Annotated in this window: 49 protein-coding genes and 1 pseudogene (1 of these 50 cut by a window edge); 28 read left to right on the forward strand and 22 right to left on the reverse strand. The window is 69.4% G+C overall.

The window, feature by feature from the left end; all coding sequences use genetic code 11:
- Both G3I71_RS20155 and G3I71_RS20160 read right to left on the reverse strand, forming a co-directional pair.
- A partial coding sequence (locus G3I71_RS20155) for an MFS transporter (protein WP_239149262.1) occupies positions 1–615 on the reverse strand: 615 nt, incomplete at its 3' end.
- A gap of 156 nt (positions 616–771) precedes the next feature.
- Positions 772–1,347, reverse strand: a complete 576-nt coding sequence (locus tag G3I71_RS20160; RefSeq protein WP_164316214.1) for a methylated-DNA--[protein]-cysteine S-methyltransferase — start codon at positions 1,345–1,347, stop codon at positions 772–774.
- Positions 1,348–1,657: 310 nt separating this feature from the next.
- On the opposite strand from G3I71_RS20160, the gene G3I71_RS20165 reads away from it, so the two are divergent.
- The gene (locus tag G3I71_RS20165; protein WP_164316215.1) at positions 1,658–2,524 is read left to right on the forward strand and encodes an MHYT domain-containing protein; all 867 of its coding nucleotides are present in this window, start codon (positions 1,658–1,660) and stop codon (positions 2,522–2,524) included.
- A gap of 29 nt (positions 2,525–2,553) precedes the next feature.
- Here the strand turns inward: G3I71_RS20165 and G3I71_RS52730 are convergent, their stop codons facing one another.
- Positions 2,554–2,754, reverse strand: coding sequence for a helix-turn-helix domain-containing protein (locus G3I71_RS52730; protein ID WP_343243020.1), 201 nt, complete (start codon positions 2,752–2,754; stop codon positions 2,554–2,556).
- Positions 2,737–3,069, reverse strand: a pseudogene (locus tag G3I71_RS51230) (transposase); the annotation flags it as partial. The pseudogene G3I71_RS51230 and the gene G3I71_RS52730, both read right to left, overlap by 18 nt.
- Before the next feature lie 176 nt (positions 3,070–3,245).
- Here G3I71_RS51230 and uvrB point away from each other — a divergent pair.
- The 6 genes from uvrB to G3I71_RS20200 all read left to right on the forward strand — a co-directional run bounded on the left by uvrB (position 3,246) and on the right by G3I71_RS20200 (position 11,392).
- Positions 3,246–5,372: an excinuclease ABC subunit UvrB gene (gene uvrB / locus G3I71_RS20175; protein WP_164316216.1), complete on the forward strand. Its 2,127-nt coding sequence runs from the start codon at positions 3,246–3,248 to the stop codon at positions 5,370–5,372.
- Between the two features lie 248 nt (positions 5,373–5,620).
- Entirely contained in the window at positions 5,621–6,187 is a 567-nt protein-coding gene (locus G3I71_RS20180; RefSeq protein WP_164316392.1) for a TerD family protein, read from the forward strand.
- Between the two features lie 52 nt (positions 6,188–6,239).
- Positions 6,240–8,294, forward strand: a complete 2,055-nt coding sequence (locus G3I71_RS20185; RefSeq protein ID WP_164316217.1) for a TerD family protein — start codon at positions 6,240–6,242, stop codon at positions 8,292–8,294.
- 285 nt (positions 8,295–8,579) lie between these two features.
- A complete protein-coding gene (locus tag G3I71_RS20190) occupies positions 8,580–9,581 on the forward strand; it encodes a TerC family protein (protein ID WP_343243012.1) in 1,002 nt (333 codons plus the stop codon).
- Between the two features lie 126 nt (positions 9,582–9,707).
- Positions 9,708–10,022: a hypothetical protein gene (locus G3I71_RS20195; protein WP_164316219.1), complete on the forward strand. Its 315-nt coding sequence runs from the start codon at positions 9,708–9,710 to the stop codon at positions 10,020–10,022.
- A 269-nt stretch (positions 10,023–10,291) separates the two neighbouring features.
- Positions 10,292–11,392, forward strand: coding sequence for a calcium:proton antiporter (locus G3I71_RS20200; RefSeq protein ID WP_164316220.1), 1,101 nt, complete (start codon positions 10,292–10,294; stop codon positions 11,390–11,392).
- Between the two features lie 15 nt (positions 11,393–11,407).
- Here the strand turns inward: G3I71_RS20200 and G3I71_RS20205 are convergent, their stop codons facing one another.
- Together G3I71_RS20205 and G3I71_RS20210 are read right to left on the reverse strand one after the other, a co-directional pair.
- The gene (locus tag G3I71_RS20205; protein ID WP_239149256.1) at positions 11,408–12,712 is read right to left on the reverse strand and encodes an MFS transporter; all 1,305 of its coding nucleotides are present in this window, start codon (positions 12,710–12,712) and stop codon (positions 11,408–11,410) included.
- Positions 12,713–12,770: 58 nt separating this feature from the next.
- The gene (locus tag G3I71_RS20210) at positions 12,771–13,817 is read right to left on the reverse strand and encodes a S66 peptidase family protein (protein ID WP_164316221.1); all 1,047 of its coding nucleotides are present in this window, start codon (positions 13,815–13,817) and stop codon (positions 12,771–12,773) included.
- Positions 13,818–13,919: 102 nt separating this feature from the next.
- Here G3I71_RS20210 and aroQ point away from each other — a divergent pair, with 102 nt between their 5' ends.
- Positions 13,920–14,393: a type II 3-dehydroquinate dehydratase gene (gene aroQ, locus G3I71_RS20215; RefSeq protein WP_164316222.1), complete on the forward strand. Its 474-nt coding sequence runs from the start codon at positions 13,920–13,922 to the stop codon at positions 14,391–14,393.
- A 1-nt stretch (position 14,394) separates the two neighbouring features.
- Here aroQ and G3I71_RS20220 read toward each other — a convergent pair whose 3' ends face one another.
- The 5 genes from G3I71_RS20220 to G3I71_RS20240 all read right to left on the reverse strand — a co-directional run bounded on the left by G3I71_RS20220 (position 14,395) and on the right by G3I71_RS20240 (position 18,648).
- Complete coding sequence (locus G3I71_RS20220; RefSeq protein ID WP_164316394.1) at positions 14,395–15,123, reverse strand: amino acid ABC transporter ATP-binding protein; 729 nt, start codon at positions 15,121–15,123, stop codon at positions 14,395–14,397.
- Between the two features lie 47 nt (positions 15,124–15,170).
- Positions 15,171–16,079 carry an amino acid ABC transporter permease gene (locus G3I71_RS20225; RefSeq protein ID WP_164316223.1) on the reverse strand — a complete coding sequence of 303 codons (909 nt, stop codon included), beginning with the start codon at positions 16,077–16,079 and terminating at the stop codon, positions 15,171–15,173.
- Positions 16,076–16,957, reverse strand: a complete 882-nt coding sequence (locus G3I71_RS20230) for an ABC transporter substrate-binding protein (RefSeq protein WP_164316224.1) — start codon at positions 16,955–16,957, stop codon at positions 16,076–16,078. Before G3I71_RS20230 ends, G3I71_RS20225 begins: the two co-directional genes overlap by 4 nt.
- Positions 16,958–17,274: 317 nt before the next feature.
- Positions 17,275–17,931 carry an MBL fold metallo-hydrolase gene (locus G3I71_RS20235; RefSeq protein WP_164316225.1) on the reverse strand — a complete coding sequence of 219 codons (657 nt, stop codon included), beginning with the start codon at positions 17,929–17,931 and terminating at the stop codon, positions 17,275–17,277.
- 30 nt (positions 17,932–17,961) lie between these two features.
- Positions 17,962–18,648: a maleylpyruvate isomerase family mycothiol-dependent enzyme gene (locus G3I71_RS20240; RefSeq protein WP_164316226.1), complete on the reverse strand. Its 687-nt coding sequence runs from the start codon at positions 18,646–18,648 to the stop codon at positions 17,962–17,964.
- Positions 18,649–18,871: 223 nt separating this feature from the next.
- On the opposite strand from G3I71_RS20240, the gene uvrA reads away from it, so the two are divergent.
- Positions 18,872–21,862, forward strand: a complete 2,991-nt coding sequence (gene uvrA, locus G3I71_RS20245) for an excinuclease ABC subunit UvrA (RefSeq protein WP_164316227.1) — start codon at positions 18,872–18,874, stop codon at positions 21,860–21,862.
- 114 nt (positions 21,863–21,976) lie between these two features.
- Here uvrA and G3I71_RS20250 read toward each other — a convergent pair whose 3' ends face one another.
- From G3I71_RS20250 to G3I71_RS20260, 3 genes are all read right to left on the reverse strand, one after another.
- The gene (locus tag G3I71_RS20250; protein ID WP_164316228.1) at positions 21,977–22,888 is read right to left on the reverse strand and encodes a carbohydrate kinase; all 912 of its coding nucleotides are present in this window, start codon (positions 22,886–22,888) and stop codon (positions 21,977–21,979) included.
- Positions 22,885–23,949 (reverse strand): LacI family DNA-binding transcriptional regulator, encoded by a 1,065-nt coding sequence (locus tag G3I71_RS20255; protein WP_164316229.1) that lies wholly within the window; start codon positions 23,947–23,949, stop codon positions 22,885–22,887. The genes G3I71_RS20250 and G3I71_RS20255 overlap by 4 nt, the downstream gene beginning before the upstream one ends.
- Positions 23,950–24,051: 102 nt before the next feature.
- The gene (locus G3I71_RS20260) at positions 24,052–25,008 is read right to left on the reverse strand and encodes a hypothetical protein (RefSeq protein WP_164316230.1); all 957 of its coding nucleotides are present in this window, start codon (positions 25,006–25,008) and stop codon (positions 24,052–24,054) included.
- Between the two features lie 313 nt (positions 25,009–25,321).
- On the opposite strand from G3I71_RS20260, the gene uvrC reads away from it, so the two are divergent.
- From uvrC to pgi, 12 genes are all read left to right on the forward strand, one after another.
- The gene (gene uvrC / locus G3I71_RS20265) at positions 25,322–27,442 is read left to right on the forward strand and encodes an excinuclease ABC subunit UvrC (RefSeq protein ID WP_164316231.1); all 2,121 of its coding nucleotides are present in this window, start codon (positions 25,322–25,324) and stop codon (positions 27,440–27,442) included.
- Positions 27,439–28,494, forward strand: a complete 1,056-nt coding sequence (rapZ, locus tag G3I71_RS20270; protein ID WP_164316232.1) for an RNase adapter RapZ — start codon at positions 27,439–27,441, stop codon at positions 28,492–28,494. Before uvrC ends, rapZ begins: the two co-directional genes overlap by 4 nt.
- Positions 28,491–29,558, forward strand: coding sequence for a uridine diphosphate-N-acetylglucosamine-binding protein YvcK (yvcK, locus tag G3I71_RS20275; protein ID WP_164316233.1), 1,068 nt, complete (start codon positions 28,491–28,493; stop codon positions 29,556–29,558). The genes rapZ and yvcK overlap by 4 nt, the downstream gene beginning before the upstream one ends.
- Positions 29,549–30,532, forward strand: a complete 984-nt coding sequence (whiA, locus tag G3I71_RS20280; RefSeq protein WP_053744887.1) for a DNA-binding protein WhiA — start codon at positions 29,549–29,551, stop codon at positions 30,530–30,532. Before yvcK ends, whiA begins: the two co-directional genes overlap by 10 nt.
- 146 nt (positions 30,533–30,678) lie before the next feature.
- Positions 30,679–33,630: a M14 family metallopeptidase gene (locus tag G3I71_RS20285; protein WP_164316234.1), complete on the forward strand. Its 2,952-nt coding sequence runs from the start codon at positions 30,679–30,681 to the stop codon at positions 33,628–33,630.
- A 224-nt stretch (positions 33,631–33,854) separates the two neighbouring features.
- Positions 33,855–34,859 (forward strand): type I glyceraldehyde-3-phosphate dehydrogenase, encoded by a 1,005-nt coding sequence (gene gap, locus G3I71_RS20290; protein WP_164316235.1) that lies wholly within the window; start codon positions 33,855–33,857, stop codon positions 34,857–34,859.
- Between the two features lie 130 nt (positions 34,860–34,989).
- Positions 34,990–36,201: a phosphoglycerate kinase gene (gene pgk, locus G3I71_RS20295; RefSeq protein ID WP_164316236.1), complete on the forward strand. Its 1,212-nt coding sequence runs from the start codon at positions 34,990–34,992 to the stop codon at positions 36,199–36,201.
- Positions 36,202–36,209: 8 nt separating this feature from the next.
- A complete protein-coding gene (gene tpiA, locus G3I71_RS20300) occupies positions 36,210–36,986 on the forward strand; it encodes a triose-phosphate isomerase (protein WP_164316237.1) in 777 nt (258 codons plus the stop codon).
- A 129-nt stretch (positions 36,987–37,115) separates the two neighbouring features.
- Positions 37,116–37,346 (forward strand): preprotein translocase subunit SecG, encoded by a 231-nt coding sequence (gene secG, locus G3I71_RS20305; protein WP_203730890.1) that lies wholly within the window; start codon positions 37,116–37,118, stop codon positions 37,344–37,346.
- 244 nt (positions 37,347–37,590) lie between these two features.
- Positions 37,591–37,926 carry an RNA polymerase-binding protein RbpA gene (locus G3I71_RS20310; protein WP_006373288.1) on the forward strand — a complete coding sequence of 112 codons (336 nt, stop codon included), beginning with the start codon at positions 37,591–37,593 and terminating at the stop codon, positions 37,924–37,926.
- Positions 37,927–38,059: 133 nt separating this feature from the next.
- Positions 38,060–39,319 carry an MFS transporter gene (locus tag G3I71_RS20315; protein ID WP_164316395.1) on the forward strand — a complete coding sequence of 420 codons (1,260 nt, stop codon included), beginning with the start codon at positions 38,060–38,062 and terminating at the stop codon, positions 39,317–39,319.
- 66 nt (positions 39,320–39,385) lie between these two features.
- Positions 39,386–41,038, forward strand: a complete 1,653-nt coding sequence (gene pgi, locus G3I71_RS20320; protein ID WP_164316239.1) for a glucose-6-phosphate isomerase — start codon at positions 39,386–39,388, stop codon at positions 41,036–41,038.
- 140 nt (positions 41,039–41,178) lie between these two features.
- Here the strand turns inward: pgi and pgl are convergent, their stop codons facing one another.
- The 5 genes from pgl to tkt are packed head-to-tail and all read right to left on the reverse strand — an operon-like array spanning position 41,179 to position 47,812.
- Positions 41,179–41,964, reverse strand: coding sequence for a 6-phosphogluconolactonase (gene pgl / locus G3I71_RS20325; RefSeq protein WP_164316240.1), 786 nt, complete (start codon positions 41,962–41,964; stop codon positions 41,179–41,181).
- Positions 41,961–43,031 (reverse strand): glucose-6-phosphate dehydrogenase assembly protein OpcA, encoded by a 1,071-nt coding sequence (gene opcA, locus G3I71_RS20330; RefSeq protein WP_164316241.1) that lies wholly within the window; start codon positions 43,029–43,031, stop codon positions 41,961–41,963. The genes pgl and opcA overlap by 4 nt, the downstream gene beginning before the upstream one ends.
- Positions 43,028–44,551, reverse strand: a complete 1,524-nt coding sequence (gene zwf / locus G3I71_RS20335) for a glucose-6-phosphate dehydrogenase (protein ID WP_164316242.1) — start codon at positions 44,549–44,551, stop codon at positions 43,028–43,030. Before zwf ends, opcA begins: the two co-directional genes overlap by 4 nt.
- Positions 44,552–44,555: 4 nt before the next feature.
- Positions 44,556–45,674: a transaldolase gene (tal, locus tag G3I71_RS20340; protein WP_164316243.1), complete on the reverse strand. Its 1,119-nt coding sequence runs from the start codon at positions 45,672–45,674 to the stop codon at positions 44,556–44,558.
- A gap of 35 nt (positions 45,675–45,709) precedes the next feature.
- The gene (gene tkt, locus G3I71_RS20345) at positions 45,710–47,812 is read right to left on the reverse strand and encodes a transketolase (RefSeq protein ID WP_164316244.1); all 2,103 of its coding nucleotides are present in this window, start codon (positions 47,810–47,812) and stop codon (positions 45,710–45,712) included.
- A gap of 395 nt (positions 47,813–48,207) precedes the next feature.
- Here tkt and G3I71_RS20350 point away from each other — a divergent pair, with 395 nt between their 5' ends.
- From G3I71_RS20350 to G3I71_RS20365, 4 genes are all read left to right on the forward strand, one after another.
- A complete protein-coding gene (locus tag G3I71_RS20350; RefSeq protein WP_203730864.1) occupies positions 48,208–49,125 on the forward strand; it encodes a heme o synthase in 918 nt (305 codons plus the stop codon).
- Positions 49,126–49,284: 159 nt separating this feature from the next.
- On the forward strand, positions 49,285–49,641 hold the full coding sequence (locus G3I71_RS20355; protein ID WP_164316245.1) for a hypothetical protein: 357 nt from the start codon (positions 49,285–49,287) through the stop codon (positions 49,639–49,641).
- A 119-nt stretch (positions 49,642–49,760) separates the two neighbouring features.
- Positions 49,761–50,873, forward strand: coding sequence for an amidohydrolase family protein (locus G3I71_RS20360; protein ID WP_164316246.1), 1,113 nt, complete (start codon positions 49,761–49,763; stop codon positions 50,871–50,873).
- An 11-nt stretch (positions 50,874–50,884) separates the two neighbouring features.
- Complete coding sequence (locus G3I71_RS20365; RefSeq protein WP_164316247.1) at positions 50,885–51,652, forward strand: nucleotidyltransferase domain-containing protein; 768 nt, start codon at positions 50,885–50,887, stop codon at positions 51,650–51,652.
- Positions 51,653–51,697: 45 nt separating this feature from the next.
- On the opposite strand, the gene G3I71_RS20370 is transcribed toward G3I71_RS20365, so the two are convergent.
- The 3 genes from G3I71_RS20370 to G3I71_RS20380 form a co-directional block, all read right to left on the reverse strand.
- Positions 51,698–52,714: a heme A synthase gene (locus G3I71_RS20370; RefSeq protein ID WP_164316248.1), complete on the reverse strand. Its 1,017-nt coding sequence runs from the start codon at positions 52,712–52,714 to the stop codon at positions 51,698–51,700.
- Between the two features lie 74 nt (positions 52,715–52,788).
- Positions 52,789–53,571, reverse strand: a complete 783-nt coding sequence (locus G3I71_RS20375; protein WP_164316249.1) for an ABC transporter permease — start codon at positions 53,569–53,571, stop codon at positions 52,789–52,791.
- Positions 53,568–54,491, reverse strand: a complete 924-nt coding sequence (locus G3I71_RS20380) for an ABC transporter ATP-binding protein (RefSeq protein WP_164316250.1) — start codon at positions 54,489–54,491, stop codon at positions 53,568–53,570. Before G3I71_RS20380 ends, G3I71_RS20375 begins: the two co-directional genes overlap by 4 nt.
- A 238-nt stretch (positions 54,492–54,729) precedes the next feature.
- Between G3I71_RS20380 and G3I71_RS20385 the strand changes: the two genes are divergently transcribed.
- The 3 genes in view from G3I71_RS20385 to sufD are tightly spaced (at most 58 nt apart) and all read left to right on the forward strand, a layout consistent with a single transcriptional unit that may run on beyond the window.
- Positions 54,730–55,506 carry a metalloregulator ArsR/SmtB family transcription factor gene (locus G3I71_RS20385; protein ID WP_164316251.1) on the forward strand — a complete coding sequence of 259 codons (777 nt, stop codon included), beginning with the start codon at positions 54,730–54,732 and terminating at the stop codon, positions 55,504–55,506.
- On the forward strand, positions 55,503–56,927 hold the full coding sequence (gene sufB / locus G3I71_RS20390; RefSeq protein WP_164316252.1) for a Fe-S cluster assembly protein SufB: 1,425 nt from the start codon (positions 55,503–55,505) through the stop codon (positions 56,925–56,927). Before G3I71_RS20385 ends, sufB begins: the two co-directional genes overlap by 4 nt.
- 58 nt (positions 56,928–56,985) lie before the next feature.
- Positions 56,986–57,418: the 5' portion of a Fe-S cluster assembly protein SufD gene (gene sufD, locus G3I71_RS20395; protein ID WP_164316253.1), read on the forward strand. 755 nt of this gene lie beyond the right edge of the window; only the first 433 of its 1,188 coding nucleotides appear in the window; the start codon lies at positions 56,986–56,988; its stop codon lies off the right edge, out of view.

Genomic DNA, 57,418 nt, shown 5'->3' on the forward strand with positions numbered 1-57,418 from the left:
AACGGGGAGATGAACTCCCACTCGGCATCCGAAAGTTGAGGTCGAGACACCCCACCGTTTTACTCCAGGACCCCCGGCTTTCCCACACCGGGGGCTCACCAGATCACGACTCCACACAGGCCCTAGGACCGCCCCTATGGTGGTCGCCCACACGACGTTCGAGATGGCCCGGGCCCGCCGGTCCGCCTCGGCGAGATCGGCGGCCGCGAACCGCGCCCCCAGATTCGCCGACGAGGCCGCACCGAACCCGGCCATGCCGCACAGCAGCAGCGGAAAACTGTCGATGACCGCCGCGAACACGACGACGCCCGCCCCCAGGGCCCCGACGAGATACCCCAGGATCAGCCCGGGGCGCCGCCCGCGCGCGGTCATCAGCGCCGCCATCGGCAGCGACGCCACCGCCGTGCCCGTGACCATCGCGGTGGGCGCGAGCCCGGACAGCGACTCGGTACCGCTGATCCGCTGGGCCAGTACGGAAGCGAGTGCGACGCCGGTGGCAACCCCGAGCCCGCCGAGGATCTGGCTCGCGACCAGCACACCGGAGACCCGGCGCCGCAACGCGGCCAGCTGCTCGCCCGCCACGGGCACGCCGACGCTCCGGTCGACGGCGGTCATCGTGGCCCGCACGCGTGGGCGAAAGACATGATCACTGGCACGGCCCCCCTGCTTCCGCACAGCATTCCCCCTACGGAACCTCTTCCCGTACGGGACTGTCCCCTCGTACCGATGCCTCCCTACCGATGAAACCCGTGGGTCCCGCGGCGGAAACCCTCAGAACAGGGGCTCGGGCAGCACTCCTTCGAGTGCGAGCAGCTTCCGCTTGGTCTCCAGGCCGCCCCCGAACCCGCCGAGGCCGCCATGGCTCTCCACAACCCGATGGCACGGCACCACGACCGGCAGCGGATTGGCGCCCATGGCCGCGCCGACCGCCTGCGCCGCGCCGGGCCGGCCGACCCGGTCGGCCAGGTCGCCGTACCCGACGACAGCGCCGTACGGCACACCTGACGCGAGTTCTCGCAGCACCTGCCGGTTGAATCCGGAGATCAGAGACCAGTCGAGCAGCAGTTCGAAATCGTGCAGCTCGCCCGCGAAATACGCCGCGAACTGACGTATCGCCTCGGCCAGGAGCGGTGACCCGGGCGCCTCGACGGGCTCCGCGCCCAGCCGGGAGGCGAGCCGCTCGACAGTCTTGTCGCGCACCGGATCCGTGGCATGGAACACCACGTTCACCAGGCCCTCGTGCGTCGCGGCCAGCAGCAGTGGGCCGATGTCGGTGCCGACAACCGCCCACACGACCCGCTGCCGGTTCTCCGGGTCCTGCCGCTCGTCCCGCCCGTGGCTGTCCATGCGCCCACCGTACGACCCGCCACTGACAACACCCGGCGCGCGGTTCGAGCGGGCGTGGACGGTCGACGAGTGACAGTGGAGTGACAACGGAAAAAGAGGTGCCGCACAGACGCGGATTGAACGGAGTTGCCCGAGTCCACACACTCCTGCCGCACAAGTGGGTCAAGGTCGTGTTTCTTTGCCGGAAAATCGTTCGACCCTTCCGGAGCCAGTCATACTCTCTGCCACAACCCTGACCGCTGGCCGGTCCTGGGGCAGGGGAGCGTTTCGGAGAATTCCGGGATGCAACAGGGCGGAAGGGCAGCCGCACATGCAGGGCACGGTCGACGGATTCAGCTACGGACTCGTCACCCCGCTGGTGGCCTACCTCATGGCCTGCCTGGGCGGTGCGCTGGGCCTGCGCTGCACCACCAGATCGATGCTGGTCGCCCAGTCGTGGCGACCGGGCTGGCTGGCGCTCGGCTCGGCCGCGATCGGCTCCGGCATATGGACCATGCACTTCGTCGCGATGATGGGGTTCACCGTCGAGGAGACCCCGATCAACTACGACAGAGGGCTGACCTTCGCCAGCCTGGGCGTCGCCATCCTCATGGTCGGTGTCGGGATCTTCATCGTCGGCTACCGGGGCGCGAGCGGAACGGCACTGTTCACCGGGGGCACCATCACGGGCCTCGGCATCGCCTCGATGCACTACCTGGGCATGGCCGGAATGCGCCTCAACGGGAAGCTGGAGTACAACACCTTCACCGTCTCCGCCTCGGTCGTGATAGCCGTCGTGGCCGCCACCGCCGCACTGTGGGCGGCCGGGCAGATCCGCGGCTTCCTGTGGAGCGTGGGCGCCAGCCTCGTCATGGGACTCGCCGTCAGCGGCATGCACTACACGGGCATGGCCGCCCTGCGGGTCCACCTCCACACCGCGCCCGGGAGTCCGGACGGAGACTCGCCCGCCACCCTGCTCGCCCCTTTGACGATCGGCCCGCTGGCCTTCCTCCTGCTGGCCGGCGTCGTCGTGCTGTTCGACCCGCTGATGGTCATGGGCAAGCCCGGGCGTCGCCCCGCCGACAACAAGCCCGGCATCCCGGCCCACCCGGCCGTCCCGCACCCCGGTCGACGCCTCCCGCCGCGCCCCGGCCGGCGGCACGAGCACCGCAGCTCCCGCACCCCGCAGAACCGGTGATCGGGGCCCGTTGATGCTCCTATTGGCTGTCAAGCGGCTTGGAGCCAGTCGCGGTAGGCGCGGGTGAGGTCGTCGTCTCGGCGGATTCCGCGTTCGAGGGTGGAGATGGTGGCGGGCCAGACTCCGAGGTGTTGTGCCGCAGCGGTGAGGGTGAGGTTCTTGGACTGCCGCAGGGGCCGTAGGTCGGCGATACCGGGGACGGTGACCGTGGTGGTCAGGCAGCGGAACACCTCCCGGGCGATGGCCCGTTTCAGGAGCCGGATGATTTCCTTCTTGGTCCGTCCGGCGGCGCTCTGGCGCGTGACGTAGTCGCGGGTGCGGATATCGCTGGACATGCGGACCAGGGCGATGCGGTAGAGGGCGGCGTTGGCCTGCCGGTCGCCGCCGCGTGAGAGGCGGTGGCGGTTTGTCCGGCCGCTGGAGGCGGGCACCGGTGCGGTTCCGCAGAGGGCTGCGAAGGAGGCTTCGCTACGCATGCGTTCGGGGTTGCCGCCTGCGGTGACGAGCAGCTGGGCCGCGGTGTCGGGGCCGACTCCGTAGACGGCCCGCAGGCCGGGGTTGTGGACGGTGACCTGGCCGGCGGAAGCCATGAGAACAGGTCCCGGCGGCCGGACAGAACAACGGGAAGACAGCCCAGCAGGACGTCAGTCAGTGGGAGAGCCACGACCACCGGAACCTGAGTACCAGCATCAATGTCAGTGGGGGGTCGTACGGTGGATGCATGCGGCCTGTTTCCAAGATCGAACGCACGGTGGCGCCCTTCGAGGTCATCAGCCCCTACCAGCCGAGCGGTGACCAGCCGGCTGCCATCGCCGAGCTGGCTCGGCGTATCGAAGCAGGTGAGAAGGACGTCGTGCTCCTCGGCGCGACCGGCACCGGCAAGTCCGCCACCACCGCGTGGATGATCGAGAAGCTTCAGCGCCCCACGCTCGTCATGGCGCCGAACAAGACCCTGGCCGCCCAACTGGCGAACGAGTTCAGGGAACTCCTCCCGAACAACGCCGTCGAGTACTTCGTCTCGTACTACGACTACTACCAGCCCGAGGCGTACGTCCCCCAGTCGGACACCTACATCGAGAAGGACTCCTCGATCAACGAGGAGGTCGAACGCCTGCGCCACTCCGCGACCAACTCGCTGCTCACCCGGCGGGACGTGATCGTGGTCGCCTCCGTGTCCTGCATCTACGGCCTCGGTACTCCGCAGGAGTACGTGGACCGGATGGTCCCCCTCAAGGTCGGCGAGGAGATCGACCGGGACCAGCTGCTGCGCCGCTTCGTCGACATCCAGTACACGCGCAACGACCTGGCCTTCACCCGCGGCACGTTCCGCGTGCGCGGCGACACCATCGAGATCTTCCCGGTCTACGAGGAGCTGGCCGTCCGCATCGAGATGTTCGGCGACGAGATCGAGGCCCTCTCCACCCTCCACCCGCTCACCGGCGAGATCATCAGCGAAGACGAGCACATGTACGTCTTCCCTGCCACGCACTACGTGGCAGGGCCGGAGCGCACCGCGCGGGCCGTCAACGACATCGAGAAGGAACTCGCCGAGCGTCTCGCCGAACTGGAGAAGCAGAACAAGCTCCTGGAGGCCCAGCGCCTGCGGATGCGGACGACGTACGACCTCGAGATGCTCCGCCAGATCGGCTCATGCTCCGGAGTCGAGAACTACTCGATGCACTTCGACGGCCGCCTCCCCGGCTCCCCGCCGAACACCCTGATCGACTACTTCCCGGACGACTTCCTGCTCGTCATCGACGAGTCACACAACACGGTCCCGCAGATCGGCGCCATGTACGAGGGCGACGCGTCCCGCAAGCGCACACTCGTCGACCACGGCTTCCGGCTGCCCTCAGCGCTGGACAACCGCCCCCTGAAGTGGGAGGAGTTCCAAAAGCGCATCGGACAGACCGTCTACCTGTCGGCGACCCCCGGCAAGTACGAGCTGTCCCGTGGCGACGGCTTTGTCGAGCAGATCATCCGCCCCACCGGCCTCATCGACCCCGAGGTCGTCGTCAAGCCCACCGAGGGCCAGATCGACGACCTGGTGCACGAGATCCGCACGCGCGCCGAGAAGGACGAGCGTGTCCTGGTCACCACGCTCACCAAGAAGATGGCCGAGGACCTCACCGACTACTTCCTGGAACTCGGCATCCAGGTCCGCTATCTGCACAGCGACGTCGACACCCTGCGCCGGATCGAGCTGCTGCGCGAACTGCGCGCCGGCGAGTTCGACGTCCTGGTCGGCATCAACCTCCTCCGGGAGGGTCTCGACCTTCCGGAGGTGTCCCTGGTGTCGATCCTCGACGCCGACAAGCAGGGCTTCCTGCGCTCCGCCACCTCCCTGATCCAGACCATCGGCCGCGCGGCGCGCAATGTGTCCGGCCAGGTCCACATGTACGCGGACAAGATCACCCCGGCGATGGAGCAGGCCATCGACGAGACCAACCGCCGCCGTGAGAAGCAGGTCGCGTACAACAAGGAGCGGGGCATCGACCCGCAGCCGCTCCGCAAGAAGATCAACGACATCGTCGCGCAGATCGCCCGCGAGGACGTCGACACGGAACAGCTCCTCGGCTCGGGTTACCGCAAGTCGAAGGACGGCAAGGCCCCGGTGCCCGCGCTCGGCAAGGCGGCCAGGGGAGCCCGGGCAGGCAAGGGCAAGGCCGGGGAGACGGTGCCGACGGACCGCCCCGCGGCCGAACTCGCCGACCAGATCGAGGAGATGACGGCACGGATGCGCGCCGCCGCGGCCGACCTGCAGTTCGAGGTCGCCGCCCGGCTGCGCGACGAGGTGTCGGAGATGAAGAAGGAACTGCGGCAGATGAAGGAGGCGGGCATCGCCTGACTGCCGCACGGGACACCCGTGGTGCCGGCCGTCGCACCGGAAGGGCACCCCGACCGGTGTCCGTGAGCTGCGTCGTACTCGCAGTGTTGCAAGACCGACACAAAGTGCGCCCGAGGCTTCGGCACTGTCAGTGCCCCTGCGTAGGGTTCAGGTCATCCGCGGACCCCGCGGAAACAGGGGACGGCTCGAGAGGGGAACAGCGCGTGGTGGACGTATCCAAGGGTGGAACGCCCAGTGGCAGCGTCAATCTGACCAAGGGTCAGGCCATCAACCTGCAGAAGAACGACGGGGGCACCCTGACCGCGGTGCGGATGGGCCTCGGTTGGCAGGCGGCTCCCCGGCGTGGCCTGTTCGGCTCCCGTACGCGGGAGATCGACCTCGACGCCTCTGCCGTGTTGTTCGCCGACAAGCAGCCCGTCGACGTCGTGTTCTTCCGTCATCTGGTGAGCGACGACGGTTCCGTGCGGCACACCGGTGACAACCTCGTCGGCGGTGTCGGCCAGGGTGGTGACGACGAGGCGATCCTCGTCGACCTGCCGCGGGTGCCGGTTCACATCGACCAGATCGTCTTCACCGTGAACTCGTTCACGGGCCAGACCTTCCAGGAGGTGCAGAACGCGTTCTGCCGTTTGGTCGACGAGACCAACGGTGACGAACTCGCCCGCTACACACTGGACGGCGGCGGCCAGTACACGGCCCAGATCATGGCGAAGGTGCACCGCGCGGGCACCGGCTGGCAGATGACCGCCCTTGGCACGCCTGCCAACGGCCGCACCTTCCAGGACCTGATGCCCGCGATCCTGCCGCACCTGTAGCCGGGCCCGGGCAGCGCACGGAACAACAGAACGACACGGGGGGACGAAGGCGATGACGGCCGAGTTGGTCCGGGGGCAGAACCATCCGCTCTCCCAGGTCCGTCTCGAAGTGCGGATCTCGGCCGGCGCGCCGATCGTGGCCGGGGCCACGATCGGCGACGAGCAGGGCAAGGTCCACGGCGTCGAGTGGGTGGCTCATCCCGGTGCGCCCACGCTTCCGGGCCTGGAGGTCTCCAAGCAGGCGGCGGCCGACCACCGGCTCGCCGTGGACCTGGGTGCCATGCCGGAGTCAGTGCACCGGATCAGCGTGCTGCTCGCTCTGCCGTCCGGTGTGGGCGGGCCCGTCCGCTTCGGCGCCGTCGCCGCACCCGTCGTCGCCGTCACCGGCCTCGACGGCACCGAGGTCGCCAGTTACACGATCACGGGCCTGGAGTCCGAGTCGGCTGTGGTCGCCCTGGAGCTCTACCGCAGACAGGACGCCTGGAAGGTACGCGCCATCGGCCAGGGGTACTCCGGCGGCCTCACCGAACTCCTCACCGACCAGGGCCTCCCCGAGGCCCGTCGGCTCGCGGACGTCATCGACGCGGCGGTGGCCCAGGCCCACTCCCGCTCGGTCGCGCCCCCGCCGTCCCGCACGCAGGACGGCGACCGCACCCGCCGTACCGCGTCGTCCCCCGCACCCGCGCAGTCCGCGTCTCCGTACGCGGCTCAGGGATCGCAGGACACCCCGGTTCCCGGCGCACCGGAGCCGGTGAGCCCGGTGGTCCAGGGTGGCCAGGGCACTGGTTCCGCCCAACCCGCGTCACCGTACGAAGCCCAGGACCCGCCGCACACCCCGGCACAGGCCGACCCTTCTGGCCCCCCGCAGTCGTCCGCTCCCGCCGGAGCGCCGATCAACTACAGCCATCCCAGCCGTCGTACGGCCCCTCCGCCACCGGCCCCGCCGACCGCACCCCCGGCCCAGTCGGGACAGGCGGCGCGGCCGGTCGCGGGGGACGCCACCGGGTGGTCGATGGACGAGCGGCTCTACAACCAGGTCTGGGGCATGTTCGAGGACCTGGCGCGTACCGTCGCCGCATACCGCAGCGCCGTGGACTTCGCCGACTCGCGCCTTGAAAAGGAGATCGACAAGGCGCTGGCCGATCCCCGAAGCCGGGTCGGCGGCCGGGGCGACGCCGCCCGGGAAGCGGCCCGTGCCAAGCAGGTCCAGCTCGTCGACCAGGCCCGCGCCGCCCTCGACCGCGACCTCTCCCAGCTCACCGCCGAGGCCGAGGTCGTCGAGCCCGCGCTGCCCCTGTCCTACGCGAGCTGGGACAACCCTGTCTGGCACGGCTACCGCGTACCGATGGAGATGCCGATGGCGCTGCGGCTGGGCGACCTGAGGCTGCCCGAGAGCGACGAGCTGAGCATCCCGATGCTCGTCCGGCTGCCGTTGGAGCGCGGCCTGTGGATCGACAGCGGCGGTGAGTCCCTCGACGGTTCGTTCCTCGACTCCGACGAGCTGCGGCGGCTCGCCATGGAGATGGCGGTCACGCACGCCGCCCGGCTGCTCGCCGTCCATCCGGCGGGCGAATTCGCCGTGCACGTCATCGATCCGGCGGGTTCGGGCGCCCCGGCCCTCGGGCCGCTGGTGCGGACCGGTGTGCTCGCGGGTCCGCCCGCTGCCGGAGCGGCCGGTGTCGCGGACGTCCTGGGCCGGCTGACCCAGCGCGTCGACCTCGTGCAGATGGCGGTGCGTGGCGGCGCGGCCGACTCGCTGCCGCCCGACCTCGACACCGCTCAGCAGCTGTTGATCGTCAATGACTTCCCGCACGGTTTCGACGACCGGGCGGTGACCCAGCTGCGCTATCTCGCGGACGAGGGCCCAGCCGTCGGCGTCCATCTGATGATGGTCGCGGACCGCGAGGACGCAGCGGCCTACGGACCGTTGCTCGACCCCCTCTGGCGTTCGCTCATGCGACTCACTCCGGTACCCGACGACCACCTTGCCGACCCGTGGGTCGGTCATGCGTGGACGTACGAGCCGTCGGTCGTCCCGCGTGGCAGCCAGGTGCTCCAGCAGGTGCTCAGCCAGGTCGCGGCGGCCCGCCGCTCATGGAACCGCTGACGCCTGCGGGCACTTCACCAAGCATCCGTAAAGTCTCCTGACCTGCGGACTTTGATTTTATTTTACCAATCTCTTTACCTTTCCTTGGTGATTGGGGTACTGTTTTTCCAACGGAGGGGAGTACTCCCTACCTGCTGCGGCGTACCCGTCAATACGGATCGATCCAGATCCCGGGGCGTCGGCCCGCAGGCATCCGGGCGCGAGAAGGAGCCCGACTGTCGCGGGTGGAAGAGACCTCCGGTAGCGACGACGCTGAAATTTGCCGTTACTACTGCCGGAGGCGCAGTGAATGTTTCCGTGGCCCTATGGGTCCTGACCATCGTGGGTCTCGCCGCTCTGATCGCGGTGGACTTCTTCATCGGGCGCAAGCCCCACGACGTATCCATCAAGGAAGCCGGAATCTGGACGGTTGTCTGGATAGCCCTGGCCGGGCTCTTCGGCCTGGGGCTGCTCGTCTTCAGTGGCGGTGAGCCCGCCGGTGAGTTCTTCGCGGGCTTCATCACCGAGAAGTCGTTGAGCGTCGACAACCTCTTCGTCTTCGTCCTGATCATGGCGAAGTTCGCGGTGCCCTCGCAGTACCAGCAGCGGGTGCTTCTCGTCGGTGTCCTCATAGCGCTCGTCCTGCGGGCGATATTCATCGCCGCCGGCGCCGCGATCCTCGCGAGCTTCGCGTGGGTGTTCTACATCTTCGGTGCCTTCCTCATCTGGACCGCCTGGAAGCTGATCCAGGAGGCCCGCACCGACGACGAGGACGAGGGGTTCGAGGAGAACAAGCTGCTCAAGGCTGTCGAGAAGCGATTCGGTGTGGCCGATCGCTACCACGGCACCAAGCTGTGGATCGAGGAGAACGGCAAGCGGATCATGACGCCGATGCTGGTCGTGATGCTCGCGATCGGTACCACGGACGTCCTGTTCGCCCTCGACTCGATCCCGGCGATCTTCGGCCTGACCCAGGACCCGTACATCGTCTTCACCGCCAACGCCTTCGCCCTGATGGGCCTGCGTCAGCTGTACTTCCTCATCGGCGGTCTGCTGAGGAAGCTGGTCCACCTCTCGTACGGCCTGTCGGTCATCCTCGGCTTCATCGGCGTCAAGCTGGTGCTGCACGCGCTGCACGAGTCCGGCGTCCACGTACCGGAGATCTCCATACCGGTCTCCCTCGGCGTGATCTGCGGAGTCCTGGTGGTCACCACCATCACCAGCCTGATCGCCTCCAGGAAGCAGGAGGCGGCCGAGGCGGCGCAGAAGGAGAGCGAAGGCGCTCCGAAGGACAGCATCGGCGCCTGACCACGTCGGACGTAGGAACAACCACCATCGGGAGCGGGGCGCGGCGAATTGCCGAGCACCGTTCCCGGTGCTTCGTTGGGTGGTGAGCGTCCCTTGCCGGGGACGCCACGGCCGGGTGGAGAAATCGTGGACACAGCGACGAAGTTCGTTCAGATCATCGACATCGAGACCGACCGGATGGAGGAGATGCGGGCGCTGGTGCAAGAGACCGACAAGCGCCTCGCCGGCCGTGCCGGCGGACCCACGCACCGCCTCGTTCTGCAGGACAGGAACCAGCCCAACAGGTTCCTGGTGATGATCGAGTTCGAGTCGTACGACGAGGCCATGCGCAACAGCGCCGACCCCGAGACGAGCAGGATGGCGTCGCAACTTGCCTCACTGTGTACGAGGCCGCCGACGTTCACCGACTGCGACGTACGGGAGACGACCGAGCTGAAGTAGCGGCAGCGGGACACCGAGCGTGCCCCGCGGCGGCAGGCGGTCGACCCGTGCCGCCGTGGGGCTCCGGCCCGTCGAACCGGTGCGAGGGGCGGGTGAGAGGGCTCGGGGCAGGGGGAACATGCGCCCGGGTTTTCGGGGCAGCAGGTCGAAGCCGGGAAGATCGTGAGGGGCAGTGCAGTGTGGAGGACCGTCTGTGGGGTCGGCGTGAGGGAGCGTGCGCAGATCGGCGTGGGCATGCGTGGCCCGAACCCGTCTGCGAGGATCGCTGAATGATCGTCACGTTGCGGTCGCTCGTGACGCGGTGGACGGCCGTCGTGCCGGTGGCCGCGGTCGTCCTGCTGGTGTTCACGTGGGGACGAGATCTTCCCGGCGTGGTCGTCGCGCTGGTGACACTGGTCCTCGCGGGAGCAGTACTGGCCGCCGTGCACCACGCAGAGGTGATCGCTCACCGGGTCGGTGAACCCTTCGGCTCGCTCGTGCTGGCCGTCGCCGTCACGATCATCGAGGTCGCCCTGATCGTCACGCTGATGGCGGACGGCGGGGACAAGAGCTCCACCCTGGCCAGGGACACCGTCTTCGCGGCCGTGATGATCACCTGCAACGGCATCGTCGGACTCAGTCTGCTCACCGCCTCGATCCGTCATGGGACCGCCGTCTTCAACCCGGAGGGCACCGGCGCCGCCCTCGCGACGGTCGCGACGCTGGCCACGCTCAGCCTGGTGCTGCCGACGTTCACCACGAGCAAGCCGGGCCCGGAGTTCTCCACCGCCCAGCTCACCTTCGCCGCGCTCGCCTCACTGGTCCTGTACGGCCTGTTCGTGGCGACCCAGACCGTGCGGCACCGCGACTACTTCCTGCCGGTGACCCGGCAGGGCGATGTCATCACCGCGGACGCTCACGCGGAGCTGCCGACCGGCCGTGACGTCCGGATCAGCCTGGGGCTGCTGGGCCTGGCGCTGATCGGCGTGGTCGGCCTCGCGAAGGGAGTGTCGCCCACCATCGAGTCCGGGGTGGAGGCGGCCGACCTGCCGCATGCCGTCGTCGGCGTGATCATCGCCCTGCTCGTCCTGCTTCCCGAGACCATCGCCGCGCTGCGCTCCGCGCGCCGCGACCGGGTGCAGACCAGCCTGAACCTCGCCCTCGGATCCGCGATGGCCAGCATCGGCCTGACCATCCCCGCCGTGGCCCTGGCGTCCATCTGGCTGTCCGGGCCACTGGTCCTCGGCCTCGGCTCCACCCACATGGTGTTGCTCGCCCTGACCGTGGTGGTCGGTTCGCTGACGGTGGTGCCCGGGCGGGCCACGCCGCTCCAGGGAGGCGTACATCTGGTGCTGTTCGCCGCCTACCTGGAGCTGGCGATCAATCCGTGACCACCGCGCCGCAGGTCACTCCGTGGCCGGTACGGCGGCGAGGCGGGGCACCGGCCGGGTCTCCGGCAGCAACGCGAAGCACCCCAGGCTGAACAGCGCGATCCCCGACAGATAGGCGCCCACGCCCCACGGGACCCGGCCCCCGTGCTCGGCGAGGGCGGTCGCCACGATCGGCGTGAGCGCGCCGCCGAGAACCCCGCCGAGGTTGTAGCCGACCGCGGCGCCCGTGCACCGTATGCGGGGCTCGTACAGCTCCGGCAGATACGCGGCGATCACCGCGAACATCGTGACGAACGCGATCATCGCCACCAGGAAGCCGAGGAACATCAGCAGCGGTTCGCCGGTCGACAGCAGCGCGACCATCGGGCACATCCACAGGGCGGCGGCCCCGCAGCCGGTCAGACACAGCGGGCGGCGACCGTAGCGGTCCCCCAGGAGCGCCATCACGGGCGTCAGGGCGCCCTTGACCACCACCGCGGCCATGATGCAGGCCAGCATGACGGTACGGCTGACACCGAGCCGTTCGGTCCCGTAGGCGAGGGACCAGGTGGTCACCGCGTAGAACACCGCGTAGCCGACCGAGAGCGCGCCCGCCGTCAGCAGGACCAGCCGCCAGTGGTCGCGCACCACCTCGGCGAGCGGCACGCGCGCGTGGTCGTCGATCTCCAGGAAGCCCGGGCTCTCGGTGAGCGACGAACGCAGCCACAGCCCTGCCAGAGCGAGTACCCCGGCCGCCCAGAACGGCACTCGCCACCCCCACGAGGCGAACTGCGCCTCCGTGAGGGACACCGACAGCGCCAGCATCACACCGTTGGCGAGCAGGAAGCCCACCGCGGGGCCGATCTGCGGGAAGCTCGACCACAGGGCGCGCCGTTCGGCGGGCGCGTGCTCCGCGGTCAGCAGGACCGCCCCGCCCCACTCCCCGCCGAGCCCGAGCCCCTGGAGGAAACGCAGCACCAGGAGGAGGACGGGAGCGGCGGTGCCGATCGACTCGTACGTCGGTACGCAGCCGACCGCGACCGTCGACGCACCGGTCAGCAGCAGTGAGGCGACGAGGACCGGTCGCCGCCCGCGCCGGTCCCCGATGTGCCCGAACAGCACCGCCCCCAGCGGCCGGGCGACGAACCCCACACCGAACGTCCCGAAGGCGGCCAGCGTCCCGGCCACCGGCGAGAACGTCGGGAAGAACAGTGGCCCCAGAACCAGTGCGGCGGCGGTCCCGTAGACGAAGAAGTCGTAGAACTCGATGGCCGTCCCCGCGAGCGAGGCGGCGGCCAGCCGCACCATGGAAGGCGCCCTTGCCGTGCGTACGTCGTGCATACCGCGTCAACCACCCACGGAGATCGCACGTTACGGGGACGCGTGGGGCCGATCTGGATCAGTACGTCACGCTGATGCGCCGGTCGGGACCGTCCACCCGTACCGACCCTCCATAGGGGATGACGAGTTGCGGATCCGTGTGCCCGAAGTCCACGTCGAAGACGGTCATCAGGCCGGGAGCGTAGGCGCGCAGCGCGTGCTGGACCGCCTCCCGCTGCTCGGCGGCGTAACGGGCGCCCTCCTCGGGGCTGTTGGGGCGCTCGAAGGACCAGGTCTTCGCGCGCCCCATCAGCAGCGCGGAGAAGCGCTGGAGCAGTCCGCGTTCGCCTATGTTGCGCACCGTGCGGAAGACCTCCTCGCCGCTCGGCAGCTCCTCCGAGGTCTCCAGGAACAGCACTCCGCCGTCGTACGTCTTCGGATCGTGGGAGATCTCGCGGTCGGTCATCAGCAGCCAGCCGAGGATCTCCAGGCAGCCGCCCCAACCGGGGCCCTCCACCACGCGGTCGGCGTTCAGCCACGTCCAGCCGGTGCCCGGACGGGTCTCCGGTTCGCTGTCGAAGGTCGCGGGGTCGGCCCAGTCGCGGTCGACGTCGTTCCAGCGCTCGGCGGGCCGCAGTTCGTACTCGCCGGAGGTGAACAGGGCGGCCCGCAGGGACTCGGCGGTCAGCGGGTCCATGGCCCCGGGACGCCCGAACGCCGTCATCACGGTCGCGCCGTGGAAGCCGACGATCCCGGTGTTGTAGAGGTACGCCAGCAGGTTCGTGTTGTCGCTCATCCCGAAGAACGGCTTCGGGTTCGCCCGGATCAACTCCCGGTCCAGAAAAGTCAGTACGGTGATCTGGTCGTCGCCGCCGATCGTCGCGATGACCGCCTTGACATCCGGGTCGGAGAACGCGGCGTGGATGTCGTCGGCCCGCTCCTGGGGCGTCGAGCCCATCTTCCGGGTCGCCGGATACTCGACCGGTTCGAGCCCGAACTCCTTGCGCAGCCGCTCCAGACCCAGTTCGTGAGGGCGCGGGAAGAGCCCGGGCAGTCCGGCGCCCGGCGAGATGACGGCGATGCGGTCGCCGGGCGAGGGCTTTGGGGGATACGCAGGGGGCGTCATGCCGGGAGCGTACGAGCCGCCCCGTTGTGGGCGCACCGTGATAAACCGGGGCTGAGCAGCGGTCCCCGACGGGCCGTCACCCCTGAACGGACCGGAGGAACCGTGCCCCGCACCCTCGCCAACGCCCCGATCATGATCCTGAACGGCCCCAACCTGAACCTCCTGGGCCAGCGCCAGCCGGAGATCTACGGCTCCGACACACTCGCCGACGTCGAGGCCCTGTGCGCCAAGGCGGCGGCCGGGCACGGCGGCACAGTGGACCTCCGCCAGTCCAACCACGAGGGCGAGCTGGTCGACTGGATCCAGGAGGCACGCCTCAGCCACGCCGGCATCGTCATCAACCCCGGCGCCTACTCGCACACGTCCGTCGCGATCCTGGACGCGCTCAACACCTGCGACGGCATGCCGGTGCTGGAGGTCCACATCTCCAACATCCACCAGCGTGAGGCGTTCCGGCACCACTCGTACGTCTCACTGCGTGCCGACGGTGTCATCGCGGGGTGCGGTGTGCAGGGGTACGTGTTCGGGGTGGAGCGGGTCGCCGCGCTGGTGAAGGCGGCGACCGCGGGGGTGTGACCTACAGCCGTCCCGCCTCCACGATCCGCCGCAGGAACTGCCGGGTGCGCTCCTGCTGCGGATCGCCGAACACCTGCTCGGCCGTGCCGCGTTCCAGGACCACGCCGCCGTCGAGGAAGCAGATCTGGTCCGCGACATCGCGGGCGAAGCCCATCTCGTGGGTGGCCAGGACCATGGTCATGCCGTCGCCCTTCAGGTCCCGGACGACGGCGAGGACCTCGCCCACGAGTTCCGGGTCGAGGGCCGCGGTGATCTCGTCGAGGAGCAGCAGCCGGGGGCGTACGGCCAGGGCGCGGACGATCGCCGCCCGCTGCTGCTGGCCGCCGCTCAGCCGGTCCGGGTACTCGTCCGCCTTCGCGCCGAGCCCGAGCCGCTCAAGCAGCTCACGGGCGTACCGCTCCGCCTCAGCGCGCTCCACGCCGTGCACCCGGCGCGGAGCGAGGGTGATGTTCTCCAGGACCGTCATGTGCGGGAAGAGGTTGTAGGCCTGGAAGACCACGCCGATCCGGCGGCGCACGGCGTCCTGGTCGGTGCGCGGGTCGGTGATCTCCTCGCCGTCCAGCCAGATCGCGCCGTCGTCGATGTCCTCCAGCAGGTTCGCGCACCGCAGCAGCGTGGACTTGCCGGAGCCGGACGCGCCGATCAGAGCGGTCACCGTGTGCGGGGCGACCTCCAGATCGACGTCCCGCAGGACGACCGTGTCGCCGAACGTCTTGCGCACGGACTCCATACGTAGCACGGGGGAGGAGCCCCCGGGGATGTCGCTGGGGATGTTGCTCACAGTGATCCTCCCTGCGCCCGCTGCCGGTCCATCCGGGCCGTCACCCAGTCCGTGAAGCGGGTCATCGGGATGGTCAGCGCGACGAAGACCAGTCCCGCGACGATGTACGGCGTGTAGTTGAGACTGCGGCCCACGATGATGTCGGCAGCGCGTACGGCGTCGACCGCGCCGCCGATCGAGACGAGCCCGGTGTCCTTCTGCAGCGACACCAGGTCGTTCAGCAGCGGCGGCACCTGACGCCGTACGGCCTGGGGCAGCACGACGTACCGCAGCGACTGCCGGTTGGTCAGCCCGAGCGAGCGCGCCGCCGCCCGCTGCGACGGGTGTACGGACTCGATGCCGGCGCGGAACACCTCGGCGACGTACGCCGAGTACGTCAGCGTCAGCGCCGTACCGCCGAGGAGCACCGGGTCCACGGTGATGCCCTGGAGCCGCAGCGCCGGGACACCCAGGACGACGATCATCAGGTTGATGATCAGCGGGAGACCGCGGAAGAAGTCCGTGTACGCGGCTGCCAGTGCGCGCAGCGGGAAGAACACCGGGCCGCGCAGCGTGCGCGCGATGGCGATCAGCATGCCCAGGACGAGCACCGCGACACCGCAGATCAGCAGCAGCCGTACGTTGAGCCACAGCCCTTCGAGGACCTTGGGGAACGCCTCGCGCGCGTACTGCCCGTTGAAGAACGTCTCCTTGGTGCGTGGCCAGCCCGGCGCGCTCACGACGACCAGATAGAGGACGACGCCGGTGACGAGGGTGGACAGCGCGGCGATCGACGTGGCGCGGCGCGCACGGGTGCGCTTGTACCGCTCACGGTCGATCCGCCGCCGCGAAGGGACGTAACCGTCGCCCCGGTCCGGCAGGTCGCCCGGGCCCTCCTGCCCGGACTCCTCCTTCACTGCGGTCACTTGAGCACCGGTGCGTCGACGGCGTCCGACAGCCACTGCTTCTCGATCGAGGCGAGGGTGCCGTCCTTGCGCAGGGCGTCCACCGCGGTCGTCACGCACGAGGTGAGCGCGCTGCCCTTGTCGAGCACGAGCCCGAACTGCTCCGGAGCGGCGCCCTCGTTCTCGAACTGCCCGACGATCTTCGCGTCGGTCACCTCGGCGGCGGTGATGTAGAAGGCGGTCGGCAGGTCGACGACGATGGCGTCCACCTGGCCGTTCTGCAGCGCGGACTTGGCCTGGTCGTTCTTCGCGTACGCGGCCGGCTCCTGGGTCGGCTTCACCACGTCGTCGATGTAGTTGAGGCTGGTGGTGCCGACCTGGGCGCCCAGCTTGAGGCCCTTGAGATCCGCGATGCTCGTCGCCTTCGCGGCCTTGGAGGACTTCAGCGCGATGACGGCCTGGCGCACGTCGTAGTAGCCGGACGAGAAGTCCACGGCCTTCTTGCGCTCGGCGCTGATCGACACCTGGTTGATGTCGAAGTCGAAGGTCTTCGCCCCGGGCGCGAACGCCTTGTTGAAGGGCACGCTCTGCCACACGACGTTCGCCTTGTCGTAGCCGAGCTGCTGCGCCACGGCGTACGCGACCGCCGACTCGAAGCCCTCACCGTTGGCAGGCTTGTCGTCCTTGAACCAGGGCTCGTACGCGGGCTCGTCGGTGGCGATCGTCAGCTTGCCCGAGGTCTGGGTGGCCAACTTGCCCTTGGCACAGGTGGTTCCGGCCGTCCCGGTCGGTTTGGCGGCGCTCTCCTCCGGCTGTGGGGCACAGCCGACAGCGGTGGCGAGCAGGGCGACAGTGGCGGCGGAGAGCGCGCGGCGCAACATGTAAGGGGCAAGGTGCATGGCGGGAGAGTGGCAGCGGACCGTGCCATTTGTCCAGGTCACACGCGGAATTGTCCGCATAATGGGAACGTGTGTTGCGTTCGTGTGAACGCCGGGGCCGCCGACCGAGGGCGGGGATCGACAGGTCGGCGGCCCGTGCCGCTCAGGAGCCGTCATCCTGTGCGGGGCTGCTTTCAGTGGACTACGCCAGCGCGCACGCCGGGAGCGCGTGCGTACTCCCGGCGCGTGTGTTCGTTTCACACGGGGCGCGCGGTCATTAACTGCGCGCCCCAGGGCTGGAGTTCACCACCCCGTGTGCGCGGTCTCCGCCGGCCGGTTCACCAGCCCCGCGCGTGCCACTCCTGCAGGTGGGGCCGCTCCGCACCCAGGGTGGTGTCGTTGCCGTGTCCGGGGTAGACCCAGCTCTCGTCCGGGAGCGGATCGAAGATCTTCGTCTCCACGTCGTGGATCAGGCTGGCGAAGGCCTCAGGGTCCTTGCGCGTGTTACCCACGCCGCCGGGGAAGAGGCAGTCCCCGGTGAATACGTGCGGATGCCCGTGCGGGTCGTCGTAGACGAGCGCGATCGAGCCCGGCGTGTGCCCGACCAGATGGCGCGCGGTGAGTTCCACGCGCCCGACGCGGATCGTGTCCCCGTCACCGACCGGCACATCGGTCGGTACGGGGATGCCCTCGGCGTCGTCCCGGCCCGCGTACGTACGGGCACCGGTGGCCGCCACGACGTCCGCGAGCGCCTGCCAGTGGTCCCCGTGCTGGTGCGTGGTGACGACCGACGCGATGCCGTCGTCACCGATCAGTGTGATCAGCGTATGGGCGTCGTTCGCCGCGTCGATCAGCAACTGCTCGTCCGTGGCCCGGCAGCGCAGCAGATAGGCGTTGTTGTTCATCGGGCCCACCGCGACCTTGGTGATCATCAGGTCGGGCAACTCGTGCACATCGGCAGGGCCGCCGACCTTCACCGCTCCGCTGTACGTCATGACGTTCAGCCTATAGCGGCGGCGGTGACCCTAGAGCGGGGGCAGCGCGGGCAGGACGCCTCCCGGGACGTCGAGTTCCGCTCCGGTGCGGCGGCCGGAGAGCCACCCCAGCAGCTCGGGCGCCGGTCCGGTGACCGTGACCTCGGGCTCGGTCGCCCCGCTTCCCGTGCTCCACGCGCGTGTGCCGTCCGTGATCACCGTGGGCGGCACCTCGGGGTGGCCGCTGAACCGGTCGGCCAGGAACGTGATCTCCCGCTCCGTGAACTCCGCCGGGAGGTCTTCGAGCTCGTACCCGATCCCCAGGTCCACGTGGTGCAGCTCGACCTCGGCCCAGCGACGGAACGGCAACGTGGAAGCAATGTCGGTGACCCCGTTGCGCAGCTCCAGCGTGCGCGACCAGTCCGCCGGCGCTGCCCCCGCCTGCTGGAAGCGGGCCGCGCTGTCGCGCACGTCCGAGAGCTGTACGTCGAGAGGGCGTGGGGCGTCCCGCTCGATGCCGGCGTCCCGGGCCTCTCCGGAGACGTACATGGGACGTCCTTCGAGGGCGTTCACGAGGGCGTCCGCGTTGCGGGCGATGTGGGCGAGGACGTGGCCGCGGGTCCAGCCCGGCAACCGTGACGGTTCGGCCACCGAATCGTTGTTCAATTTCGCTGCTGCGGTGAGCAGCCGTTCCGTCGCGTCGCGTACAGATGCCAGGTCGCGCTCATGATCGAACATGGAGTCGACGATAGCCCCGCCACACGTTCGGGTGAAGGTGGTGGACCATGCCCGCAAATCGAATGTGCGTGCTATATGGTCGAGTGCGGCGTCGGGCATGCTGGATGGCCGGGGATTGTTACCGCCCCAGGAATCCGACCGGCGTTGTCAGTGGCTCCCCCTAGTCTGAGAAAGCACGGGGGCCCCGCCCCTGTCACTTCTCCCAAGAAAGGTGCGGACCGGCGTGGCCGACCGTCTCATCGTCCGTGGCGCGCGCGAGCACAATCTCAAAAATGTCTCGCTCGACCTCCCGCGCGACTCGCTCATCGTCTTCACGGGCCTGTCCGGGTCGGGCAAGTCCTCCCTGGCCTTCGACACGATCTTCGCCGAGGGCCAGCGCCGCTACGTCGAGTCGCTCTCGTCGTACGCCCGCCAGTTCCTCGGCCAGATGGACAAGCCGGACGTCGACTTCATCGAGGGCCTCTCACCGGCCGTCTCGATCGACCAGAAGTCGACCTCGCGCAACCCGCGCTCGACGGTGGGCACCATCACCGAGGTCTACGACTATCTGCGTCTCCTCTTCGCGCGCATCGGCAAGCCGCACTGCCCCGAGTGCCGTCGCCCCATCTCGCGTCAGTCGCCGCAGGCCATCGTCGACAGGGTCCTGGAGCTGCCGGAGGGCAGCCGTTTCCAGGTGCTGTCGCCGCTGGTGCGGGAGCGCAAGGGCGAGTTCGTCGACCTGTTCGCGGACCTCCAGACCAAGGGCTACTCCCGCGCGCGGGTGGACGGCGAGACGATCCAGCTGTCCGAGCCGCCCACGCTGAAGAAGCAGGAGAAGCACACCATCGAGGTGGTCGTCGACCGCCTCACGGTCAAGGACACCGCCAAGCGGCGCCTCACCGACTCCGTGGAGACCGCCCTCGGCCTCTCCGGTGGCATGGTCGTGCTCGACTTCATCGACCTCCCCGAGGACGACCCCGAGCGCGAGCGCATGTTCTCGGAGCACCTGTACTGCCCGTACGACGACCTGTCCTTCGAGGAGCTGGAGCCCCGCTCCTTCTCCTTCAACTCGCCCTTCGGTGCCTGCCCCGAGTGCTCGGGCATCGGCACGCGTATGGAGGTCGACGCCGAGCTGATCGTCCCGGACGAGGACAAGTCCCTCGACGAGGGAGCCATCCACCCCTGGTCGCACGGTCACACCAAGGACTACTTCAGCCGCCTGATCACCGCCCTCGCGGACGCGCTGGGATTCCGCACGGACATTCCCTTCGCGGGCCTCCCGCAGCGCGCCAGGAAGGCGCTCCTGCACGGCCACAAGACCCAGATCGAGGTGCGCTACCGCAACAGGTACGGCCGGGAGCGCGTCTACACCACGCCCTTCGAGGGCGCCGTCCCGTTCGTGAAGCGGCGGCACAGCGAGTCGGAGAGCGACGCCAGCCGGGAGCGATTCGAGGGCTACATGCGCGAGGTGCCCTGCCCCACCTGCCAGGGCACCCGCCTCAAGCCGATCGTCCTCGCGGTCACGGTCATGGAGAGGTCCATCGCCGAGGTCGCCGCGATGTCGATCAGCGACTGCGCGGACTTCCTGGGCCAGCTGAAGCTCGACGCCCGCGACAAGAAGATCGCCGAGCGGGTGCTCAAGGAGGTCAACGAACGGCTGAAGTTCCTGGTCGACGTCGGCCTCGACTACCTCTCGCTGAACCGCGCGGCCGGCACCCTGTCCGGCGGCGAGGCCCAGCGCATCCGTCTCGCCACCCAGATCGGCTCCGGACTCGTCGGCGTCCTCTACGTCCTCGACGAACCCTCCATCGGCCTGCACCAGCGCGACAACCACCGGCTGATCGAGACCCTGGTCCGGCTGCGGGACATGGGCAACACGCTCATCGTCGTCGAGCACGACGAGGACACCATCAAGGTCGCCGACTGGATCGTCGACATCGGCCCCGGCGCGGGCGAGCACGGCGGCAAGGTCGTGCACAGCGGCTCCCTGAAGGAACTGCTCGCCAACGAGGAGTCGATGACCGGGCAGTACCTGTCCGGCAAGAAGGCCATCCCGCTGCCCGACATCCGGCGCCCGCTGGACACCTCCCGCCGGCTCACCGTGCACGGAGCCCGCGAGAACAACCTGCAGGACATCGACGTGTCGTTCCCGCTGGGTGTGCTCACGGCCGTCACCGGTGTCTCCGGCTCCGGCAAGTCGACGCTGGTCAACGACATCCTGTACACGCACCTCGCCCGCGAGTTGAACGGCGCCCGCGGCGTGCCCGGCCGCCACACGCGCGTGGACGGCGACGACCTCGTCGACAAGGTCGTGCACGTCGACCAGTCGCCCATCGGCCGCACCCCGCGGTCGAACCCGGCGACGTACACCGGTGTCTTCGACCACGTCCGCAGGCTGTTCGCGGAGACGACCGAGGCGAAGGTGCGGGGCTATCTGCCCGGCCGCTTCTCCTTCAACGTCAAGGGCGGACGCTGCGAGAACTGCGCGGGCGACGGCACCATCAAGATCGAGATGAACTTCCTCCCGGACGTGTACGTCCCGTGCGAGGTCTGCCACGGAGCCCGCTACAACCGGGAGACCCTGGAGGTCCACTACAAGGGCAAGTCCATCGCCGACATCCTGAACATGCCGATCGAGGAAGCCTGCCACTTCTTCGAGGCCGTCCCGGCGATCGCCCGCCACCTCAACACGCTGCACGACGTCGGCCTCGGCTACGTCAGGCTCGGCCAGTCCGCGACGACCCTGTCCGGCGGCGAGGCCCAGCGTGTGAAGCTCGCAAGCGAACTCCAGAAGCGCTCCACCGGCCGTACGGTCTACGTCCTGGACGAGCCGACCACCGGTCTGCACTTCGAGGACATCAGCAAGCTCCTCAAGGTCCTCTCCGGCCTGGTCGACAAGGGCAACACGGTCATCGTCATCGAGCACAACCTCGATGTCATCAAGACCGCCGACTGGGTCGTCGACATGGGCCCCGAGGGAGGCGCCGGCGGTGGTCTCGTCGTCGCCGAGGGCACGCCCGAGGAGGTCGCCGGGGTCGCCACCAGCCACACCGGCAAGTTCCTGCGTGAGGTCCTCGGTGCCGAGCGGGTCAGTGACGCCACCTCGGTGAAGGCTCCGCGCAAGACGGCAGCCAAGAAGGCGGTGGCGGCCGGGTCGACGGCGACGAAGACGGCCGGGGCCACGAAGAAGACCGCTCCGGCGAAGAAGACGACGACTCGGGCCCGCAAGGCCTGAACTGTCGACGCGCTCGGAGACCACGGCGCACACAGCGGACACGGCGGCCCGCGGGAACTCTGGACTCCCCGCGGGCCGCCACACGTTCACTGTCCCCAGGTCGGCGAACGGCCCCTACAGCGCGCCCAGTTCGGCCGCGTACGGCGGCTCCGCTCCCGCTCGTGAGCAGGTGATCGCCGCCGCGCGGGCCGCTAGGCGGAGCAGGCCGGTCCAGCCGTCGGGGCCCAGGCCGGCCAGGGCCGCCGGGGACAGCGCGTCCCGGGCCGACAGGCCGTGCAGCAGCGCCGCGTTCACGGTGTCGCCCGCGCCGATCGTGTCCACGACGTCGACCTGCTCGCCGGGTACGGAGTGTTCCGCGCCGTCACGGGTGAAGACGGTCAGCCCGTCGCCGCCCCGGGTGACCACGACGGCAGAAGGGCCGGCGGCCAGCCACTCGCGCGGAGTCCCGCCGAGCCACTTCGCGTCCTCCTCCGAGAGCTTGAGCAGCGACACCGAAGGCAGCCAACTCGTGAAACGGGCCCGGTAGGCGTCCGCGTCGGGAATCAACACCGCCCTGATGTTCGGATCGAGCGCGGTGAACACGCCCTGTGCGGCGGCGCTCCGCAGCAGTTCCTCGTACGCGCTCGCGCCCGGCTCCAGGACCAGCGAGCAGGTGCCGAAGGACACCGCCCGGGCTGTGCCGGGGAGTCGAGCGGGTGCCGTGAACAGCCGGTCGGCGGTGCCCTCGACGTAGAAGGAGTAGGCGGCCGAGCCGTCCGCACCGATCGAGGCGACCGCGAGAGTCGTCGGCTCGCTGCCGCGCTGTACGGACGACACGTCGACGCCTGCCTCACGCAGCCCGGCGAGCAGCGCCTCGCCGAAGGCGTCGGACGAGACGCGGGAACAGAACGCGGTGGGGGAGCCGAGCCGGCCGAGAGCGACCGCCGTGTTGTAGGGCCCGCCACCGAGCGCCGGTCGCAGATCCGCGAGGGCACCCGCCGCACGCGGCACCAGGTCGATGAGTGCCTCACCGGCGACGACGATCATGAGACGGGTCCTTTCTCGGCCTGGCAGGGGTTCTCGGGGTGCTCCCGGTCGGCACATCCGCACGACTCGCGATGGACGAACGTGCACGGGAGCCGCACGGTCCGGGTCGGGCGGTCCGGATCGGCCAGGCGGTCCAGGAGCAGACGTACGGCCTGGGCGCCGATGTCCTTGCCGGGCTGCGCGATCGCGGTGAGCCCCGGGGTGAAGAGGTCGGCCCAGGCGAAGTCGTCGAAGCAGCACAGCGCCAGGTCGTCCGGCACGCTGAGGCCCCGCTCGCGCAGGGCGCGCAGGGTGCCGATGGTCATCGCGTTGTTGGCGGTGACGAGGGCGGTCGGCGGTGCCGCGAGGGAGAGCAGGGCGGCGGTGGCCCGCTCGGCACCCTCCGACTCGGAGTCGCCATGGGCCACCAGGCGTTCGTCGTGGGGCAGCCCCGCGGACGCGAGGCCGATGCGGTAGCCGGCGATCCGTTCCGCTGTCGTGCTGAGGCCGGGGCGGCCCGCGACCAGGCCGATGCGCTTGTGGCCGAGTGCGGTGAGGTGAGCCGTCAGCCGGGCCATGGGTTCGGAGTTCTCGGCACACACCTGGTCGAAGCGGGAGGTGTTGTCCGAGGGAGTGTCGAGCAGCCGGTCAAGGAGCACCGTCGGTACCTCGTGCCGTGTCAGGTAGGCCACCAGGGCGCCCGGATCCGCCGAGGGGGCGACGATCATGCCGTCCACGCGTCGTTCGTGCAGCAGCTGGACGACCTTGCGCTCGTGCTCGGGGTCGTCGTGCGGGTCTGCGACAAGGAGGCTGTAGCCGTGTTCCAGAGCGCCGGCCTCGACGCCCTGGAGGATCTCCGTGAAGTACGGGTTGCTGATCGCCGACACCGCGAGTCCGATGGACCGCGTCCGAGCGGTGACCAGGGAACGGGCCAGCGTGTTCGGGGTGTAGCCCAGCACCTCGATGGCGTCGAGTACGGCCTGACGGGTCGCGGGGCGCACGGCACGGGTGTCGTTCAGTACGTGGGAGACGGTCGCCACGGACACGCCCGCGTGCTGTGCCACGTCGGCCATCGTCGCCATGGAGTCCCGTCTTCCCGCCCCGGTCGGGCTTCGACGGCGGCAACGTATCGCATACGCAGACATACGTAAACGCTTGCGTAAGCGTTTACGTATGCGCTTACGTCACTCCCAGTCCCAGCCGATCCCCAGGATTCCCGGTCGTAGCCTCGGTTCGACGAGGTGGACCGAGCGGTGGTGGGCGCTCACCGCCAGGTCCTGGCGACCACTTCGGGGCGCCGCGGCCGAGTGCTGGACGAACCGGTGGCAGCGCACCGGCAGGGACCCGTCGTCGAAGCGGACCTGGAGCGCGTACTGGCCGCCCGCCACGCCGAATCCGCGCACGTACTCACGGGACACGCCCGCGGTGCCGTCCTCCACGGCGTACCGGAAGAGGAACGTATCGCCTGCGCGCAGCCGTGTGTCGAAGAGGAGTTCGGCGACGAGTACCCCGGTGTCGTGGTGCCGGCGTATCCGCCCTGTGCGGCAGTTCTCCAGGGCGTGGACCGACATGCGGTCCGGCGCGCAGCCGGGGTCGCCGTGGTGCACGGCGACGAAACGGTCCATGCCGTCCCTGTGGGCGCGCACGATGTGATGGGCCTCGCGGGCGAGAAGTTCACGGTGCGTGCCGATCCGTACCCGTTCGTGCAGGCCGAGGGTGTGCAGACCGCCGTCGAGCGGCGCCTCCAGCTCGGTCAGCAGCTCTTCCAGGGCTCCGGAGGCCTCCACCAGGGAGCGGTACGAACGCCCGGCTGGATGCTGTGCGCGTTCGTCGTCCTGAGTGAGCAGCCGGATCAACGACTCGTCCGGTAGCTGGAGGATCTCCTCCAGGGCCCGCACGGCTCGCAGCGACTCGGGGCGCTGCGGGCGGCGGGCGCCCTGCTGCCAGTAACTCAGGCTGGTGACGCCGACCTTGACCCCGTACCGCCACAGATGGTGCTGGACGCGTTGCAACGGCAGCCCGCGCGCGGTGATCGCGGCCCGCAGTGCCACATGGAAGGGGCCGTTTCGCAGAGCCGTCTCCAGTTCCGCGGTGGAGTCCTCCGCGATGACGTCGTCCGCGTGCGGTGTGCCTCGGCGCATGCAGGGGCCCTTCTGTGAATGATCGCGGCGGCTGGTCGGACCGCGCGCGTGGGTCGAACCGTGGCGGCCCGGCGGGCGTACACGGCGTTGTCGTCCTCGTCCCCGTGTCCTTGTGTCCGCACGTGCGTACGCGGCCGTTCACCGCCCCGAGTTCTCCCGCATTGAAGCGTGTTGACCAAGGCGCGACAACACCTGAGGCGCAACATGCGCGACTGCCGAGGCTCTCACCTCCCTGCCCGCCCCTCCCCGGGGACCGGGGGCGTCGGTCCACAGGATCACCGCGCTGTCACACCCCGCCAGTAGGGTGTGAGACATGGCCGACCCCTCCAGCTACCGCCCCAAGCCGGGACAGATCCCGGACTCTCCCGGGGTGTACAAATTCCGCGACGAGCACCGCCGGGTGATCTACGTCGGGAAGGCGAAAAGCCTGCGCCAGCGCCTGGCCAGTTACTTCCAGGATCTGGCCGGCCTCCACCCGCGCACCCGCACGATGGTCACCACGGCCGCCTCCGTGGAGTGGACGGTGGTGTCCACGGAGGTCGAGGCGCTTCAGCTGGAGTACTCCTGGATCAAGGAGTTCGACCCCCGTTTCAACGTCAAGTACCGCGACGACAAGAGCTACCCGTATCTCGCGGTGACCATGAACGAGGAGTACCCGCGCGTGCAGGTGCTGCGCGGTCAGAAACGCAAGGGCGTCCGCTACTTCGGGCCGTACGGCCACGCGTGGGCGATCCGCGACACCGTGGACCTGCTCCTGCGCGTCTTCCCGGTACGCACCTGCTCGGCCGGCGTCTTCAAGAACGCCGCCCGCACCGGCCGCCCCTGCCTCCTCGGCTACATCGGCAAGTGCTCGGCGCCCTGCGTAGGGCGGGTGTCGGCCGAGGAACACCGCGACCTGGCCGACGAGTTCAGCGACTTCATGGCCGGCCGCACGGGGACGTACATCCGCCGGCTCGAACAGCGGATGACGCAAGCGGCCGAGGAGATGGAGTACGAACGGGCGGCCCGGCTGCGCGACGACGTCGAGGCCCTGCGGAAGGCCATGGAGAAGAGCGCGGTCGTGCTCGCCGACGCGACCGACGCCGACCTGATCGCGGTCGCCGAGGACGAACTGGAAGCGGCCGTGCAGATCTTCCACGTACGCGGTGGGCGGGTGCGCGGCCAGCGGGGCTGGGTGACCGACAAGGTCGAGGAGATCACCACCGGGGCTCTGGTCGAGCACGCCCTCCAGCAGCTCTACGGGGAGGAGAAGGGCGACTCCGTGCCCAAGGAGGTCCTCGTCCCCGCGCTGCCCGACCCCGTGGAGCCCGTCCAGGAGTGGCTGGCCGAGCGGCGCGGATCCGGTGTGTCGCTGCGTATCCCGCAGCGCGGCGACAAGAAGGCCCTCATGGAGACGGTGCAGCGCAACGCGCAGCATTCGCTCGTGCTGCACAAGACCAAGCGCGCCTCCGACCTGACGACCCGCTCGCGCGCCCTGGAGGAGATCGCCGAGGCCCTCGACCTGGACAGCGCCCCGCTGCGGATCGAGTGCTACGACATCTCCCACCTCCAGGGCGACGACGTGGTGGCCTCGATGGTCGTCTTCGAGGACGGCCTGCAGCGCAAGAGCGAGTACCGCCGCTTCCAGATCAAGGGCTTCGAGGGGCAGGACGACGTCCGGTCCATGCACGAGGTCATCGGCCGTCGCTTCAAGCGCTACATCGCCGAGAAGGAGAAGACCGGGGAATGGGCGGACGGCCAGGAATCCGGCCAGGAACACGGCCCGGGCAACCCTCGGGAACCCGGTCGGGAACCCGGTGAGGAGCTGAAGGACGAAGAGGGGCGGCCCAAGCGGTTCGCCTATCCGCCGCAGCTCGTCGTCGTCGACGGCGGGCAGCCGCAGGTCGCCGCCGCCCAGCGGGCGCTGGACGAGCTGGGGATCGACGACATCGCCGTCTGCGGCCTCGCCAAGCGGCTGGAGGAGGTCTGGGTCCCCGGCGAGGACGACCCGGTGATCCTGCCCCGCACCAGTGAGGGCCTGTATCTGCTCCAGCGTGTGCGTGACGAGGCCCACCGCTTCGCGATCACCTACCAGCGCGTGAAACGGGCCAAACGCTTCCGGGCGAGTCCGCTGGACGACGTGCCCGGACTCGGCGAAACCCGGAAACAGGCGCTGATCAAGCATTTCGGCTCGGTGAAAAAGCTGCGGTCCGCCACAATCGACCAGATCCGCGAGGTTCCCGGCATAGGCCTCAAGACGGCCGAGACGATCGCCGTAACCCTCGCACAGGCGGCCCCGGCCGCACCCGCCGTGAACACGGCGACCGGAGAGATCATGGACTACACAGCGGACACAGCAGACACGCAGGACGGGGCACCCGTTACGAGGGCGGATGCCCCGGGGCAGCCCGTAGCCGCGGGTGCCCCGGACGAGCGACGGGCGCAGGAGACATGAGCGAGCACGCCGAGACACCGAAGGCCGAGCGCACAGCGGAAGCCCAGACAGGTCACAAGGAAGCGGGCGATGATCGCTCGCGACACGCCGAGGGCCCGGCACCGGGCGACACGGCGGGTCAGGAACCACCGGGCCAGGAAGACGGAGAGCAAGTGGGTACGGGCATCGAGACAGCAGGGGTCGCCGAACCGGCCATCCCCGAGCTGGTGATCATCTCCGGCATGTCCGGAGCCGGCCGTTCGACGGCAGCCAAGTGTCTGGAGGACCTCGGCTGGTTCGTCGTCGACAACCTGCCGCCCGCGCTGATCCCCACCATGGTGGAGCTCGGCGCCCGCTCCCAGGGCAACGTCGCCAGGATCGCGGTCGTCGTCGACGTACGCGGCAGGCGTTTCTTCGACAACCTGCGTGAGTCGCTCGCCGATCTGGCGGTGAAGGGCGTCACCCGGCGGATCGTCTTCCTGGAGTCCTCGGACGACGCCCTGGTGCGCCGTTTCGAGTCGGTGCGTCGGCCGCACCCCCTCCAGGGGGACGGCCGCATCGTCGACGGCATCGACGCCGAGCGCGAACTGCTGCGCGAACTGCGCGGCGACGCCGACCTGGTGATCGACACCTCCAGCCTCAACGTGCACGAACTGCGCGCCAAGATGGACGCCCAGTTCGCCGGCGACGAGGAGCCCGAGCTGCGGGCCACGGTGATGTCCTTCGGCTTCAAGTACGGCCTGCCGGTCGACGCCGACCTCGTCGTGGACATGCGGTTCCTGCCCAACCCGCACTGGGTCCCGGAGCTGCGCCCCTACACCGGCCTCAACGAGGAGGTGTCGGCGTACGTCTTCAACCAGCCCGGCGCCAAGGAGTTCATCGACCGGTACACGGAGCTCCTCCAGCTCATCGCCGCCGGATACCGCCGCGAGGGCAAGCGCTATGTGACCATCGCGGTCGGCTGCACCGGCGGCAAGCACCGCTCGGTCGCCACCTCCGAGAAGCTCGCCGCCCGCCTCGTCTCGCAGGGCGTGGAGACCGTGATCGTGCACCGGGACATGGGACGGGAATGACGGGACGTACACCGCGGCTCAGCAGGCTGCGTCGGGTGACCCCCGAGGGCCGCGCGGGCCGGTCCGTCGAGGCCCGGGGCGCAAAGCCGCGCCGCCGGGGCGCCCAGCCCAAGGTCGTCGCCCTGGGCGGCGGCATGGGCCTGTCCGCCTCGCTCGCCGCACTGCGCCGGATCACCGGCGACCTGACCGCCGTCGTCACCGTGGCCGACGACGGCGGCTCCAGCGGGCGCCTGCGCGACGAGCTGGGCGTCCTGCCCCCCGGTGACCTGCGCAAGGCCCTGGCCGCCCTGTGCGGCGACGACGAGTGGGGCCAGACCTGGGCCCGCGTCATCCAGCACCGCTTCCAGTCCAAGGGTGACCTGCACGAACACGCGGTCGGCAACCTGCTGATCGTCGCCCTGTGGGAGCAGCTCGGCGACCACGTCCAGGCACTCGACCTGGTCGGCAGGCTCCTGGGCGCGCACGGCCGCGTCCTGCCGATGTCCGCCGTACCCCTGGAGCTGCAGGCTCTGGTCAAGGGGCACGACCCGGAGCGGCCCGACGACGTCGACACCGTACGGGGGCAGGCGACCGTCGCGTTGACGCCCGGCGAGGTGCAGAGCGTGCATCTCGTGCCGAACGACCCGCCCGCCGTCCCGGAAGCCGTCGCGGCGGTCCTGGACGCCGACTGGGTGGTCCTCGGGCCGGGCTCCTGGTTCTCCTCCGTGATCCCGCACCTGCTGGTGCCCGAACTGCTCGACGCGCTCACCGAGACGAAGGCCCGACGGGTACTCTCGCTGAACCTCGCGCCGCAACCCGGAGAAACCGATGGCTTCTCCCCGCAGCGTCATTTGGAGGTTTTGGGACGACACGCCCCTAAACTCGCCCTGGACGTGGTGCTGGCCGACGAGGCAGCCGTGCCCGATCGCGACTTGCTGACCGATGCCGCCAAACGGTTCGGTGCCGCGGTCGAGCTGGCGCCGGTGGCCCGGACCGACGGATCTCCTCGGCACGATACGGAGCTGTTGGCCGCCGCGTACGACCGTATTTTTCGGATGCATGGAAGGATCGGCCCATGGCGATGACGGCAGCGGTGAAGGACGAGATTTCCCGGCTCCCCGTCACCCGTACCTGCTGCAGGAAGGCGGAGGTCTCTGCCATTCTGCGGTTCGCCGGCGGCCTCCACCTGGTGAGCGGGCGCATCGTGATCGAGGCGGAGCTGGACACCGCGATGGCGGCCCGTCGGCTCAAGCGGGACATTCTTGAGATTTTCGGCCACAGTTCCGAACTGATCGTGATGGCACCCGGCGGACTCCGCCGCGGCTCCCGTTACGTGGTCCGGGTGGTCGCGGGCGGCGACCAGCTGGCCCGCCAGACGGGGCTCGTGGACGGCCGTGGGCGCCCGATCAGAGGTCTGCCCCCGCAGGTGGTCTCCGGGGCGACCTGTGACGCGGAGGCGGCCTGGAGAGGTGCCTTCCTGGCCCACGGCTCGCTCACCGAGCCGGGACGTTCCTCGTCCCTCGAGGTGACCTGCCCGGGCCCCGAGGCCGCGCTCGCCCTCGTCGGCGCCGCCCGGCGCCTCTCGATCGCGGCCAAGGCCCGCGAGGTGCGGGGCGTCGACCGGGTCGTCGTCCGGGACGGGGACGCGATCGGCGCCCTCCTCACCCGGCTCGGCGCACACGAGTCCGTGCTGGCCTGGGAGGAGCGGCGGATGCGCCGTGAGGTCCGCGCCACCGCGAACCGCCTCGCCAACTTCGACGACGCCAACCTGCGCCGTTCCGCGCGTGCGGCGGTCGCCGCCGGCGCCCGGGTCCAGCGCGCGCTGGAGATCCTGGCGGACGAGGTCCCCGAGCACCTCGCGGCGGCAGGCCGGCTGCGCATGGACCACAAGCAGGCCTCCCTGGAGGAACTGGGCGCCCTGGCCGACCCGCCGCTGACCAAGGACGCCGTCGCGGGCCGGATCCGCCGGCTGCTCGCCATGGCCGACAAGCGGGCCCAGGACCTCGGCATCCCGGGGACGGAGTCCAACCTCACCGAGGAGATGGCCGACGCGGGCTGACCGCCCCTCAGAACGCCGGTGCCGGTGCCCACTTCGGGTGCCGGTATCGGCGTTTGTCAGTTGTTGGCGCCCCCTTGACTGGATCATGAACTGTCATGAGCCTGGCATCTGTCCGTCGTTGCGGCGGACCATCGCTAGGGGGGTACATGAGACGCAGAGCGAGAACGATCCTCGCCGCCGGCGCACTCCTGCTGGGCGGCGCGGGACTCGCGCCCGTCGCCGTGGCCGCGGAGGACGCCGGTACGCCCGGCGCCGACGAGGTCAAGGTCTTCCGCGCCGAGGTCACGAAGGCGCAGATACCCCTGCTCCTCGCGACCGGCCAGGACGGCCACGAACTCGGGGAACAGGCACCGGAGAAGGGCACGGCCACGGTCGAGGTCTACCTCACCGACAAGCAGGCCGACCAACTGGAGGACAAGGGCGTCCGCCTCAAGGAGCACACCCTCACCGCGAAGGCACGCGCACGCGTGGCCGCCGCCGGCGACGGTGTCTACCGGCCGTACAGCGGAGCCGGCAACCTTCAGGAGGAGATCCTCCGGACCGCGCAGGAGAACCCGGCCCTGACCAAGGTCGTCTCCATCGGCAAGACCCTGCAGGGGCAGGACATCCTCGCGCTCAAACTGACCAAGGGCGCGAAGAAGAGCAAGGACGGCGCCAAGCCGTCCGTCCTGTACCTGTCCAACCAGCACGCGCGTGAATGGATCACGCCGGAGATGACCCGGCGTCTGATGCACCACTACTTGGACAGCTACTCCACGGACAAGCGCATCAAGAAGATCGTCGACTCGACCGAACTGTGGTTCGTCCTCTCCGCGAACCCCGACGGCTACGACTTCACCCACCAGGCCGACGGCGACCGCCAGTGGCGCAAGAACATGCGGGACGTCAACGGCGACGGTGTCACCACCATCGGCGACGGCGTCGACCTCAACCGCAACTTCGCCTACAAGTGGGGCTACGACGACGAGGGCTCGTCCCCGTTCCCCACCAGCCAGACCTACCGCGGCGCCGGCCCGGGCTCGGAGCCCGAGACCAAGGCCCTGGACGCCTTCGAGAAGCGCATCGGCTTCGAGTACGGCATCAACTACCACTCCGCCGCCGAACTCCTCCTCTACGGGGTCGGCTGGCAGGTGGCGTCACCGAGCCCCGACGATGTCGTCTACAAGTCGCTCGCCGGTACACCGGAGAACTCCGCGATCCCCGGCTACCGCCCCCAGCTCTCCTCCGAGCTGTACAGCACCAACGGTGAGGCGAACGGCCACGCGTCCAACGTCAACGGTGCGGCCATGTTCACCCCGGAGATGTCGACCTGCCAGACCGTGTCGAACCTCTATCCGGACGACGCCTGGAACGCGGCCGACTGCGCCTCGGTCTTCACCTTCCCGGACGACGAGAAGCTGATCCAGCAGGAGTTCGCCAAGAACATCCCGTTCGCCCTGTCCCTCGCCGAGTCCGCGGCCAAGCCCGACCAGCCGAAGTCATCGGTCGGCATCGACGCGCCCGACTTCACCCCGGCACCCTTCACCACCTCGTACTCGCGCGGCGCCGACCAGGAGGTCTCGGTCGTCGTACGCAGGTCCGTGCGCGACAAGGAGCTCAAGTACCGCGTCAACGGCGGCCGTACGGAGGACATGGCGCTCAAGGCGTGGAAGGGCGGGGAGACCTTCGGCGGTGACGACAACCTGTACTTCGACGAGTACCGCGCCAAGGTCGCAGACGGCGACCCGGGCGACAAGGTCGAGGTCTGGTTCACCGGCGAGACGAAGGCCGGAAAGCCGACCAAGAGCACACGGTTCACGTACACGGTCGCCGAACGGCCGCGCGCCGACACGCTGGTCGTCGCCGAGGAGGGCGCGACCGCCGCACAGACGCAGGTCTACGTCGACGCGCTGAAGGCCAATGGCCGGAAGCCGCTCGTCTGGGACGTCGCCGCCCTGGGCGCACCCGACGCACTGGGGGTGCTCGGCCACTTCAAGACGGTCGTCCACTACACCGGCGCCGTACGGCCCGGCAACGCCACCCAGCTCCAACTGCGCGCCTACCTCAACGAGGGCGGCAAGCTGGTCGAGGCCGGTGAGAGCGCGGGAGGCTCCGTCGACCTCGGCGGGGGCACCCTGTCGAACGACTTCAGCCAGTACTACCTGGGCGCCTACTCCCGTACCACCCTGCCGTCGGTCACCGCCTTCAACGGAGCCGGGAAGCTCGCCGGCGTCACGGGCGCCCTCGGTGGCGCGCCGGGCAACCCGCTGAACGCCGCCGGGTCCTTCAGCGTCACCTCGGACAACCTGCCCGTGGCGACGTACCCCCAGTTCGCCAGCGCGGGCGCGGGCGGATATCCCGGAACCGCCAACCCGTTCGGCCCGTACGCGGGCTCCTTCATGGCGGCCGTCACGCACACCGACTACGCCTGGAACCGTCTCACCCGCACCATCGACCTCACCGGGGTGAGCGCGGCAGCCGCGCCCACCTTCCGTACCCAGCTCCTGTGGGACACGGAGGAGGGCTACGACCACGCCGTGCTCGAAGCCCACACGGCCGGGGCCGACGACTGGACCACGCTCCCGGAGAAGGGCGGCGCCACCAGTACCACCGTGCCCGCCGAGTGCGAGGCCGGGTTCTTCATCCAGGGCCACCCCGCCCTCACCCGCTATCTGACCCTCGGCGCGGGCGGCTGCACACCCACCGGGACCAGTGGCTCCTGGAACAGCTTCACCGGGGCCTCCGCGGGCTGGCAGGAAGTCAACTTCGACCTCTCGGCCTACGCGGGCAAAACGGTGGAGATCTCGCTCAGCTACATCACCGACCCCGGCTCCGGCGGTCGCGGCGTCCTCGCCGACAACGCCACCGTCGTGACCGGCGGCACGGCGGGCGCGGTCGAGGGCTTCGAGACGTCCCTGGGCGCCTGGAGCACCCCCGGACCGCCCGCGGGCAGCCCCGCGGTCATCAGTGACTGGGGACGCTCGGGCGAGCTGTTCAAGACGTACGGAGCGGTCACCACGGATGACACCGTGCTGCTGGGCTTCGGCCTGGAGCACGTCACCACGGCGGCCGACCGGAAGGCACTCCTCGGCAAGGCGCTGGCCGCGCTGAAGAACTGATCAGCCCCCGTTCATCGGGTGATCGCGCCGATTTCGATCGGGTAATCGCGGCGCAAAACCTGGGCGGTCCGTACCCCTACTGGCGGGTACGGACCGCCCTGCCGTGTATGGGGCATCTCGATGTCACCACCCGGGCCTCAGAGAGGTAGGGTCGTAGGCGGTCGGGGACATCCCATACAACTCGCCGGCACGAAAGCCGGCGTACCTAACGAGGAGATCGGTTCGTGACGATCCGCGTAGGCATCAACGGCTTTGGCCGCATCGGTCGTAACTACTTCCGCGCGCTGCTGGAGCAGGGTGCTGACATCGAGATCGTGGCTGTCAACGACCTGGGTGACACCGCGACCACCGCTCATCTGCTCAAGTACGACACGATCCTGGGTCGTCTCAAGGCTGAGGTGACGCACACCGCCGACACGATCACGGTCGACGGTCACACCATCAAGGTGCTCTCCGAGCGCGACCCGGCCGACATCCCCTGGGGTGAGCTGGGCGTCGACATCGTCATCGAGTCGACCGGCATCTTCACCAAGAAGGCCGACGCCGCGAAGCACATCGCGGGCGGCGCCAAGAAGGTCCTCATCTCGGCTCCGGCCTCGGACGAGGACATCACGATCGTCCTCGGCGTCAACGAGGACAAGTACGACGCGGCGAACCACCACATCATCTCCAACGCCTCGTGCACCACCAACTGTGTGGCGCCGATGGCCAAGGTTCTCCTGGAGAACTTCGGCGTCGTCTCGGGTCTGATGACCACGGTCCACGCCTACACCAGTGACCAGCGTCTCCAGGACTTCCCGCACAAGGACCTGCGCCGCGCCCGCGCCGCCGCCGAGAACATCATCCCGGCGAGCACCGGTGCGGCCAAGGCCCTCGGCGTGGTCATCCCGGAGCTGGCGGGCAAGCTCAACGGCATGGCGATGCGTGTGCCGGTCCCGACGGGATCCGTCACCGACCTGGTCGTCGAGACGGAGCGCGTGGTGACCAAGGAAGAGGTCAACGCCGCGTTCCAGAAGGCCGCCCAGGGCGAGCTGAAGGGCTACCTGACGTACACCGAGGACCAGATCGTCTCCTCGGACATCGTCAGCGACCCGTCGTCCTGCACCTTCGACTCCTCCCTGACCATGGTGCAGGGCAACAGCGTGAAGATCATCGGCTGGTACGACAACGAGTGGGGCTACTCCAACCGCCTCGTCGACCTCACGGTCTTCGTCGGCAACCAGCTCTGAGTACCGGAGCAGGCACTTCGATGTGAGCACAGGGCTCGGGCAACGCAACGCGGCGTTGCCCGGGCCCTGTGGCACGTACTGATCGATCCGGCCCTCTCGGACCAAAGAGCCCTCCCTAGGAGTCCCCTTCATGAAGACGATCGACGAACTCCTCGCTGAAGGAGTCGACGGCAAGCGGGTCTTCGTCCGCGCCGACCTGAACGTGCCGCTGGCCGACGGTGTCATCACGGACGACGGCCGCATCCGGGCCGTCCTGCCCACCGTCAAGGCCCTCGCGGACGCCGGCGCCAAGGTCGTCGTCGCCTCCCACCTGGGCCGCCCCAAGGGCGCCCCGGACCCCGTCTTCTCCCTGCTGCCCGCCGCCGAGCGTCTCGGTGAACTCCTGGACGCCCCGGTGGCCTTCGCCCAGGACACCGTCGGCCCCGCCGCCCACGCCGCCGTGAACGGCCTTCAGCCCGGCCAGGTCGCGGTGCTCGAGAACCTGCGCTTCAACGCCGGTGAGACGTCGAAGGACGACACCGAGCGCGGCGAGTTCGCCGATCAGCTCGCCGCCCTCGCCGATGTCTACGTGGGCGACGGCTTCGGCGCCGTGCACCGCGGGCACGCCTCGGTCCTCGACCTGCCGGCCCGGCTGCCGCACTACGCCGGCTACCTCATCGCCACCGAGGTCGGCGTCCTCAAGAAGCTCACCGAGGACGTCAAGCGGCCGTACGTCGTCGTGCTGGGCGGGGCCAAGGTCTCCGACAAGCTCGCCGTCATCGACCAGCTGCTCGCCAAGGCCGACCGCATCCTCATCGGCGGCGGCATGGTGTTCACCTTCCTCAAGGCCAAGGGGTACGAGATCGGTGCCTCCCTCGTCCAGGAGGACCAGCTCCCGGTCGTCAACGAGTACATCGAGCGCGCGGAGAAGAACGGCGTCGAGCTGATCCTCCCGGTCGACGTGCTGGTCGGCTCCGCGTTCCCGGACCTGAAGACCAAGGCTCCCGCGAACCCCACCACCGTCGCCGCGGACGCGATGCCCGCCGACCGGATGGGCCTGGACATCGGTCCGGAGTCCAGCACGCTGTACGCCTCGAAGCTCGCCGACGCCGCCACCGTCTTCTGGAACGGTCCCATGGGCGTCTTCGAACACCCCGACTACGCCGAGGGCACCAAGGCGGTCGCCCAGGCTCTCCTCGACTCCCCGGCGTTCACGGTCGTCGGCGGCGGAGACTCCGCCGCCGCCGTGCGCATCCTCGGCTTCGACGAGAACGCATTCGGCCACATCTCGACCGGTGGCGGCGCCTCCCTCGAATACCTCGAGGGCAAGACGCTCCCCGGTCTCGCCGCACTGGAAGGCTGACCCCGCACATGACCACTCGTACGCCGCTGATGGCGGGCAACTGGAAGATGAACCTCAATCACCTCGAGGCCATCGCCCACGTCCAGAAGCTCGCCTTCGCCCTCGCGGACAAGGACTACGACGCCTGTGAGGTCGCGGTTCTGCCGCCCTTCACCGACCTGCGTTCGGTACAGACCCTGGTCGACGGCGACAGGCTCAAGATCAAGTACGGCGCCCAGGACATCTCCGCGCACGACACGGGCGCCTACACGGGCGAGATCTCCGGCCCGATGCTGGCCAAGCTCAAGTGCACCTACGTGGCGATCGGTCACTCGGAGCGCCGCCAGTACCACAACGAGACCGACGAACTCGTCAACGCCAAGGTGAAGGCCGCCTACAAGCACGGACTCACCCCGATCCTGTGCGTCGGCGAGGAACTGGAGGTCCGCGAGGCGGGCAACCACGTCGCCCACACGCTCGCGCAGGTCGAGGGCGGCCTCAAGGACCTCCCGGCCGAGCAGGCCGAGACCATCGTGATCGCGTACGAGCCCGTCTGGGCCATCGGCACCGGCAAGGTCTGCGGCTCCGACGACGCGCAGGAGGTCTGCGGGGCGATCCGCGCGAAGCTCGCCGAGCTCTACTCCCAGGACGTGGCCGACGCCGTACGCATTCAGTACGGCGGTTCGGTGAAGTCCGGGAACGTCGCCGAGATCATGGCGAAGCCCGACATCGACGGCGCGTTGGTCGGCGGGGCCGCACTGGACGCCGAAGAGTTCGTCAAGATCGTTCGGTTCCGCGACCAGTGAGTATGCGCTAGCGGAGATCCGTCGTACCCTGGCGGGGCCGAAACCAGTATTTGGTGCGCCTCGCGTTCCGAATGAAGTTCCGGCCCCGTCGTCCATCAGAATTCCGAGGAAGTTGGTCCAGCCGTGGTTTTGGGGTTCTCGATCGCCCTGATCGTCTTCAGCCTGCTGCTGATGCTGCTCGTGCTGATGCACAAGGGGAAGGGCGGCGGCCTCTCCGACATGTTCGGTGGCGGCATGCAGTCGTCCGTCGGCGGCTCCTCGGTCGCCGAGCGCAACCTCGACCGCATCACCGTGGTACTCGGTGTGCTGTGGTTCGCGTGCATTGTGGTGCTTGGCATCCTCATGAAGGTGAACAACTGATCAGCGGCTGACACCGGTCGTCAAAAACCGGTACGACAGCACATTACGCACGCACATTCCGCACGTAAGGCCCCATGTTCGGTACGCCCCGCCAAGGGCGGCCTATCATGGGGCTTGCGTCTTGGTGCAGGGCCTGTAACTCCGAGCACTGGACGCGCGTTGGGCCTTACGTAGACTGAGGCGCTCGCAACGAAGCGAAAACGTCGACTCGCTTCGCGGCACCATTACGCAGGGAGTTACGACCGTGGCAAGTGGCAACGCGATCCGAGGAAGCCGGGTCGGGGCGGGGCCGATGGGCGAGGCCGAGCGTGGCGAGTCCGCGCCACGGCTGCGCATCTCCTTCTGGTGTTCCAACGGACACGAGACGGTGCCCAGCTTCGCCAGCGACGCGCAGGTGCCCGATACCTGGGACTGCCCGCGCTGCGGCTTTCCGGCCGGACAGGACCGGGACAACCCGCCGGCCCCGCCGCGCACCGAGCCGTACAAGACGCACCTGGCGTATGTACGGGAGCGGCGCAGCGACGCGGACGGCGAGGCGATCCTCGCCGAGGCGCTCGCCAAACTCCGTGGCGAGATCTAGAAGTTGACGGCCGGTCAGACACCGCGAGGTGCCTGACCGGAGCCGTTTGACGGGGCGTCACCCATCGGCTCCCCGACCGATTGTCAGTGGTGCCCTCTACGGTTTGTGAATCGGCGAACCGCGAGGGGGAATGGTGACGACGGTCGAGTTGGCGGGAGCGCGTGTGCCCGCGTGGCGCGGGGGTTTCGGGCGGTTGTGGAGTGCCGCCGTACTCTCCAGCTTCGGCGACGCGCTGCGCACGGCCGCGCTGCCCCTGCTCGCCACGACTCTCACCGACAAGCCCCTGCTCATCGCTTCCGTGACGGCCTGTGGCTATCTGCCCTGGCTCGTCTTCGGCCTGCTCGGCGGGGCCGTCGCGGACCGCGTCGACCAGCGGCGCGCCATGTGGACGGTGGATGCGGTACGAGGGCTGCTGGTCGCCTGCTTCGCCGTGGCCGTCGGCCTCGGGCACGCCTCGATCGGCCTGCTCATCGCGCTCGCCTTCGCGCTGACGACCCTTCAGACCCTCTTCGACAACGCCTCGACGGCCCTGCTGCCGACCCTGGTCGACAAGGAGGCGCTCGGTGGCGCGAACGCCCGTCTGATGACCGGTCAGCGCATCGCGGGCGGTCTGCTGGCCGGGCCGGTGGTGCCGGTACTGATCGCGCTGGGCACGGCCGTTCCCTTCGCGGCCGATGCCGTCACCTTCCTGGTCGGGGCGGCCCTCGTCGCCTCGCTGCGGCCCGACGTGTCCGCGCGGACACCGAGACCGGCGGGCAGCACCCTGCGCGCGGAGATCACGGCCGGCCTGCGTGCCCTGTGGCACGACGGGCCCCTGCGTGGCCTGTGCGCGGCCACGGCACTGTGCAACGTGGGCATGGGTGCCCTCATCGCCACCCTCGTCCTCCTGGTCACCGACTGGCTGGACGCGGGCAACGGGGGGTATGCGGCGGCGATGACGGCGTACGCGGTCGGCAGCCTCGCCGGCGGTGCGCTGAACGGCCCGCTCGTCGGCCGGCTCGGGCGGATACGGGCCGTGCTGCTCGCCGGTACGGTGCAGATCGGCGCACTGGTCGTCATGGGCTCGGTACGCAGCCTGGCCGCGCTGGTGGCCGCCATGGCGGTGTTCGGGCTCATGGGGATGGTGTGGAACGTCAACGCGACGACCCTGATGCAGAGCCGCAGCCCGGCCGAAATGCTGGGCCGGGTCAGCTCGGCCTTCCGCACACTGGCGGTCGCCGGAGCGCCTCTGGGCGCGCTGCTGGGCGGAGCCGTCGCGACGGCGTGGGGCCTCAACACACCGGCGCTGCTGGCCGCCGCCTTCTTCGTTCTGTCGGTCACCGCACTGATACCGGCGCTTCGGTCGGACGTGTCTGTTGTTGGACCGGACGACGGTACGACGACAGCTCGATGAACGTGTTGATCAATTAGGTTGGGACCGGCAGCGGGGGCCCAGGCAGGAAAGAGGCGGAAGTCCGAGATGAACGCAGACAGCCGTAGCAGGCTCAACCAGACGCCCGAGTGGACGGCCCTGGCCAAGCACCGTGAGGAGCTGGCGGACACCCATCTGCGGGACCTGTTCGCGACCGACCCCGGACGCGGTGCCGGGTACACGCTCCAGGTCGGTGATCTGCACATCGACTACTCCAAGCACCTCGTCACCGATGAGACGCTGCGGCTGCTGCGCGAGCTGGCCGCCACGACGGACGTCTTCGGGCTGCGTGATGCCATGTTCCGAGGCGAGAAGATCAACACGACCGAGGACCGGGCGGTGCTGCACACCGCGCTGCGGGCGCCGCGCGGCGCGGTGATCGAGGTCGACGGCGAGAACGTCGTCCCGGCGGTGCACGCGGTGCTGGACCGGATGGCCGGCTTCGCGGACCGGGTGCGCTCGGGTGCGTGGACGGGTCACACGGGCAGGCGTATCAAGAACGTCGTCAACATCGGCATCGGTGGCTCGGATCTCGGTCCGGCGATGGCGTACGACGCCCTGCGGGCTTTCACGGCGCGGGAGTTGACGTTCCGGTTCGTGTCGAACGTCGACGGCGCCGACCTGCACGAGGCGGTCCGCGACCTGGACCCGGCGGAGACGCTGTTCATCGTCGCGTCGAAGACGTTCACGACGATCGAGACGATCACGAACGCCACCTCGGCCCGCTCGTGGCTCCTCGCGGGTCTGGGCGGCGACGACAAGGCGGTCGCCAAGCACTTCGTGGCCCTGTCGACGAACGGCGGGAAGGTGTCGGACTTCGGCATCGACACGGACAACATGTTCGAGTTCTGGGACTGGGTCGGCGGGCGGTATTCGTTCGACTCGGCGATCGGCCTGTCGCTGATGATCGCGATCGGCCCGGACCGGTTCCGGGAGATGCTGGACGGGTTCGCGCTGGTCGACGAGCACTTCCGGACGGCTCCGGCGGAGTCCAACGCACCGCTGCTGCTGGGCCTGTTGGGCATCTGGTACGGCAACTTCTTCGGTGCGCAGTCGCATGCCGTGCTGCCCTACAGCCACTACCTGTCCAAGTTCACGGCGTACCTGCAGCAGTTGGACATGGAGTCCAACGGCAAGTCGGTCGACCGTGACGGCAACCCGGTCGAGTGGCAGACCGGGCCGGTGGTGTGGGGTACGCCCGGGACGAACGGGCAGCACGCCTACTACCAGCTGATCCACCAGGGGACGAAGGTCATCCCGGCGGACTTCATCGGCTTCGCCGAGCCGGTGGGGGAGTTGAGCGACGGGCTGAAGGGCCAGCACGACCTGTTGATGGCCAACTTCTTCGCGCAGACGCAGGCGCTGGCGTTCGGGAAGACGCCGGAGGAGGTGCGGGCGGAGGGGGTGCCGGAGGAGTTGGTGGCGCACAAGACGTTCCTTGGCAACCATCCGACGACGACTGTGCTGGCGCGGGAGTTGACTCCGTCGGTGCTGGGGCAGTTGATCGCCTTGTACGAGCACAAGGTGTTCGTACAAGGGGCTGTGTGGAACATCGACTCGTTCGACCAGTGGGGGGTTGAGCTGGGGAAGGTGCTGGCGAAGCGGGTTGAGCCGGCGTTGACGGAGGGGGTGGAGGTGGCGGGGCTGGATGCGTCCACGGTGGCGCTGGTTGGTCGGTATCGGGAGCTGCGGGGGAGGTAGGGGGCTCTTTCTCGCCCCCGCCGCCCCTACCCGTCCCATCCTGTTGCTGGGGGCTGCGCCCCCAGACCCCCCTTCGGCCCTGAAGGGGCCTCGTCCTCAAACGCCGGACGGGCTGGATGTACCAGCCCGTCCGGCGTCTGTCAGGGGGATGACGGTGGGTACAGCGTCCTCGGGAGTTGGGATGCTGCCGGGGCGTCCAGTAGCCACAGGGTGCGTTGTCTGCCGTAGGCGCCTGCTGCGGGGGCCTGGATCTCGCCCGCGCCCGACAGGGCTATGGCCGCCGCTCCCGCCTTGTCCTCGCCTGCCGCCAGCAGCCATACCTCGCGGGCCGCGCGGATCGCCGGGAGGGTGAGGGTGACCCGGGTCGGTGGGGGCTTCGGGGCGCCGTGGACGCCCACCACCGTGCGGTCGGTCTCCCGTACCGCCGGGAGTTCCGGGAACAGTGACGCCACGTGCGTGTCCGGGCCCACGCCCAGCATCAGGACGTCGAAGGTGGGGACCGGGCCATGGGATTCGGGGCCCGCCGCTTTGGCCAGTTCCGCCGCGTACGCCTCCGCCGCCGCATCCACGTCGGAGCCGTACGGGCCGTCCGACGCGGGCATGGCGTGGACGCGGGTCGGATCCAGGGGCACCGCGTCCAGCAGGGCCGCCTTCGCCTGAGTGACGTTGCGGTCAGGGTCGCCCTCGGGCAGGAAGCGTTCGTCGCCCCACCACAGGTCGAGCCGGGCCCAGTCGATCGCGTCCCGGGCTGGCGCGGAGGCCAGGGCGGCCAACAGGCCGTTGCCGTTGCGGCCGCCCGTGAGCACCACAGACGCCGAGCCCCGTGAGGCCTGCGCGTCCACGATCTTCGTGATCAGGCGGGCCGCCGCGGCCTGGGCCATCAGCTCCTTGTCGCGGTGGACGACGAGCTGCGGTGCCGTACTCACTTCGTGGACACCTTCTTCACCGGTGGCATCAGAGCCGGAGTCGCCCTTTCCGCGTCCTCCGCCACGGGCGCCTTCCTCGCCGGCTCCAGTGCCTGTGCCGACGCCGGTGCCGGTGTGGGTGCCTGCGGTTCGGGGGCCGTCGAAGGGGCCAGCCGCTCCACGCCGTACCGCAGCGCGGACGCGTACGTGTCGTCCGGGTCCAGGCGCCGCAGCTCCTCCGCCATCAGCTCGGCGGTCTCACGGCGCTTGAGCGCCACCGCGCGGTCGGGCTGGCCCTGGATGGAGAGGGTCGCCAGGGAGCCGTCGGCGCGGTCGAGGGTGATGGGGCCGGTGCTCGTCCGCATCCGGACCGCCGTCAGGCCGGGGCCCGAGGACAGGGAGCGCTTCACCGGGACGTCCAGCCGGTCCGCCAGCCACATCGCCAGCAGCTCACAGCTCGGGTTGAACTCCTCGCCCTCCACCTCGACCGCGTTCACCTCGCAGGTGACCTGGTCCAGGGCGGCGGCCAGCATCGAGCGCCACGGGGTGATACGGGTCCAGGAGAGGTCCGTGTCGCCCGGCGTGTACGCGTCCGCGCGCGCCGCCAGTTCCCGTACCGGCTGCTCGGCCGCGTACGTGTCCGTCACCCTGCGCTGCGCCAGAGCGCCCAGCGGGTCCTTCGCCGGGTCCAGCGGGGCGTTCACCGGCCACCAGACGACCACCGGGGCGTCCGGCAGCAGCAGGGGAAGCACCACCGAGTCGGCGTGCTCGACGACCTCGCCGTACAGCCGCAGGACGACCGTCTCGCCGCTGCCCGCGTCCGCGCCGACCCTGACCTCGGCGTCCAGACGGGACGTCGTACGGTCGCGGGGGGAGCGGGAGACCCGCTTGACGACGACCAGGGTGCGTGAGGGGTGTTCGAGCGAGGCGTCGTTCGCCGCCTTCAGGGCGTCGTACGCGTTCTCCTCGTCGGTGACGATGACGAGGGTGAGGACCATGCCGACGGCCGGTGTGCCTATGGCCCGGCGGCCCTGTACCAGCGCCTTGTTGACCTTGCTGGCCGTGGTGTCCGTGAGGTCTATTTTCATGGGCGCCGCCAGCTCCGTCCGTCTCGTTCGAGCATTTCGTCCGCCTCGACGGGGCCCCATGTGCCCGACGGGTACTGCGCGGGCTTGCCGTGCTTGTCCCAGTGCTGCTCGATCGGGTCGAGGATGCGCCAGGACAGCTCGACCTCCTCGGTACGCGGGAAGAGGTTGGAGTCGCCGAGGAGGACGTCCAGGATCAGGCGCTCGTACGCCTCCGGGCTCGACTCCGTGAACGACTCGCCGTACGCGAAGTCCATGGACACGTCCCGGATCTCCATCGAGGTGCCGGGCACCTTGGAGCCGAAGCGGACCGTGATGCCCTCGTCGGGCTGGACGCGGATGACGATCGCGTTCTGGCCCAGTTCCTCCGTCGCCGTGTGGTCGAAGGGGGAGTGGGGCGCCCGCTGGAAGACCACCGCGATCTCGGTGACGCGACGGCCGAGGCGCTTGCCGGTGCGCAGGTAGAACGGGACGCCCGCCCAGCGGCGGTTGTCGACCTCGACCTTGATCGCCGCGTAGGTGTCGGTCTTCGACCTGGGGTCGATACCGTCTTCCTGGAGGTAGCCGATGGCCTTCTCGCCACCCTGCCAGCCCGCCGCGTACTGCCCGCGGACCGTGTCCTCGCCCAGGTTCTGCGGCAGCTTGACCGCGCCGAGCACCTTGGTCTTCTCGGCGGCCAGCGCGTCCGCGTCGAAGGAGGCGGGCTCCTCCATGGCCGTCAGGGCCAACAGCTGCAGGAGGTGGTTCTGGATGACGTCACGGGCCGCGCCGATGCCGTCGTAGTAGCCGGCCCGGCCGCCGATGCCGATGTCCTCGGCCATCGTGATCTGGATGTGGTCGACGTACGACCGGTTCCAGATCGGTTCGAACATCTGGTTGGCGAAGCGGAGCGCCAGGATGTTCTGGACGGTCTCCTTGCCGAGGTAGTGGTCGATCCGGAAGACCTGGTCCGGGGCGAAGACCTCCTCGACGGTCGAGTTGAGCTCCTCGGCCGACCTGAGGTCATGGCCGAAGGGCTTCTCGATGACCGCGCGCCGCCAGGAACCGTTGTCCTGGTCCGCCAGACCGTGCTTCTTCAGCTGCTTGATGACCACCGGGAAGGACGACGGCGGCACGGAGAGGTAGAAGGCGAAGTTGCCGCCCGTCCCCTGCGCCTTGTCCAGCTCGTCGATCGTCGAGCGCAGCCGTTCGAAGGACTCGTCGTCGTCGAAGGTGCCCTGGACGAAGCGCATCCCCTGGATGAGCTGCTGCCAGACCTCCTCACGGAACGGCGTACGGGCGTGCTCCTTGACGGCGTCGTGGACCTCCGCCGCGAAGTCCTCGTTCGCCCACTCGCGCCGGGCGAAGCCGACGAGGGAGAAGCCTGGTGGCAGCAACCCGCGGTTGGCGAGGTCGTACACGGCAGGCATCAGCTTCTTGCGTGACAGGTCGCCGGTGACCCCGAAGATGACCAGGCCCGACGGCCCCGCGATACGCGGGAGCCGTCGGTCTGCGGGGTCACGCAGCGGGTTGCTGCTTGACAAGGTTTCAGCCCTCCGAGGGGGCGAGGCGCGTCAGTTCCGCCTCGGTCGACTTGAGCAGGTCGGTCCAGGACGCCTCGAACTTCTCGACGCCCTCGTCCTCCAGGAGCTGGACCACTTCGTCGTACGAGATCCCGAGCTTCTCGACCGCGTCGATCTCGGCGCGGGCCTGCTCGTACGTACCGGCGATGGTGTTGCCGGTGATCTGTCCGTGGTCCTCGGTGGCGAACAGGGTCGCCTCCGGCATGGTGTTCACCGTGTTCGGCGCGACCAGGTCGTCGACGTACAGGGTGTCCTTGTACGCGGGGTCCTTGACGCCGGTCGAGGCCCACAGCGGACGCTGCTTGTTGGCCTGCGCCTTGTCGAGGGCCACCCAGCGGTCGGACGAGAAGACCTCCTCGTACGCCTGGTAGGCGAGCCGCGCGTTGGCAAGACCGGCCTTGCCGCGGGCGGCCTTGGCCTCGTCGGTGCCCAGCGCGTCGAGCCGCTTGTCGATCTCGGTGTCCACGCGGGACACGAAGAAGGACGCCACGGAGTGGATCTTCGACAGGTCCAGGCCGCGCTCCTTGGCCTTCTCCAGACCGGCCAGGTAGGCGTCCATGACCTCGCGGTAGCGCGCCAGCGAGAAGATCAGCGTGACGTTGACGCTGATCCCGAGGCCGATGACCTCGGTGATCGCCGGGAGACCCGCCCGGGTGGCCGGGATCTTGATCAGGGTGTTCGGACGGTCCACCAGCCAGGCGAGCTGCTTGGCCTCGGCGACGGTCGCGGTGGTGTTGTGGGCGAGACGGGGGTCGACCTCGATCGACACCCGGCCGTCCTGGCCCTGCGTCGCGTCGAAGACCGGGCGCAGGATGTCGGCGGCGTCACGGACGTCCGCCGTCGTGATCATGCGGATCGCCTCTTCGACGGTGACCCTGCGGGCGGCGAGCTCGGTGACCTGCGGCTCGTAGCCGTCACCGCTGCTGATCGCCTTCTGGAAGATCGACGGGTTGGTCGTGACGCCCACGACGTGCTGCTGGTCGATCAGTTCGGCGAGGTTGCCGGACGTGATCCGCTGGCGCGACAGGTCGTCCAGCCAGATCGCGACGCCTTCCTCGGAAAGGCGCTTGAGTGCGTCTGTCATGGAAAATGCATCTCCTACGTGTCGGTATGTCAGCGTCAGCGCTGGGCTGCGGCGATCGATTCCTTGGCTACTGCGGCAACGTTCTCGGCAGTGAAGCCGAACTCCTGGAAGAGGACCTTGCCGTCGGCCGACGCCCCGAAGTGCTCCAGGGAAACGATGCGACCCGCGTCCCCGACGTACTTGTGCCACGTGAGACCGATACCGGCCTCCACCGCGACCCGCGCCTTGACGGACGGGAGCAGAACGCTCTCCCGGTACCCCTGGTCCTGCTCCTCGAACCACTCCACGGACGGCATCGACACGACCCGCGTCGGCACACCCTCCGCCTGGAGCTGCTCCCGGGCACCGACGGCCACGTGGACCTCGGAACCGGTCGCGATGAGGATGACCTCGGGCGCTGTGCTCTGCCCTTCGGGCCCTTCGGCTTCGAAGAGCACGTAGCCGCCCTTGGCCGTGTCCTCGTTGGCCTCGTACGTCGGCACGCCCTGGCGGGTCAGCGCGAGGCCGTGCGGGGCGCCCTTGCCGAAGACCTTCGTCCAGCGCCGGAGGATCTCGCGCCAGGCGATGGCCGTCTCGTTGGCGTCCGCCGGGCGTACGACGTTCAGACCCGGGATGGCGCGCAGCGACGCGATGTGCTCGACCGGCTGGTGCGTCGGGCCGTCCTCGCCGAGGCCGATGGAGTCGTGCGTCCACACGTACGTCACCGGCACGTGCATCAGCGCGGACAGGCGTACCGCGTTGCGCATGTAGTCGGAGAAGACGAGGAAGGTGCCGCCGTAGATGCGGGTGTTGCCGTGCAGCGCGATGCCGTTCATCTCGGCGGCCATCGAGTGCTCGCGGATGCCGAAGTGGATCGTGCGGCCGTACGGGTCCGCCTCCGGCAGCGGGTTGTCCGCCGGGAGGAAGGAGGACGTCTTGTCGATGGTCGTGTTGTTCGAGCCGGCCAGGTCGGCCGAGCCGCCCCACAGCTCCGGGATGACGGCACCCAGCGCCTGCAGGACCTTGCCGGACGCGGCACGCGTGGCGACACTCGTGCCCGCCTCGAAGACCGGGAGCTTCTCCTCCCAGCCCTTGGGCAGTTCACCCGCGGCGATCCGGTCGAACTCGGCGGCGCGCTCGGCGTTGTTGTTGCGCCATTCCTGGAACGACTTCTCCCACTCGGCCTTGGCCTGACGGCCGCGCTCCACCGCCTCGCGGGTGTGGTTCAGGACGGCGTCCGAGACCTCGAACGACTGCTCGGGGTCGAAGCCGAGGATGCGCTTGGTGGCCGCCACCTCGTCGTCACCGAGCGCCGAGCCGTGTGCGGCCTCGGTGTTCTGGGCGTTCGGGGCGGGCCAGGCGATGATCGAGCGCATCGCGATGAACGACGGCTTGTCCGTCACCCTCTTGGCGGCCTGGACGGCGTTGTAGATGGCGTGCGGGTCGAGGTCGCCGTCCGGCTTCGGGGCGATCCGCTGCACATGCCAGCCGTACGCCTCGTACCGCTTGGCGACGTCCTCGGAGACGGCCGTCTCGGTGTCGCCCTCGATCGAGATGTGGTTGTCGTCCCACAGCAGGACCAGGTTGCCGAGCTTCTGGTGGCCGGCCAGCGAGGACGCCTCCGCGGAGATGCCCTCCTGGAGGCAGCCGTCACCGGCGATCGCGAAGATGAAGTGGTCGAACGGAGACTCCCCTTCGGGTGCCTCCGGGTCGAACAGGCCGCGCTCGTAGCGGGCGGCCATGGCCATGCCCACGGCGTTGGCGACACCCTGGCCGAGCGGACCGGTCGTCGTCTCGACGCCTGTCGTGTGCCCGTACTCGGGGTGACCGGGGGTCTTGGAACCCCACGTCCTGAACGCCTTCAGGTCGTCCAGCTCCAGGCCGAAACCGGCCAGGTACAGCTGGGTGTAGAGGGTCAGGGACGAGTGGCCGGCGGACAGTACGAAACGGTCGCGCCCGACCCAGTCGGCGTCCGCCGGGTCGTGCCGCATCACCTTCTGGAAGAGGGTGTACGCGGCGGGGGCCAGGCTCATCGCCGTACCGGGATGGCCGTTGCCGACCTTCTGTACGGCATCGGCGGCCAGGACGCGGGCGGTGTCAACGGCCCGCTGGTCCAACTCGGTCCACTCGAGGTCTGTGGTGGTCGGCTTGGTGCTCACCCTGGGTCAGGGCTCCTCTCCACATGTCTAATGCCGGCGTCCTCGGTGTCCACCGGCTGCCGGGGGCTGACACCCTCGGCCTTTGTCGAGCCTACCCTCGTAAGAACGTGCAGTATTTCGAGTCATTCCAGACTGCCGGGACTGCTTCACATCCGCCTCCCGGCCACTACCGGACTGCAATACGAAGCGCGCCGTCCGAGTGCTCAATCGAGCCACGTCATGCCCGTCACAAAGCACCCCTCAACACGACCCCACCCCCGCGAAGAACGGGGTCTGGGCAACGTCTAGAGTGGCGTGGTAAGCGCGAGCCTTTACCGGGACTTCACAGCCGGGGGCTTGTTGGAATGTCTCTGTCAGGGGTGTGCGTGACGGCCGTTGAATCCCGTCCAGCGGGGATGAGCGGGACGAGCCAGAACCCGAGCCGGCAGCCGTTCGGCGCCCGGGTCATGGCGTTCGTCGCTCTCACAAAGCCGCGGATCATCGAGCTGTTGCTCATCACGACCGTGCCCGTGATGTTCCTGGCCGAGCAGGGTGTACCGGACCTGGGACTGGTCCTCCTCACCTGCCTCGGCGGCTACCTCTCCGCGGGCGGCGCCAACGCGCTCAACATGTACATCGACCGTGACATCGACGCGCTCATGGACCGCACCTCGCAGCGCCCGCTGGTCACCGGCATGGTCAGCCCGCGCGAGTGTCTGGCCTTCGGTATCACCCTCGCCGTCGCCGCCACCCTCCTCTTCGGCCTCACGGTCAACTGGCTGTCGGCCTGGCTGTCGCTGGGCGCGCTCCTCTTCTACGTGGTCGTTTACACGATGATCCTCAAGCGGCGTACGTCGCAGAACATCGTGTGGGGCGGCATCGCGGGCTGCATGCCGGTCCTCATCGGCTGGTCCGCCGTCACGGACTCGCTCTCCTGGGCGCCGCTCATCCTCTTCCTGGTCATCTTCTTCTGGACCCCGCCGCACTACTGGCCGCTGTCCATGAAGGTGAGGGACGACTACGCGCGCGTGGGCGTGCCGATGCTTCCGGTCATCGCCTCCAACAAGACGGTCGCCCGGCAGATCGTGGCGTACAGCTGGGCGATGGTCTTCGTGTCGCTGCTGCTCACCCCGCTCGGCTACACCGGCTGGTTCTACACGACGGTCGCGCTGGCGGCGGGCGGTTGGTGGCTGTGGGAGGCGCACGCCCTGCAGGGGCGTGCGCGGGATGAGGCGTCGGGCGGCAAGCTCAAGGAGATGCGGCTGTTCCACTGGTCGATCACCTATGTGTCGCTGCTGTTCGTGGCCGTGGCTGTGGATCCCTTCCTGCGGTAGTTCGGCCGCGGGTGCGTTGTGGCTGGTCGCGCCCCGTGGCGGAGCCACTGATGTCACAGCCCCGCGCCCCTTACGGGGCGCCCAGTCGCCGGCGATACGTGGTCAAGGCCACTTGCCCCGCCGTCGCCGTTCGATCTACCCGTCGGTAGCATCCTGGGCATGGCAGACACGCAGCAGGTTGACGAGACCGCCGACGCCAAGCAGGCCGCCAAGGCGGAGCGCGCGGCGGCCAAGCTCGCCAAGCAGATCGACGGCTTCGCCAAGCAGCACGGCGGTGCCGAGGGGCAGGTGGCGTACATCGGGGAGCGCGGCGCCAGGATCGTGCTCGTCGGCGAGGACGGCGGCTGGGGTGACCTGGTGGCCCCCACGTACGCGATCGCCCAGCAGGCCGTCGAGAAGGCCGGCATCACCGTCCACGAGGCCTTCGACGGCGAGTTCGCGGCCAAGGTGACCACCGGGCCCTACGAGTGGACGCGCATGGCGGGCATCCAGGTGGGTGGGCCGGGCAACCCGTGAGGCGCCGGGAGTGGCCGATCGGTGTCGGTCGTTCCCACGGGGTGTGCGCGAGCAACACCTGATTGTCGGTTCACCCGTTAGGACCTTAGGAACACACGGTCCAGTCACGGGGAGCCCGGATGATCGAAACGCCGTCCCTCGTGGACCAGTACTGCCACGGCGTACTGAGAACAGAGCTGGGCCTCGCCACGTTCGAGGCCCAACTCGCGCGTACCGAGGGGCCGCCCGCCGCCGGTACGACCCTCTTCGACACCCAGACCGGGTTCGCCGTACGCCGCTGGTGCCCCCCGCTGCTCGGCCTGGAACCGCACGCTTCCCCCGCCCGTTATCTCGCCCGGCGCCGTGAACTCGGCGTACTGGAATCGGGCCGACGGCTGCTGCGAGGGAGCGGAATCGCGACATATCTGGTGGACGCCGGGCTGCCCGGCGACCTCACCGGGCCCGGCGAGATGGCCGCCGCGGGCGCTGCCGAGGCCCATGAGATCGTCCGGCTCGAACTCCTCGCCGAACAGGTGGCCGACACCTCCGGCACCGTCGAGTCCTTCCTCGCCAACCTCGCCGAGTCGGTGCACGGCGCGGCGACCAGCGCCGTCGCCTTCACCTCCGTGGCGGGCGTAAGGCATGGACTGGCGCTCGCGCCCGATCCGCCGGGGCCGGGGGAGGTCCGGGGCGCGGCGGGTCGCTGGCTGGCCGGGCGCCGGGTCGGCGGCGCGCTCAGCGACCCGGTGCTGCTGCGCCACCTGCTGTGGATCGCGGTCGCCTCGGGCCTGCCGCTCCAGCTGCACGCCGGACTGGGTGAACCGGGCTTACACATCGACCGCACCGACCCGGTCCTGCTCACGGACTTCGTCCGCGCGACGGCCGGGCTCGGCACCGACCTGGTGCTGCTGCACGGATACCCGTACCACCGCCACGCGGCCCATCTCGCCGGCGTCTTCCCGCATGTGTACGCAGACCTCGGCGCCGCGCTGGTCCGCACCGGCGCCAGGGCCGCCGCCATCCTCGCCGAGATCCTCGAACTCGCCCCCTTCGGGAAGATCATCTTCTCCAGTGGCGCCCACGGCCTGCCCGAACTCCATGTGGTGGGCGCCCGCCTCTTCCGTGAGGCCATCGGCCGGGTGCTCGGCGGCTGGGTCACCGAGGGGGCGTGGTCGCTGGGGGACGCGCAGCGGGTGGCGGGGCTGATCGCGGCGGGCAACGCGCGGCGCGTGTACGGGCTGGGTGAGGTGTGAAGGCTGGGTGCATGACGACACACGGGACTCGCGCGGATGCCCTGACCGACGCCTTACTGGACCGCTTCCTGGGTGAGCTGCGCGCACTCGACCCGGTCGCCGTCTGGGCCCACGGGTCGCTCGGCGGCGGCGACTACCAGGAGGGCCGCAGCGACCTCGACCTCATCGCCGTCCTGCCCGGGCCGATCGGTCCGGGCACCGTCTGGAACGTGGCCAAGCTGCACGCCCGCCTGCACACCGACCCGCTCGCCCCGCTGCTGCACTGCACGTACCTGACCGACGCGACGACGGCCGATCCCGGGCGACGGCACCTCACCTGGGCGCAGAGGCATCTGTTCCGGCGGACGGTCACCCCGGTGACCCGGCGCGAACTGCACACCTTCGGGCGCGTGCTGTACGGGCAGACGCCCGGGGAACTGCTTCCGGCGGTGTCGGACCGGCAGCTGGCCGACTTCGTCGTACGCGACCAACGCGACTTCCTGCGGCCCGCCGTGGACAAGGCCCGGCTCTGGACGCAGGACGTCTGGGTCGACTACGGGCTGGTCACCTTCGCCCGGGCGACCGTGACCCTGAGGGACGGCACCCTGATCTCGAAACGGGAGGCACTGGATCTGCTGCCCGGGCTGGGGGCGCCTGTGGAGGTCGTCGAGGACGTCGTGCGGCGGCGGTACGGGCAGAAGGGCGGGCCGGTCGACTCCGGGTGGCGTGAGCGGCGTGGTGAGCTGACGCGGGGCTACCTGGGCGGCGCGATCGACCGCCTGGTGACCTCGTACACGTGACTGCGTGAAAACGGGATGCACACACGCGTGCGTCCCGTTTTCGGCCTACGCGCGTGTGCCGACCGTCGCCCCGGTCGCGGGGCCGGGTATGTCAGCCAGGGAGACCGTCCCGGGGCGCTCGCGCAGGGCGAACAGGACGCGCAAGACCGCGATCCACACCAGTGCCGAGCCGAGCATGTGCAGGCCGACCAGGACCTCGGGGAGGTTCGTGAAGTACTGGACGTACCCGATGACGCCCTGGGAGAGCAGGATCAGGAACAGGTCCCGCGTGCGGTCCAGCGGGCCCTTGGCGGCGTCGACCGCCTTCAGGACGAACCACAGGGCGAACGTCAGTGTCACCACGATCCAGGCGAGCACCGCGTGCAGCTTGCTGACGTTCTCCCAGTTCAGCGGCATGCGCTCGATCTCGCTGGAGTCACCCGCGTGCGGGCCCGACCCGGTCACCACCGTGCCGACCGCGATCAGCAGCACCGAGGCGACCACCAGGAACCACACCAACTGCTGTACGGCCTTGCCGACCAGCGGGTGAGGCGCCCCGTCGCCCTCCCGCGTGCGCTGCCACATCACCGCGGCGACCGCGATCAGGGCCGAGGACAGCAGGAAGTGGGCCGCGACCGTGTACGGGTTGAGGCCGACCAGGACGACGACGCCGCCCAGGACCGCGTTGCTCATGACGACCCAGAACTGCGCCCAGCCCAGCCGGGTCAGGCTGCGGCGGTACGGCTTCTCCGAGCGCGCGGCGATGATCGCCCAGCCGACCGCCGCGCACAGCACGTACGTCAGCATGCGGTTGGTGAACTCGATGACGCCGTGCACGCCCATCGCGCTGGTCGTCGTCAGCGAGTCGTCCGTGCACTTGGGCCAGGTCGGGCAGCCGAGGCCCGACCCGGTCAGCCGTACGGCACCGCCGGTGACCACGATGACCACCGACATGACGAGCGCGGCGAGCGCCGCACGCCGCACGGTCCGGGGGGTCGGCGTCCAGCGGGCGGCGATGAAGGCGAGCGGGTTCCGCAGGGCGGACAGGGCCTCGGCGGGGGTCATCTTTGGCACGCGTCCCATCGTAGGCGGCTGCTTGTGCACGCTTTCACGAGGGGTCCCCCGGGCTCCTCGGCCATTCCCCGCTCGCTCTCGGCTCACTCCCAGCGGAAGAACCGGCCGGCCGCCGCCAGTCCCGCGACCGCCCACACCGCGAGGATCCCAAGGTCGCCCCAGGGCATCCCGGCGCCGTGCTGCAGCACGTCCCGCAGGCCGTCCGACAGGGCCGAGATCGGGAGCAGGGCCAGTACGTCCTGGACGCCGGACGGGAACTTGTCCAGGGGGACGATCACCCCGCCGCCCACCAGGAGCAGCAGGAAGACGAGGTTCGCGGCGGCCAGCGTGGCCTCCGCCTTCAGGGTGCCCGCCATCAGCAGGCCGAGGCCGGAGAATGCGGCTGTGCCGAGGAGGAGCAGGAGGAGCACGGCGAAGGGATTGCCGTGCGGGGACCAGCCGAGCGCGAAGGCGATCCCTGTCAGCAGGGCGACCTGGAGGGCCTCGGTGACCAGCACGGATGCCGTCTTCGCCGTCATCAGGCCCCAGCGGGGGAGCGCCGAGGAGGCGAGCCGCTTCAGGACGCCGTAGCGGCGCTCGAAGCCCGTCGCGATGGCCTGGCCCGTGAACGCCGTGGACATGACCGCGAGCGCGAGGATGCCCGGGGCGAGGAAGTCGACCGCCTTGCCGGAGCCCGTGTCGACGATGTCCACCGAGCCGAACAGTAGGAGGAGCAGGGCGGGAATCACCACCGTCAGCAGCAGCTGCTCGCCGTTGCGCAGCAGCATCTTGGTTTCCAGGGCCGCCTGCGCCCCGATCATGCGGCGGAGTGGGGCGGCGCCGGGCTGCGGGGTGTAGGTCCCCGAGGCGGTCGGGGTGGCGGTCATGAACGCAACTCCTTGCCAGTCAGCTCCAGGAAGACGTCTTCCAGGGTGTGCCGTTCCACCGAGATCCGGTCCGGCATCACCCCGTGCTGGGCGCACCAGGAGGTCACCGTCGCGAGGAGCTGCGGGTTGACCTTGCCGCCGACGCGGTAGGCGCCCGGGGTCAGTTCGACGGCCGTGCAGTCCACCGGGAGGGCCTTCAGCAGGGAGTGCACGTCCAGACCGGGCCGGCCCATGAAGCGCAGCGTGTTCTCGGCGCCGCCGCGGCACAGCTGCTCCGGGCTGCCGTGGGCGATGACCTTGCCGGCGTCGATGATCGCGACGTCGTCGGCGAGCTGTTCGGCCTCGTCCATGTGATGGGTGGTGAGGATGACGGAGACGCCGTCGGCGCGCAGATCGCGGACCAGGTCCCAGGTGGCGCGGCGGGCCTGGGGGTCGAGGCCGGCGGTCGGCTCGTCGAGGAAGACCAGCTCCGGTCGGCCGACGACGGCCATCGCGAGCGCCAGGCGCTGCTGCTGGCCCCCGGAGAGGCGGCGGTAGGTCGTCCGGCCGCAGCTGCCGAGGCCGAGGCGTTCGACGAGCGCGTCCACGTCCAGTGGGTGCGCGTGCAGCCTGGCCATGTGGCGGAGCATCTCGTCGGCGCGGGCGCCCGAGTAGACGCCGCCGGACTGGAGCATCACGCCGACCCGTGGACGCAGAGCGGCTGCTTCTCGTACGGGGTCGAGGCCCAGGACTCGTACCGTCCCGGAGTCCGGTCGGCGGTATCCCTCGCAGGTCTCGACGGTGGTCGTCTTGCCCGCGCCGTTCGGGCCGAGTACGGCGGTGATGCCCGCCTGGGCCACCAGGTCGAGGCCGTCCACGGCGGTCTTCGTGCCGTACCGCTTCACCAGGGCCTGGACCTGGACCACGGGCTCGCTTCGCATGGGTCCAGAGTCTAGGTACGGGAGGGCCGGTCCAGGTGCGCGGGGGCCGGATCCGGACCCGGTGGGGGCATGGTGCGGCCCGGCTCCGGGCGTGCTCCTGTGCTGCTCGGGGGCGGTCTCTGATCGATCAAAGATCGTTTTCGCAGGTCAGGTTAGGTGAGCCTAAGTGATGCAGGGCACCGTCGAGTGGGGCGGACGCGGCTTGCCGTGCTCTGAGGAATTACGCAACAATGGTGTTGTGAAATACGACGGCGAGGATCGGGAGGCCCCCACGGGCGCCCCCCAGGAGGAGATCGCGACCGGTGAGCGCTCGACGCGCAACCGGGTCGCGCGATCCATCCTGGACCACGGTCCGTCGACCGCCGCCGAGCTCGCCGGGCGCCTGGGCCTGACCCATGCGGCCGTACGGCGTCACCTTGACGCGCTGGTCGCCGACGACGTCGTACAACCGCGTGAGCAGCGGGTCTACGGGGCGCGTACCCGTGGCCGGCCCGCCAAGGCCTTCGCGCTCACCGACTGCGGACGCGACGCCTTCGACCAGTCCTACGACAAGCTCGCCATGGACGCGCTGAGCTGGATCGCCGCGCGTGAGGGCGGCGACGAGGCGGTGCTCACCTTCGCCCGTGCCCGGTTCGCGGAGCAGGCCGCGAACTACCGAGAGGCCGTCGAGGCCGTCGGCCCCGAAAAGCGCGCCGAAGCCCTGGCCAAGGCCCTGAGCGCGGACGGGTACGCTGCTACGGCGCGCAGCGCACCGGTCGGAGAGCAGCTCTGCCAGCACCACTGCCCGGTGGTCCACGTCGCGGAAAAGTTCCCGCAGCTCTGCGAGGCGGAGACCGAGATCTTCTCCCAGCTGCTCGGAACGCATGTCCAGCGGCTCGCGACCATCGCCCACGGCGACGGTGTGTGCACGACATTCATCCCCAAGGCCTCGCACGCCTCGGCCCCACCCGCTCCACAGCTGTCGACCACCACTCATAAAGCATCCGCACGTACCGCCGGGAGGAACCCAGCATGACGCTCCCCATCGAGGAGACCGCCCACCCCGAGCTCGAGGGTCTGGGCACGTACGAATACGGCTGGGCCGACTCCGACGTGGCCGGTGCCTCTGCCAAGCGCGGCATCAACGAGGACGTCGTCCGCGACATCTCCTCGAAGAAGTCCGAGCCCGAGTGGATGACCAAGCTCCGTCTCAAGGGTCTGCGCCTCTTCGGCAAGAAGCCCATGCCGAACTGGGGCTCGGACCTGTCGGGCATCGACTTCGACAACATCAAGTACTTCGTGCGCTCCACGGAGAAGCAGGCTCAGTCCTGGGAGGACCTGCCCGAGGACATCAAGAGCACGTACGACAAGCTCGGCATCCCCGAGGCGGAGAAGCAGCGCCTCGTCGCCGGTGTCGCGGCCCAGTACGAGTCCGAGGTCGTCTACCACCAGATCAACGAGGAGCTGGAGGCGCAGGGTGTCATCTTCATGGACACCGACACCGCGCTGAAGGAGCACCCGGAGCTCTTCAGGGAGTACTTCGGGACGGTCATCCCGGTCGGCGACAACAAGTTCGCGTCGCTGAACAGTGCCGTGTGGTCCGGTGGGTCGTTCATCTACGTCCCCAAGGGCGTGCAGGTCGAGATCCCGCTCCAGGCCTACTTCCGTATCAACACGGAGAACATGGGCCAGTTCGAGCGGACCCTGATCATCGTCGACGAGGGTGCCTACGTGCACTACGTCGAGGGCTGTACGGCGCCGATCTACAAGTCGGACTCCCTGCACAGCGCGGTCGTCGAGATCATCGTCAAGAAGAACGCCCGCTGTCGCTACACGACCATCCAGAACTGGTCGAACAACGTCTACAACCTGGTCACCAAGCGCGCCGTGGCGTACGAGGGCGCGACCATGGAGTGGATCGACGGCAACATCGGTTCCAAGGTGACGATGAAGTACCCGGCCGTCTACCTGATGGGCGAGCACGCCAAGGGCGAGACCCTCTCCATCGCCTTCGCGGGCGAGGGCCAGCACCAGGACGCCGGCTCCAAGATGGTCCACATGGCGCCGAACACCTCCTCGAACATCGTGTCGAAGTCCGTCGCGCGCGGTGGCGGCCGGACGTCCTACCGCGGTCTCGTCGAGATCGCCGAGGGCGCCCACGGCTCCAAGTCCAACGTGCTGTGCGACGCGCTGCTGGTGGACACCATCTCCCGCTCCGACACGTACCCGTACGTCGACGTCCGCGAGGACGACGTGTCCATGGGCCACGAGGCGACCGTCTCCAAGGTCTCCGACGACCAGCTCTTCTACCTGATGAGCCGCGGTCTGTCCGAGTTCGAGGCGATGGCGATGATCGTGCGCGGCTTCGTCGAGCCGATCGCCAAGGAACTGCCCATGGAGTACGCGCTGGAACTCAACCGGCTGATCGAGCTCCAGATGGAAGGCTCGGTCGGCTGAGTGCCGGTCGTCGTCCCCATCAAGTCACCTACGCAGGGAAGAGAGCAGACCGACAGCCATGGCTGAGGCTCAGAACATTCCGGTGGGCAGCACCACCGCCGGCTCGATCGCGGTGGCCGCTGCCGCCGAGTCGACCGTAGCGACGCGCATGAGCGCGCCGCCGTCCTTCGACGTGGCGGACTTCCCCGTCCCCCACGGACGCGAGGAGGAGTGGCGGTTCACCCCGCTGGAGCGCCTGCGCGGGCTGCACGACGGCACCGCCGTCGCCACCGGCGCCGGTGTGAAGGTGGACGTCCAGGCACCCGAGGGCGTCAGCGTCGAGGCCGTCGGCCGTGACGACGCGCGCCTCGGGCGGGCAGGCACACCCGTGGACCGCGTCGCCGCCCAGGCGTACACCTCCTTCGAGGCGGCCGGTGTGATCACCGTCCCCAGGGAGACGGTCCTCACCGAGCCGATCCGCGTCGCCGTGCACGGCGAGGGCGGTGTGGCCT

It is taken from the genome of Streptomyces sp. SID12501, from assembly GCF_010550245.1.
In the GTDB taxonomy this organism is placed as follows: Bacteria; Actinomycetota; Actinomycetes; order Streptomycetales; family Streptomycetaceae; genus Streptomyces.

Excerpts from the sequence above, each read along its gene's own strand:
- G3I71_RS20255 (WP_164316229.1), bottom strand. The coding sequence starts at position 23,949 with ATGGCGACGATGGCCGACGTGGCACAGCACGCGGGCGTGTCCGTGGCG.
- G3I71_RS20375 (WP_164316249.1), bottom strand. The coding sequence starts at position 53,571 with ATGACCGCCACCCCGACCGCCTCGGGGACCTACACCCCGCAGCCCGGC.
- G3I71_RS20355 (WP_164316245.1), top strand. The coding sequence starts at position 49,285 with ATGGCAGACACGCAGCAGGTTGACGAGACCGCCGACGCCAAGCAGGCC.
- sufB (WP_164316252.1), top strand. The coding sequence starts at position 55,503 with ATGACGCTCCCCATCGAGGAGACCGCCCACCCCGAGCTCGAGGGTCTG.
- G3I71_RS20165 (WP_164316215.1), top strand. The coding sequence starts at position 1,658 with ATGCAGGGCACGGTCGACGGATTCAGCTACGGACTCGTCACCCCGCTG.
- G3I71_RS20235 (WP_164316225.1), bottom strand. The coding sequence starts at position 17,931 with ATGACGTACAGCGGAGCGGTGAAGGTCGGCGGCCCTGCCGATGTGCAC.
- G3I71_RS20220 (WP_164316394.1), bottom strand. The coding sequence starts at position 15,123 with ATGGAGTCCGTGCGCAAGACGTTCGGCGACACGGTCGTCCTGCGGGAC.
- G3I71_RS20285 (WP_164316234.1), top strand. The coding sequence starts at position 30,679 with ATGAGACGCAGAGCGAGAACGATCCTCGCCGCCGGCGCACTCCTGCTG.
- opcA (WP_164316241.1), bottom strand. The coding sequence starts at position 43,031 with ATGAAAATAGACCTCACGGACACCACGGCCAGCAAGGTCAACAAGGCG.
- G3I71_RS20370 (WP_164316248.1), bottom strand. The coding sequence starts at position 52,714 with ATGGGACGCGTGCCAAAGATGACCCCCGCCGAGGCCCTGTCCGCCCTG.
- G3I71_RS20240 (WP_164316226.1), bottom strand. The coding sequence starts at position 18,648 with ATGTTCGATCATGAGCGCGACCTGGCATCTGTACGCGACGCGACGGAA.
- G3I71_RS20250 (WP_164316228.1), bottom strand. The coding sequence starts at position 22,888 with ATGATCGTCGTCGCCGGTGAGGCACTCATCGACCTGGTGCCGCGTGCG.
- G3I71_RS20160 (WP_164316214.1), bottom strand. The coding sequence starts at position 1,347 with ATGGACAGCCACGGGCGGGACGAGCGGCAGGACCCGGAGAACCGGCAG.
- G3I71_RS20210 (WP_164316221.1), bottom strand. The coding sequence starts at position 13,817 with ATGACGCCCCCTGCGTATCCCCCAAAGCCCTCGCCCGGCGACCGCATC.
- tal (WP_164316243.1), bottom strand. The coding sequence starts at position 45,674 with ATGACAGACGCACTCAAGCGCCTTTCCGAGGAAGGCGTCGCGATCTGG.
- pgi (WP_164316239.1), top strand. The coding sequence starts at position 39,386 with ATGAACGCAGACAGCCGTAGCAGGCTCAACCAGACGCCCGAGTGGACG.
- uvrB (WP_164316216.1), top strand. The coding sequence starts at position 3,246 with ATGCGGCCTGTTTCCAAGATCGAACGCACGGTGGCGCCCTTCGAGGTC.
- G3I71_RS20350 (WP_203730864.1), top strand. The coding sequence starts at position 48,208 with ATGAGCGGGACGAGCCAGAACCCGAGCCGGCAGCCGTTCGGCGCCCGG.
- whiA (WP_053744887.1), top strand. The coding sequence starts at position 29,549 with ATGGCGATGACGGCAGCGGTGAAGGACGAGATTTCCCGGCTCCCCGTC.
- uvrC (WP_164316231.1), top strand. The coding sequence starts at position 25,322 with ATGGCCGACCCCTCCAGCTACCGCCCCAAGCCGGGACAGATCCCGGAC.
- tpiA (WP_164316237.1), top strand. The coding sequence starts at position 36,210 with ATGACCACTCGTACGCCGCTGATGGCGGGCAACTGGAAGATGAACCTC.
- G3I71_RS20380 (WP_164316250.1), bottom strand. The coding sequence starts at position 54,491 with ATGCGAAGCGAGCCCGTGGTCCAGGTCCAGGCCCTGGTGAAGCGGTAC.
- G3I71_RS20260 (WP_164316230.1), bottom strand. The coding sequence starts at position 25,008 with ATGCGCCGAGGCACACCGCACGCGGACGACGTCATCGCGGAGGACTCC.
- G3I71_RS20200 (WP_164316220.1), top strand. The coding sequence starts at position 10,292 with ATGATCGTCACGTTGCGGTCGCTCGTGACGCGGTGGACGGCCGTCGTG.
- pgk (WP_164316236.1), top strand. The coding sequence starts at position 34,990 with ATGAAGACGATCGACGAACTCCTCGCTGAAGGAGTCGACGGCAAGCGG.
- G3I71_RS20205 (WP_239149256.1), bottom strand. The coding sequence starts at position 12,712 with ATGCACGACGTACGCACGGCAAGGGCGCCTTCCATGGTGCGGCTGGCC.
- G3I71_RS20360 (WP_164316246.1), top strand. The coding sequence starts at position 49,761 with ATGATCGAAACGCCGTCCCTCGTGGACCAGTACTGCCACGGCGTACTG.
- G3I71_RS20230 (WP_164316224.1), bottom strand. The coding sequence starts at position 16,957 with ATGCACCTTGCCCCTTACATGTTGCGCCGCGCGCTCTCCGCCGCCACT.
- G3I71_RS20185 (WP_164316217.1), top strand. The coding sequence starts at position 6,240 with ATGACGGCCGAGTTGGTCCGGGGGCAGAACCATCCGCTCTCCCAGGTC.
- yvcK (WP_164316233.1), top strand. The coding sequence starts at position 28,491 with ATGACGGGACGTACACCGCGGCTCAGCAGGCTGCGTCGGGTGACCCCC.
- rapZ (WP_164316232.1), top strand. The coding sequence starts at position 27,439 with ATGAGCGAGCACGCCGAGACACCGAAGGCCGAGCGCACAGCGGAAGCC.
- G3I71_RS20365 (WP_164316247.1), top strand. The coding sequence starts at position 50,885 with ATGACGACACACGGGACTCGCGCGGATGCCCTGACCGACGCCTTACTG.